Source organism: Pedobacter terrae (genome assembly GCF_036946585.1).
Lineage (GTDB): Bacteria > Bacteroidota > Bacteroidia > Sphingobacteriales > Sphingobacteriaceae > Pedobacter > Pedobacter terrae_C.
Genome location: NZ_JAQIIV010000022.1, coordinates 1 through 57671, shown reverse-complemented (window position 1 = coordinate 57671; position 57671 = coordinate 1). Strand labels below are relative to the sequence as shown.

Sequence of the window (57671 nt, the reverse complement as noted above, 5' to 3'; positions counted from 1 at the left end):
CATCTGCCAAAAAGTCCCAGGCCCTTCGTTTCCTAAAATATTTCAACTTTCTAACGATAAAGGCTTTAAACTTTCTGATATTACAACATTCAAACTTTACAGCATTTCAACTTTACAGCAGCTAAATACCTTCCTACCCTCAACCTTTTTACGTATCTTTGCGGCTTATTTCAATTATAGCATGATTTCAGTTTCTAATTTATCGTTACGATACGGCAAACGCACATTATTTGAAGACGTTAACCTAAAATTCACCCAAGGCAACTGCTATGGCGTAATTGGGGCTAACGGCGCAGGTAAATCTACTTTTCTTAAAATTTTATCAGGAGAAGTGAGTCAAACCTCTGGTAGCGTAGCTTTTACCCCAGGCGAAAGAATGGCGGTTTTAAAACAAAATCACTACGAATTTGATGAGTTTTCGGTATTGGAAACCGTCATGATCGGTCATAAAGAACTTTATGCCATCATGAAAGAGAAAGATGCCATTTATATGAAAGAAGATTTCACGGAGAAGGATGGCGAACGCGCCGGAGAGCTTGAAAATCTTTTCGCAGAAATGGATGGCTGGAACATGGAAAGCAATGCAGCAACGATGCTGAGCAACCTGGGCATCACTGAAGACAATCACTATAAATTGTTAAAGGAGCTGGATAATACACAAAAAGTACGCGTGTTATTGGCACAGGCCCTTTTTGGCAATCCTGATATTTTGTTACTGGATGAGCCTACCAACGATTTGGACATCGAAACCATTGCCTGGTTAGAAAATTTCCTTGCTGATTATCAGAATATTGTATTGGTTGTATCGCACGACAGGCACTTTTTAGATGCGGTTTGTACCCATATTGTGGATATCGACTTTGCTAAAATGAGCATTTACACGGGTAACTATACTTTCTGGTACGAGTCGAGTCAGCTGGCCTTAAAACAGCGTAGCGACCAGAACAAAAAAATGGAAGATAAGGTGAAAGAGCTTCAGGAATTTATCCGTAGATTCAGTGCCAATGCTTCTAAATCTAAGCAAGCTACTTCACGTAAAAAAGCTTTAGATAAAATTGACATTACCGAAATTAAAGCTTCGAGCAGAAAATATCCAGCCATTATATTTAACAATACCGGTCGTGAGGCTGGCGACCAGATTTTACAGGTTGAAAACCTTGGTAAAAGCGGAAATGATGGTGTGCTGTTTGATAAAGTAACCTTTATGGTAAACAAGGGCGATAAAATTGCCATACTATCTCAGAACAGCTTAGCTACCGCGGCATTTTACGATGTTTTAACGGGTAGAGATACCGATCATAAAGGAGAATTTAAATGGGGTGTTACCATCAGCACAGCAGATATCCCGAATGATAATACTGAATATTTTGCAGGTAAGGATGAAAACCTGGTAGATTGGTTGCGGGAGTATTCTGGCACTGATGCCGATGAACAATTTGTGCGCAGCTTTTTAGGCCGTATGTTGTTCTCGGGCGAAGAAGTACTTAAAAATGTAAAAGTGCTTTCAGGTGGTGAAAAAATGCGTTGTATGTTTTCAAGGATGATGTTACAACAGGCTAACGTATTGATGTTTGATGAGCCAACCAATCACCTGGATTTAGAATCGATTGAAGCGTTGAATAATGGTATGAAAGACTTTAAAGGTACCATATTGTTTACTTCACGAGATCATCAGTTAACAGAAACGGTTGCTAACCGTATTATTGAAATCACACCAAAGGGTACTATTGATAAGTTAATGACTTATGATGAATACATCAACAATAGTGATGTAGCCAAATTGAGAGAAGAAATGTACGCATAGCATCAGCTTAATATATACGTTGAAGCCACATGTAAATCATGTGGCTTTTTTTTTGATAAAAAAACGTGGCATGGCTGTAGCGTTTTCAATACCTTATTCGTTTTACAAAAAAAAGCGTTAATGGCCATTAACCTGTTTTGTTCAGAAATTGATTTAAACATTAAAATGAAAACGGATTTGAAAAATTTTAGCACTACGACAAAAATTATACTCTCTCTCCTTGCGATAACTTTAACCATAACGGCCTGTAAAAAAGATTTTAACAACGAGCCTATAGAAGCTGCCGGTATTGGTTTTGTTCACGCGTCACCAGGAACGGGTGCACTTGATTTTATTTTGGATAACCAAAAAATCAATAGCTTTACTTATACAAAAGATATTGGCTATTATGCGGCTTATCCAGGTATCAGATTGGTGGGTGTAGCTAAAAAAGATACCTTAAAATATTTAACTACAGCTCAAACGACGCTTAAATCAGGATCATTTTATTCTGTTTTTGTAGTGGATACCTTAAAATCAACCAAACTATTGATTCTTGAAGATGATTTAAAAGCGCCTGAAACTGATAAAGCCAAGGTTCGTTTTGTAAACTTAAGTCCAGGTTCTGCCCCATTTGATTTGGCGATTGCAGGTACAGATGCACCATTGTTTACTGCGAAGGCATTTAAAGAATTTACTTCTTTTAGCAATATCACACCAAATGACAGTTATACCTTTCAATTAAAACAAGGTGGAGCAGTTAAGGTGAGTTTGCCAGCTGTTAAAATTGAAAAAGGTAAAATTTATACCATCTGGGCCAAAGGCTTATCAAGCAAAACCGATAGTACCGGGGTTGGTTTATCTGTGATGACGAACAAATAAAATATTTCGCTCTACCTGTGGAAACGGAAATTAACACTGCCCAAAATTGGGTGGTGTTATTTTTCTTAAATTTGCCATCAATCAATCATGATAAACCTTTAATAAATAGTCCTTTACCAGGGTGATAAAAAAAATACTCAGTTTTGAGGAAATTTTAAAAGGCTGTGTAAAAAACGACAATAGCTGTAAAGAAATGATGTATAAATCATTTTATGGCTATTTAATGGGCATAATTTTAAGGTATACCAAGAATCCTTCGGATAGTGAAGAGCTTGTGAATGACAGTTTTATCAAAATCTTCAAACATGTTGGCGGTTTCAAAGCACCAAAAAATCCAGAAGAATTACAAAGATCATTTAAAGGTTGGATAGCCCAAATTGCTTCGCGTACAGCGATAGACAAAATCAGGAGTAACAAGGTTCAGTTTTATGTTGATGATTTAGCAGAAAGCGAACATCCGGTTACCCAGGTATCCATTGCTTCAGAATTACATGTTAACGATATTCTGAATTTATTAAATCACTTACCAGATACGCAGAGATTGGTATTTAACTTATATGAAATTGAGGGTTTTAACCATGATGAAATTGCAAAAATGTTAAACATTCCGGAAAGTTCCAGTCGGGTTTATCTAACACGCTCTAAAAATAAATTACGTAGCCTTTACCTCAATACCATGGTTAATTCATATGAAAAAAATGGATAAGGAATTAATTGAGCACATCACCGCACAACTCCAGAACCATGAGGAAGTTTATCCTGATGGTGCTTGGGAGCGCTTTTCAGAACAGGAAAATAAGAAAAGAGGCTTAACTTTCTGGCCTCTATGGACTGCTGCTGCCCTAATTTTAATTTTCGCCGGTTTATTTTTTGCGCAAAACAATATCGGTCAGAAAAACGATGTTGCCATAACTAAAACTAAAATAGACCGTAAACCTGTACATGAAGATACAGCTGGCTTAATTCCTCCAAAAAGTATAGCCCCATCCTTGGATGATGTTAACAACCATGCTGCTGCCATAAGTAACTTAACTGCTAATCAAAATAGTATAACTAAAGAAAATTTAACAACTAAAATTGAACAACAGCATGAATATGCGGTTTTCAATTCATCAGGAAACTTAAGTCCGGTTAACCCTAATCAATTAGATCATCATCTTTCGGTGATCAATCTTTCTGATTTAAAGCAAAAACAGTTGGACATTTTAACAGAAAAGAAAAAACCTCAACCCATTAATACACGAACAGATTTCGAGAAACTTTTGGCTCATGATAGTTATGTAAATCAGCAAAAACCTACCGGTAAAGCGAGTGGTAGCTCTAAATGGCAACCAGATGTATATGTTGCGCCAGCTATGGGTAACGATAATAAAGTAACCATGAATTATGGATTTTCTTTATCTTATGCCATCGCCAATAAATTATCAATAAGTTCTGGTGTATCTTATGCATCAATCAGCACAACCGAATCATTAAACGCTACTGCGCCACAAACCTTATCGGGTAAAAATTTAGCTTCAGTTGATGCCAAGGTGCGTGGAATTAATGTGCCTTTGGAATTAAAATATAACATTAGCGATAAACTTTACACCAATGTTGGGGTTTCTGCACTTGCTGTTTTAAACAACTCGCAACAAAACAGCTATATCGTTAATCAGGTTCAAAGTTTCGATGCTCCTGCAGTAAACGGTTACGCAGATTCTAAAACCATGATTGTACAGGAGAAAAAGGTTGAGCCGCAACCTGAAGCGAGCATAGATCCTGATAAATATATCGGATTCTACAATTTCTCTTTGGGCTATAAGCAAAAAATCTCCAAAAAGAATAACATTGCTATCGAGCCTTTTTTAAGACTGCCTATGAAAACTTTCTCTAAAGAAAACCTTAACCTGACCAATGGTGGTTTGCGATTAAAAATTGATTTCTAAAAAACTAAGATATTTAGTATATTTGGTAAACGCCTTAAATATGAAAAATATCAAACCCTATCCAACTGAAGATGAGCTACCTCCCGTTAAAACCCTTAACGAGATAGATTTTTCTGCTGTTTACAGTTATGCAGATTACATGCGCTTCGAGTTTGAAGAGCGCTTAGAAATTATCAAAGGCTACATTTTCAGGATGAGCCCTGCCCCTTCCAGGGTGCACCAAAAAATTTCGGGAAGAATTTATGTACCAATTTACAATGCCTTAAATGGTCATCAATGCGAAGTTTATTCCGCTCCTTTTGATGTACGTTTAGCCAAGAAAGCGCAAGATGACAGAGAAGTTTTCACCGTAGTGCAGCCCGATATTGTGGTAATTTGTGATCCAGCTAAATTGGATAAGCGTGGCTGCATTGGCGCGCCGGATATCGTGGTCGAGATTTTATCACCCGGAAATAATAAAAAGGAACTGATTAACAAATACGAAGTCTACGAAGAAGCAGGGGTTAAAGAATACTGGATTGTAAGCCCTTCGCATAAAACATTTTTCAGGTACATCCTGGATGAAAATGGCAAATTTCAGCCTACCAAAATGCTTACTGAAGGTGAAGAGGTGACTACGTCCATTATGCCTGGTTTTAAACTCATACTGGATGAGGTTTTTAAAGATTAAGGTATGAAAAATATTAAACCATACCCAACTGAAGATGAACAACCTGCGTACAAGACACTAAACGAGGTCGATTTTTCGGCTTTATACAGTTATGCAGATTATATGCGTTTCGAATTTGAAGAACGCTTAGAAATTATTAAAGGACAGTTATTTAAGATGAGTCCTGCCCCATCGCGAATCCACCAGGGTATTTCAGCCAACATTTTCGTTCCAATTTACAATGCGCTCAAAGGTAAATCTTGCCGTGTTTATACTGCGCCTTTTGATGTACGTTTGGCCAAGAAAACTCAGGATGACAGAGAAGTTTTTACCGTTGTGCAGCCCGATATTGTGGTGGTTTGCGATCCCGCTAACTTGGATAAACGTGGATGCATTGGGGCTCCGGATATCGTGGTCGAGATTTTATCGCCAGGAAATAATAAAAAAGAACTCATTAATAAATACGAAGTTTACGAAGAAGCGGGTGTAAAAGAATATTGGATCGTAAGTCCTGCCTACAAAACATTTTTCAGTTATATCCTTGATGAAAATGGCAAGTTCCAACCTACCAAAATGCTTACCGAGGGCGAAGAGGTAAAAACATCGATTATACCTGGCCTTAAACTTGTTTTGGAAGAAGTTTTTCAGGATTAAAGGCTATAAAAAAAGAAGTCAAATTTAAATGGCAAAGCGGCTATTTAAACTTGACTTCTTTAAAATCGTTTTATAGTTATTTCTTAGTGACCTGAATGTCCATCAGCACCATGTGCATGACCATGAGCCAACTCATCTTGAGTAGCTTCACGTACGTTTAAAATCACACCGCTAAACATTAAATTTTTACCAGCCATTGGGTGGTTTAAATCTACAGAGATCGTTTCGTCGTGCACGGCAGTAACACCTGCTCTAAATTGGTTACCGTTGTTATCCTGCAATGGAATCACATCACCAACGTTTGGCAATTCGCCACCAGCTTCAGTAAACATCGTTTTTGGCAGATCAGCAAAAGCACCTGGGTCAACCTCGCCATAACCATCTGCTGCAGATAATTCAAATGAATATTCATCACCAGTTTTTAAACCAGTTAAATGCTCTTCAAATTTAGGCAACATCATGCCAACGCCATATAAAAATACTAAAGGATTTTGTTCGTCAGCTTTCTCTACAAAAACTTGTTGTCCTTCTTCGTTAGTAGTATGTAATTCGTAAGTTAACGCTACTACAGAGTTTGGTGAAATATTCATTTAAATTTATTTATTGTACATACAATAATGCTTCCTCAACAGTGTTAACCGGCAACTGGCATACTTTATTTCGGCAAATATAAACTTTTGTTTCATTGCTTTGCTTACCTTTTAACAGCGGTAGGTTACTTTTTGTTCCACCTAATGTAATTTTGTTCGGAATATAATGCCCGCTTAATTCCAATTTAACCACATCGCTTTCTAATCCGGTAATGGCAATTTCATTTATGCCATAAATTTCGTTCAGCAATTGGATGGCCCAGTTGGAGTAAGCAGAACCGTAACCTTTAATCTTCGGCTGAACCGCAGCAAGCATTTCTGAAGCTTTTTGGGTGTACGCTTCTATATCAAAAAGCAAACCCAGTTGCTGCAAATTCTGCGCCATGGTAGAGTTTGAAGCCGGGATCACATTATCCATCACCTCATGTTTACGGGCAATTAAATCTTCACTTTGTGCAGAGGTATAAAAAAAACATGGGCGAATCTGTGTCCGAAAAATTAGCCATTACATAATCGGTCAATGCTTTTGCTACTTCCAACCATTTTTCATCAAAATCAGCTTCATAAAGGGCAATTAGTGCTTCAATAAAAAAGGCATAATCATCCAGAAAATCTGTAATAGAAGCCTTTCCGTTTTTATAATTCCGGTATAAGCCACCATTTTCAGTCTTTAAATTACTTAGAATAAAATTGGCTGCAGTTGAAGCTTTTTCATAATAAGGTTGATGATTTAATACGGCGGCAGCATCAGCCAAAGCTTTAATCATCATGCCATTCCAGGCGGTTAAACATTTATCATCCAAACCAGGCCTAATCCTTTTGTTACGAACTGCCAATAATTTTTCTTTTGCTAAGTTTACCTTTTCATAAAGTACCTCCGAAGTAATATCAAATTGAGCAAGCAAATCGTCATCGCTGATGGTTTTGCGCAAGATATTGGTTTTTTCCTCTTCCCAATTGCCTTCTTCGGTAACATTATAATAAGCGCCGATCAATTTGGCATCTTCTCCCAAAACCCGATCGAATTCTACTTTGTCCCAAACATAAAACTTGCCTTCTATCCCCTCGCTATCCGCATCCAATGCCGAGTAAAACAATCCATCTGCGGATGTCATCTCCTCAGAAACCCATTTAATGGTCTCTACTATGGTCTGTTTAAAAGAATCGAACCTGGTACATTGATAAGCTTCGGCGTATAAACTGATCAACTGTGCATTATCATACAGCATCTTTTCAAAATGTGGCACATGCCATTTATCATCAACTGAATAACGGGCAAAGCCACCACCAATCTGATCATAAATTCCTCCCCTGCTCATTTCTTCGAGCGTATGGCAAACCGCTGTGAAAACAGATTCATCATCTTTTAAAAAGCCATAACGCAATAAAAATACCCAGTTATTGGGCAAAGGAAATTTGGGTGCGCGGTTATAACCACCGTAACTGATATCGAAATGTCGCTTCCAGGGATCGATAATTTCAGTTAAATGCGCGTGGGTATATTCCTGTGTAATATCTGCAGCAATGATCTTTTCGCTATCTTTAATGCCCGACGTTAAGCGCTCAGCATATTGAATGGCTTTATCAGGTTCATTTGCCCAAAGTGCAGCCACATTTTCCAGAATATTGATCCAATCGTTTTTCCGGAAATAAGTTCCGCCATAAATCGGGCGCTGATCGGGCAAACAGATGCAGTTTAAAGGCCAGCCGCCGCTACCCGTCATGAGTTGGATGGCGTACATATAAATCTGATCAATATCCGGTCGTTCTTCCCGGTCCACTTTAATGCACACGAAATGCCGGTTCATTACTTCGGCCACTTCATGATTTTCGAAACTTTCGCGCTCCATTACATGGCACCAATGGCAGGCCGAGTAACCAATACTTACCAAAATTAGTTTATTTTCAGCTTTGGCCTTTTCTAATGCCTCCGTCCCCCACTCATACCAATCGACCGGGTTATGGGCATGTTGCAGCAAATAAGGTGACGAAGCGTGGATTAAATTATTGGTTTCAGACATGACGGATTATGTAAAATGTAAGAGGGAAAATGGAATTTTATTTCGAGGCGTAAATCTATTAATAATCTACAAACCTGTTTCTATTTAGTTTTTGTTTTTATACTTTAGTTGGAAATCTATAATATTTATACTGATTTGCAAACCTTGTACCTTAAACCCTATACCTTTCACTTTCAGCCTTCAACCTTTCACCTTTAACTCATGAAAATCACCCATACCGAAATATACCGCTTTAGCATCCCGATGGAGCCTTTTGTAATTGCCACAGGAACCATGCATTTTGCACAGAATGTACTGATCCGCATTTTTACTGATACGGGCATCCATGGTATTGGCGAATGTTCTGCTTTCCCGATGATTGTAGGCGAAACGCAGGAAACCTGTATTGCCATGGCCAAAGATTTTGCAGCCATTTTAAAAGGTAAAGATCCTTTAGATATTCCAGAGCGGATGAACGATTTATTGGGTTATGCCGATCATAACAATACCATTAAAAGCGCTTTCGATATGGCGCTGTTTGATATTGCTGCCAAAAATGCCCACCTGCCCCTTTATAAATTTCTTGGAGGAACTAAACGTACCATAGAAACTGATATGACCATTGGCATTGATACGCCAGAGGGAATGGCTGCAACAGCATTAAAATATAAAAGTCAGGACTGCCGGATCTTAAAAATTAAGCTGGGCAAAAAGGTAAATGATGATATTGAAAGGGTAAAACAGATCCGCGAAGCCGTGGGCGAAGATTTGATTTTACGCCTCGATGCTAACCAGGGCTGGAGTTTTGATGATGCTTTATTTGCTTTGGGCGAACTGGAAAAATACAATATCGAGTTCTGCGAACAACCCATGCGCACCTGGTATGATGATCAATTACCGGAGCTGAATGTAAATTCGCCAATTAAATTAATGGCCGACGAAAGTTGCTATAACCACCACGATGCCCGAAAACTGATCAATAGCCAATCGACAACTTACTTAAACATTAAATTCTCCAAATCTGGCGGCATACTTGAAGCGCAGAAAATACACGAAGAAGCCTTAAAACATGGTGTAAAATGTATGATCGGCAGCATGCTCGAAACCAGGATTGCATTAAGCGCCAACCTGCATTTTGCATTGGCCAGTCCTAACGTTGAGTTTTTTGATTTAGATACTGCACTGTTAGGCCACCTGGTTGATCCGGTTGTTGGTGGATTAACCTACAATGGCTATTTGCTGGATGTTCCTGAAGAAATCGGTATCGGTGCAGAAGCTGATGAATTTTTCTTAGAAAAGTGTGAAAGCTGGACGGTGTAGTTTGGAGTTGAGCGTTTGGAGTTTGGAGTCGATTACCGGTTTAAACAATAATCTCGGAAATTAATACCTATTCATTATTAATTAACTGCGGTATTGAAACGCTTAAACAAATTGACTATCCGAAAGTTCCCAGGTATGCGCATATATGTTCTGGAAGTATTTTTAGGCACCATGCTGGCTTGCTTTAATAATGAGGTTTTACCAATTACGTCCGTCAATCGCAATCCAGATGAAAAATTGGGACTTGCCTGAATTGAAGATGCACTTTGGGCACTTTGGCGCTCCAAAATGCGCAATATTCTTGAGCACAGCGAAAAACTAGCATGCCCCTCGGCATAGAGCGAAAAAAACAAAGCTTTTTATTAATAAATAATGAACTAATGACCATTGAACCAACAACTAGCGAACCAACAACCTATCCAGCGCCAAACTATCCCCATTAAAAGCATTAAAATCAACCACATGTCCCAATGCCATTAATTTTTGCTTTATCAGAGTGTTGCCAGAATTTCCAACGGCTTTTATCCATCCTTAATTTTGGCTGATAATAATGAGCAATCCATAAAGGATAATCATCAAAATGATCGACTAAATAATCTTCATAAAATTTAAGCCCGGTATAGATAATCGGTCTTACTTTGGTTTTCATTTCAACGTAGTTGAGGAAATCAGCCAGTTCAGCCCGCATTTTTAGTACGGAAACACCATCTAATGATTCGATATCCACCACAGGTGGCAAATCCCCTTTTTCGATATTAACCACTTGTAAGAAAAATTTGGCCTGTGTTTTACCATCCTTTTTTGGCCTGAAAAAATGATAGGCCCCACAAATAATCCCTGCCTTTGGCGCCTCGCGCCAGTTACGCTGAAAGTATGGGTCCACCAACATTAATCCTTCCGTGGCTTTGATAAAGGCAAAACGGATGCTCACCTCATCTTCCTTCATCTCCTTTACTTTTTGCCAGTTTATTTTGCCCTGATAGTAAGAAACATCAATGCCGTGAACGGTATATTTTTTAGGTATTTTAATGTTAAGACTTTCGTAAGTTCTGTAATTAGGGTCTTGCCCCCAATCTTTAACCCAGCGCCAGGTAGCCACAAAACTCTTTAATACATAGCCGTAATAAAATGGAGAGAGTAAAATCAACAATAAACCGGCAATAACCAACTTCAGCTGAACCGAAATACCACCTTTCTTTTTTCTGCCTATTGAGGTTTTTCTATTTATAGGTTTCTTTGCAGCAGGTTTTCTGGCAACTGGTTTTTTATTTATTGGTGTTCTTTTCTCTGGCGGCATGGATGATTAATGCCGCTAAGTTGAGAAAAATGTATGGAAATAAAAAAGGTGGGGTACTGCTTTTGCCCCTTAAGCTATCGAATAACGACCGTATTATAGCGAGCTTCCTAACCACCCCCAACCCCCTCCTAAATCAGGAGGGGAGTTTCCCCCATAGTTTCCAAGAATCAATCCATGGATGCTTTTATACATCATGCTATCTGCGCCTTGCTATCCGGCCTGGGATATGATGGAAGGAGAAAATGTTAAAGCTTTTGCACTCCCTTTCAACCTACCACTGCCCGGAGGCAGCACACCCTCCCCGATCCTTCATCGGGGCTTGTGCTGGCGACCTAAAAGCTTTGACGAATTTATCCGACATCAGATCCAAGCCTTGATTTTTGGTTACCTTTTTATCAAGAAAAAGGTAAGAGCCCTTCGGTGGCTAACCGAGGCAAGACTGTGTGGAGGGCAAAAAATAGCGAGCGCATTAAGATTCCCGCCTGCGCGGGAATGACGACCGCATTAGAAACAATGCTTGGAAATAATGCTATCTGAATACCGCTATAAGCACTATGCTATCTGCACCCTGCTATCCGGCCTCGCAGATTTCCGCCGGAAAAAGCACGAAAATCTTTGCAGTTCCCCTCATACCTCCACAGCCCCAGGCAGGATCAAAGCGAGCGCGTTGGGACGAAGCAAGGGCTAAGAGCCTCGATGCTGCCGCCATCAAGATTTTCGTAGCTTTTTACAAGGAATTGCGCAGCAATCTTTTATACCGATAAAAATAATATTATCTCATAAAAAACGATGCAAGCCTTGATTTTTGGTTACCTTTTTATCAAGAAAAAGGTAAGAGCCCTTCGGTGGCTAACCGAGGCAAGACAGAGCGAAGACCAAAGAATAGCCAGCGTATTAGGGTTCCCGCCTGCGCGGGAATGATGAATTTTTCGCGATAATGCCAACTTAAAGATCCTTTGCTGCGCTCAGGATGAAGCAAATAATCAGGCAAGATCAAGCGAAAGAATTGAATTAAGATGATCAAACAACACCAGGCTTTTGGTACTTTTACGCCATCTAAACACACCATGTTCAAACTGATCTTCAATACTTACAAAACATCATTCAGCGGATTAAGCAAAGAAACCTGGCTGTTAAGCATTGTAATGATGTTTAACCGTTGTGGCAGCATGGCTGTACCTTTTATGGGCTTGTACGTTACCCAAAGCTTGCACCGTTCAGAAATGGATGCCGGTTTAATCATTACCTTATTTGGCGCGGGTTCTATTTTAGGTTCTGCAACCGGGGGGAAACTAACAGATATGATCGGGTTCAGGCCGGTACAAATTCTTTCCTCCGTTATTGGCGGATTGCTGTTTATCCTGTTCTCAACCATTAGCCATTTCACCACGTTATGTGTGCTGGCCGTGGTGATCAGTTTCTTTTCTGAAGCTTTCAGGCCAGCCAATTTTACCGCTGTGGCCCATTATGCAAAAGAAAATACCATTACCCGCTCCTATTCGCTCAACCGACTGGCGGTGAATATCGGTTGGTCGGCAGGGATTAGTATGGCGGGGATCATTGCCTCTATTAATTACAAACTTTTGTTTATTGTGGAGGGTTCGGTAAGTATCCTTGTAGGCCTTTCGATTTTGGTTTTATTACCCAAGGTGCATGATTTTATAAAAAAAGCAAAGGAAACCCGTAGCACCATGGTGATTTTAAAACCCTGGCAAGATGTTTTTTACGTAAAATTTATTCTTTTAACTACCCTTTTTATTACCTGTGCATTTTTGATGTTCAGAGTGGTGCCTGTATTTTTTAAAGAGGAATGGCATATTGACGAGTTTGCCATTGGAATTATTATCGGCTTAAACGGTGCCATCATTGCACTGTTCGAAATGATCATGATCAATAAAATTGAAAAGAAAAGATCGCCCATCTTTTTCATCGTTATCGGCTCGGTTTTCTTTGCCGTATCATACCTGTTGTTAAGCGCACCGATTATTTTTCACGTGGTATCGGCCGTGTTAACCATTGTCACCTTTACCGTTGGCGAAATGTTTGTGCTCCCATTTATCAATACTGTTGTAATTAGCAGAAGTAACGAACACAACCGTGGTTTATATGCAGCAGGTTATACTTTAAGCTGGTCTTGCGCACAAGTGGTAGGCCCACTGGCTGGTTTTTATATTGCCAAACACCTGGGTTATAATTGGCTCTGGTTTGGCCTGGCCTGTATTTTATTGCTTTGTGCCTATGGTTTTAGCGTAATGGATAAACGCCAGCAACAATTGGCATTAAAAGCAAATTAGTTTACAGTTGGCAGTTTGCCAACTGTAAACTAAAATCTGTCAACTGAAGTTAAGCCTATTTAAATTTCTGCGCCTTAACGCCTTCTTTGGTGATTTTTACCGGTAAAATCATACCATCGGTATCAAACTTCATTTCATCTATACAGGTTTCGCGATGGTTGCCATCCGTTTCGGTTAATGGCCGGCGGTGGTAAACAATGTAATATTTATTTTTCTTCTCATTGATGATTAAAGAATGGTGTCCTGCCCCTCTTGCGATGGTAGGATCTTGCTGTAAAATTTTACCTACCCTTTTAAACGGACCAAATGGAGAATCGCTAACCGCGTAGGCAACAGAATAATCTGGTCCAGTCCAGCCACCCTCACTCCACATGAAATAGTATTTACCATTTCTGATGAACATATACGGACCTTCCACATAATTATCTGGTGTAATTTCTTTAAAGATTTTACCATCATCAAAAGGCAAAAAGCCGGTAAAATCTTTATTCAGTTTGGCGATATTACAGTGTTTCCATCCTCCATAAATTAAATAATACTGTCCGTCTTTATCTTTAAACACAAACTGATCAATCGGTTGTGCGCCGTTATGAAATTTATCTACCAAAGGTTTCCCTAAATGATCTTTATACGGGCCTTCTGGTTTATCGGCCACTGCTACACCGATTCCGCCAATCTCATTATCACTCTGGATATCGTTAGCGCCGAAAAACAGATAGTATTTTTTATCTTTTTGAACAATGGCAGGTGCCCACATGGCTTTATTGGCCCATTTAACCGCAGCGGTATCTAAAACATAAGGATGTTTTTTCCATTTTACCAGGTCATCGGATGAGAAAGCATCCAAAAAAACCTGTTCCTTATACTTTGCAGAATAGGTTGGGTAAACCCAATATTTATTGTTGAAAACAGCAGCTTCAGGGTCTGCATACCATCCGGGAAATATAGGATTTCCAGATTGCTTAATCGTTTTAGTATCCTGTGCAAAAGAAGTGAGCGCGGATACAAGTAAAAGAGATGAGAATAAATATTTCATGGGTACAATTTAGAAAAAAATATGTGGTTTAAAAATTTAGTGGTGGGTTTAACCGCAAAGGGCGCAAAGAAGAAACGCAAAGTTGGGTGCATATTGTTTAACCACGAAGGAAACTGAGATGGGGCAAAGAAAAGACTGAGATTGGCCATAAAGGGGGATTTAACAATAAAGAGTGCGAAGAGAAGGCGTAAAGAATGTAAAGTTTCTAACTTAAGAATGGTTTTGGAAAGCAAATGCAGTGTTTATCGGTTTAGACCAGCCCTGCTCCCGTTCCTGCTCCGATGAAGAATCGGGAGCATCCACCTAAACCCATGCCTGCTGCAGGCATGGGTTTAGGTGGCTAGGATGGAGATGCTATTAACGTTTTAAAGCGGATGTAGAAACAGGCTTTGCTTAGAAGAACAAAAACCTTATTAAATAAACCTGACAGCAGCGGGTATCCCACAGTGAAGCGCAGCGAAACGAGGACTACAAGCGAATAGCGGGACGAAAGCACCTATGGAACCCAGACCGTTCGTTTTCAAAAAATCTTGCTTATTAAAAAATAGGCGGGCATGGTCTTCGATTCCGATACCATTGACGTTATTGCTTAATTGTTTGATATTTAGAGTCTTGTAAAATATGCATTTCCATCCAACAAGGCCTTAGCACTGTATCTCCGTTCTATTTAAGTCCGGCCTAACAAATTTTTCGGACTCCACTGACCAAGCCCTATTACTTGCTTTAAAAGAAAAATTTTCAGCCGGCATTTTATTAATAGTTTTCTGTTGTTTTCATTTGTATTAATGAGCTCGGCAAAGCCTCGGTTTTGTTACTTTTTGATGCCAAAAAGTAAGAGCCCTTCGGCGGCGGCGAGCCGAGGCAAGACCGAGCTGTATGGAATAAGAAATCAGTTACGTCATTTATATTGATTTTTATACCATAAATTATCCCTCAGGATGACAAAAAACGCTCGTTTTCAAAAAAAATCATATCATATCCATCTGACAATGATCAAATGAAAACGCAGCGGAGTGGAGTATGCTATTTAAGATAGATTTCTCGACTGCGCTGCGCTTTGCCTGAAACGACGGATTTTTTTATTTGCTCAGCTCTGCGAAATATTTGTGGAACAATGGCAAAGTCTCGATTCCTTTATAATAATTGTAAATATCATATTTCTCATTAGGAGAGTGGAGTGCATCGCTATCTAAACCGAAGCCCAAAAGCACCGATTTAATACCCAATACATCCTCAAACAAGGCTACAATTGGAATACTACCTCCCCCACGCGTCGGAATAGCCGTTTTACCGAAACTATCTTCAATGGCTTTTTCAGCAGCCTTATAGGCCACACTATCAGTTGGGGTTACCACAGGCTCGCCACCGTGGTGCGGCGTCACTTTTACCTTAACATTTTTAGGCGCAATGCTTTCGAAATGTTTGGTAAAAATCTCGGCAATTTCTTCTGAGCTTTGGTTAGGCACCAAACGCATCGAAATTTTGGCATTGGCTTTACTTGGCAATACGGTTTTAGCACCTTCGCCAATATAACCGCTCCAGATTCCGTTAACTTCTAAGGTTGGGCGTGTACCAGTACGCTCTAAGGTCGAATATCCTTTTTCGCCCCAAACCTCTTCAATATCTAAGTCTTTTTTGTATTCAGCTTCGTCATACGGTGCAGCGTTTAATGCTTTTTTCTCTTCATCTGATAATTCTACCACTTTATCGTAAAAAGCAGGGATGGTGATGTGGTTGTTTTCATCGTGTAACGAAGCAATCATTTTACACAGAATTGTAGCCGGATTGGCCACTGCACCACCATAAACACCAGAGTGTAAATCGCGGTTCGGACCCACTACCTCAACTTCCATATAAGCCAAGCCACGTAAACCGGTTTCAATTGATGGGTGTTCCATACTGATCATGGAGGTATCAGAGATTAAAACTACGTCTGCTTTCAATCGCTCCTTGTTTTCATTTACAAAAATACCCAGATTGGCAGAGCCTACTTCTTCTTCACCCTCAATCATAAACTTAACATTGCAAGCCAATGTATTGGTTTCCATCATCAGTTCGAAAGCTTTTACATGCATGTAAAACTGGCCCTTGTCATCGCATGCACCACGGGCATAAATTTTACCATCGCGCACTGTTGGCTCAAAGGGCGGCGTATGCCATAATTCTAACGGATCTGCCGGTTGCACATCATAGTGGCCATATATTAAAACGGTTGGTAAAGCAGCATCAATAATTTTTTCGCCATAAACAATAGGGTATCCGGCTGTTGGGCAGATTTCTACGTGATCAGCACCTGCATCCTTTAATTTTTGTGCTACATAGTCGGCTGTTTTTAAAACATCACCTTTGTATTGAGGATCGGCACTAACCGATGGAAAACGCAATAACTCAAACAATTCATCTAAAAAACGTTGTTTGTGCGTTTCTACGTATTTTTTAATCTCTTGCATAACAAAATTAGTTTGGGCAAATATAGGCTTTAACAAATAAAAGGCACAGTAAACGATTAAATTATCGTCCATGGAGCCATAAAACTGATCTGCTTGCTTAGATGTACCGCAGTTAATGATTTAAGCTCAAAATCGCATGTTGATGTTCATTTCAAAAGCCGTTTTTTTGAGTGGTACAAATCGTTTTATGTTTGTAAAAAAGAATAGCACAAATATTATTTATATTTACTTTTTAGTAAATTGCGCAATTAAAATATCCTTAATCCTGTACGAAAGAATTTTCAACAATGAAGTTTAGCGCGAAAGTATTTGTATCTCTGCTGCTGCTTCTTATCCTCTATATTTCTTCCTTCGCACAAGGCCCAACAGCTCCTCCTATCCGGGTAAGTTGCCCGGAAGCAGCGCAATATTATGCGAAAGACAGTATTAACATTGTAACTTTTGGCGCCAGTACCGTAGAGGGTGTAAAGGGTATTGGTTTTCAGACCATGCTGCAAAACAATTTTTTAAATTGTTACACCAACAAAATAGTTGATATTACCAATCATGGTATTGGTGGCCAGACTACGCTGCAGGGATTACTCAGAATCGATAACGCCATTGCCAACAGAACAGGTTTTATTGTAATTAACATGGGCATTAATGATGCCATTGCGATGACGATGGGCAAGGGAAGCGTGGACGAAACCGTTGCCAATATGCGGTCGTTAATTACGATTAGCCTTAAACAAAAATTAGTTCCTATTTTGTGCACGCTACAGTTTGCTGATGACAGAACCAATAAAATTAATGTTGCTGTAAACAACAACATCCGGAACATAAATGCAGCTTACCGAAAATTAGCGGCAGAATATAAAATATACCTGGCTGATGTAAATGCAGCAATGAGACGCGATTTTTCGCTTTACCAGGATCCGTTACATCCAAATGCACGTGGCTACAGATTGATTAGTTATGTTATTTTTGACGCTATTAACAAAGCGATTTTTGAGAAATTCTTAAAGTTTACCGTTACGCAGAATTATCCGAATCCTGCAGCTATGCAAACCTTTATTGATCTCGTTTTACCGGAAACAGATAAAATTAACGTGCAGATTTACGATACGATGGGCCGATTGGTTAAAACAGTGGTAAATGAATATCTTAACATAGGAAAACACACTTTAGAAATCAATACCTCTACTTTTGTTCCAGGTATTTATTTCTTCAAGATTTCTTCTGATTCTGGTCAATACAACACAACCAAAAAGTTTATTGTGGCGAGGTAACAAAAGATTTAAACAGGAGTCTATTGATAGATGAATATGTTTTATACCTATAAATATGCACACGGAGACCACTTTTACCAACGAAGTTATAAATCTCGATCTTCTTCCAAAATATGAAACCATTCAGCTAAACCGGCCACATCCGGATTATTGGAAAATCATTTGTATTAACCTATTACTTTTTTTTGGCCTGCTGGCCATATTGGTGGGTATTCTGCTATTTTTTGTGGATGAGATGAAACCAAATGCAGTATGGATCATTCCTTCCTACCTGGTGCTTTTATGTAGCTTCTTTTTTCTTTTCAGGGTTAGCTTCAAAAAACGGGGTTATGCGATCCGTACGCACGACGTTATTTATAAGAGCGGGATTATTGCAGAATCGACAACCATTGTTCCTTTAAACAGGATTCAACATATCGAATTAAATGAAGGCCTATTTTCAAGAATGTATAACTTGGGATCGTTGCAGTTATTTACAGCAGGTGGCCAAACCGGCCATATCCATATTTCAGGTATTGCAATTGATGAGGCAAAACACATCAGAGACTTACTGTTGAACAAATTAGAGCAGCTTGAAACTTCAATAACCGCACTGAATACCAATGAATAACGATTTTAGTAAACCGCAGCGCGAATCGGCCCTGGGTATTATTGTCATGGGTGTGCATATGATGCTCAAAATTGGCAAGGCAACTTTTTTCCTATTCGTTATTGCTTTCGTAAAGATGTCAGGCACTGCTTTCGTCTACCTCATGCTGGGTATTTCGGGAATAATGGTATTCAGTTTTTTATTTGCTTACTTATGGTACTTAAAATTCACCTTTTTCTTAGACAAAGAAAAGCAGGAATTTGTGGTTAACAAAGGCATATTCAACCGCGACCAGGTGATTATTCAACTTGATAAAATACAACAGGTTAACATCAACCAAAATATTTTGCAGAAAATTATCGGCGTTTATGGATTAAAAATCGATACTGCTGGTGCTCATGGAGAAGAAGTAAGTATAAGAGCCATTGACGAAACTTCTGCTTATAACCTTAAAGAACACCTGTTAAACAGAGAAACCACAACCCCAACGCAGGGAGAATTTGAACAAGAAAGCGAAAAGGCAGCAGAGCCACCGTTTTTAAGAATAAGTTCGCTGACGTTGCTTAAAGTTGGCTTAACCTCTAACTATGGGCAAAGTTTAGCTTTATTGGTTGCTTTTTTTTATACCGTTATATATGAAGGCCGGCAGTTACTTGATGCTTTTAAAATTAATAAAGATGAAATTCAGAGCACAGTAACAGGTATGCTAACCATCGTTACGGTTTTTATCTTAATAGCATGCCTTTTAATTGTACTGCTAATTGTTAATCTGGTTAGAACTTTTTACAAGTATTTTGAGCTTGAAATTAGTGAACATTCCAATACACTCTTAATTTCGTCGGGATTAATTGCCAAGAAAAATACGCTGGTTAGTCCAAATAAGGTACAGATTACAAAATACAGTCAGAATTACTTTCAGAAAAAACTGAACATGTTAAATATGAGTTTAAAGCAGGCTCATTTTGGTCAAAGTAAAAAAGGACATGAAATGCAAGGAAACACTTTAGAAATTCCGGGCTGTAATGCTGGTGAACGCGACGAACTGCTAAAAATGATATTGGGCAAAATGCCGTTAAAGGAAAAAACCTTTATTCCCGACTGGCGTTTTTTAAACCTACCTATTTTCTTTAAACTGATTATACCCGTATCAATCTTTTTGATCACTGCTTTTAATATACCAGAACTTAAACCTTATATGGGTGTTGCAATTGCCTATCTAATTATCGGTATATTCATGATCTACATTAATTACCGCAAGCACCGGATTTCAGTAAGTCAGGATTTTATTATCAAAACCAGCGGAATCTGGGATATCGCAAATGAAATTATAACGCCGAATAAAATTCAGTCTATTACCACCTTTCAGTACCCCTGGCATAGAGGAGTGGATGTTGGACACCTCACTTTACATACTGCTGCAGGTCAGATTCATTTTAAATATGGTAACTATACCGAAATTAAGCAACTCGTGAATTATTGGCTCTACCAGGTAGAAAATAGAAATGAGAATTGGATGTAATATTTAAATAAATAAAATAATCGCGATGAATACCGTAGAAAAGATCATTCTACTTGAAAGTAGACTACTAACGGCCATACAAACTGGTGATGTGGAAGACTTGAACATGCTTCTGCATGATGATTTACTTTTTAACTTTCCTAATGGAGTAACCATAACCAAGGCTGTTGATTTGGAAACTTATACATCGGGAAATTTGGTTGTAAATTCTATTTTCCCATCCGAACAACAAATTAATGTAATTAATGATACAGCGGTTGTCAGTGTGAAAATCGAATTGAATGCGATATATCACGCACAATCCGTGGAAGGTATTTTCAGATATTTACGGGTATGGAAATGGTTTGATCAAGAGTGGAAAGTAATTGCAGGCAGTTGTGTAAGCATATGAAATAGTAGCTGCCGAAGTTTAATTCAGACAGCTACTATAAATTAATCAATTCTGATATGCCGCCGCAAAATCTGCAGCGAAATCTTGAAGTTTGATGTTACCTAAAACAGGTCTGTTTTGATAATAATCTACAAAGAGTTTATTGCTTCTGATCGCATCGCCCATTTCTACATAATTTTTGGCTATTTCTTCAGGCAAACCTGCTCCCATCATCCCATTTAAGGCTTCTTCATCGCTAAATTCAACCCAGGGTAATGCTGGTTTGCCCACAGCAGTACCTAAAGCTTTGGCAACATCAGCTGGCGTACTTTCATCATCACTAGCAACGTATTGGATGGTTTTACCTGCAAAATCGCTTTCTAATACCTCTGCAGCTACTTCTGCAATGTTTCTTGGATGCACCAAAACAAGTTTCGCACCGGCGCCAAAATTAGATCCCAATATATTTGCATGTTTAACCATATTGATGTTGGCCAAAAAGTTGATATAGAAATAACCTGCACGCAAATGTTTGATGTCTATCCCATTTAATTCAGCAAAAATAGTTTCTACGTCATGCAAGCCGGCAATCGGACCGGTTCCACCAGGCAGATCAGCACCTACGCTACTTAAATTTACTACTTTTTTAACCCCCGACTTTTTTATGGCGATGGCATAGTTTTCGCCGATACCTTTGATATATTCCCGAAATTTTGGCGCGGCAAAATTTGGTGGAACCATCGTATAAATCGCGTCGGCACCTGCAAAAGCATCCGTTAAAAATTCGGTATCTTCCACACTGCCAATTAAGGGTATCGCCCCCAGTGCTTCAATTTCTTCTGATCGATCGGCATTGCTGCTAATTACTTTTACCTCATGGCCTTTAGCCACTAATATTTCTGTCAATGGCTTTGTAATATTACCGATTGATCCTGTTAATGTTATTTTCATATTTTTTGTTTTTAATTATCGGATACAAATCTATATTTGCACTTACTTTTATACAAGTACTTACCCCAAAGTATGTAACCATGACAGCCGTTAAAGAAAGTTCGACCCGTAATTTTAATAAAGGCGTAGCATTAACCAGCTGCCCCGTAACTTTTGTAATGGAAAAAATTGGTGGTTATTGGAAACCAATTATTATTTTTCATTTAATGAGCGGACCAAAACGCTATAGTGAGTTAAAGCGGGCCATTCCGCAGATAACGGAAAAAATGCTCATACAACACTTAAAGCAATTGCAAAATGATGACCTTGTTTATCGGGATGCGCAAGCCGTTATTCCACCCGTGGTAACATACAGCCTCACCAAATCAGGTGAGGATTTATTCCAGGTATTAGATTCGATGGTTGATTGGGCGGTTAAAAATGGTTCTGCTTAGCTATATGCGTATACATTTGGGCGATCGGAATGACGATTAAATATATAATTAAGGCTTTTAAACCTTCAATAGCAGCCCAAATTTAATGACAGAGGACGAATCGAAGTGTAAGGCAAAACAGGTGAATTAACCTGATACTTGTACAGTCATTGCATTACGAAAAGAAATGAATTGATAAATAGGCGATATATTTTTTTTATTGCTTGGAAATGAATGGACAGTTTTTCATTGGAGATTGGAGCCCTGCTGTTCACTGTTGCCCTCATGCTTCGGGGCTGACGCTGCCATCAGGTTTACAAATAGTGTAGGTGCTAACTGCAACCTTAAAAATGAAATACGGGTATCGACTCTCTATAAAAAGAAATCATTTCAAATACGCCAAAATGGCCTAAAGTATCATGATTCCTTTGATGTTTCCCACTTGCTTATAAACAGCAATGACCTCATCAGCATTCTGCACCGCCTTTTTAACCGTAATGGAAACATATTTTCCTGTTTTTGAGGGCTGTTCGATAAATTTATCGTTCGGCAAAATGGCACGTAAATCCTGTATTTTATCTAAGCCGCCTGTAATGATGAATTTAAAATGGTAAATGCCTGGAAACTTTTCTACACTTTCCAATTTCTCTTTTAAATTCACATAAATATCTTGGCTGGCGCCTTCTGGGATATCGGTAAATTCAATATCCTTGTTTATTTTTTTCTCTTCCATGATTTCCCTATCTCAAATTCTATACCCAAAAACTATGTATGTAAATCTGACAGCATGCATCACTTGTTTGGTGAAAGAAACCAGTTTTAAATATTGACGATAGGAATAAGTTTTAAATCAATTTAAAGTACTTCTTGGTTCATCTTTCATTGGATGGCTATTTCACCATATAAGACATGTAAGTTCATATAAGCGCAGCAAAGAAAATAAGAAAGCTCCTTACCAGACCAACTCGTCATGATGAATTCATTTTACAAGCAAGGATAGAGTTTTCAATGGCCGGTTAGCTACTGCGTGGTCAGCATTCTTCTTAACAGGAAGCCCCTGAAATAAATCCGATGGTTATACCGGATCAGGGTGACGACCATCCTAAGTTAAAAGCTGCATTAAGCTGTCAAAAAGCACTGATAAGCAAAAGGCCTTAGCGTAACGAATGATCAATATGACCCTGGATTTTAAACTAATTACCAACACCTTTGGCAAAAAGCCCTGAGAATTGTTATTTTTGAACCTCAAAAACAGGAGCCGATTTGGATTATTTAGCAGGATTAAACCCACAACAAAGAGCAGCAGTAGAGAACACAAAAGGACCGGTAATGATTGTTGCAGGTGCAGGTTCGGGCAAAACGAGGGTAATTACCTTTCGGGTAGCTCACCTGATCCAAACCGGCACCGATCCATTTAACATACTGGTTTTAACCTTTACTAATAAAGCGAGTAAAGATATGCGCGAGCGGATTAGTAAAGTAGTTGGCGCAGAGGCAAAGAATATTTGGATGGGTACCTTTCACTCAGTTTTTGCTAAAATCTTGCGTGTAGAAGCTGAAAAAATCGGTTATCCTAACAATTTCACCATTTATGATACCGATGATAGCAAAAGCGTAATCCGTGCAATTTTGAAGGAAATGCAGCTGGACGATAAATTATATGCCCCGAATTTTGTTTACGGTCGGATTTCTTCGGCAAAAAACAACCTGATTTCATGGGGTGAATACCAGGCTAATGATCAGATCCAGGCTGAAGATATCCAAAACAAACGTCCGCTGTTAGGCCAGATTTATGAAACCTATGCCAAACGCTGTTTTAGAGCAGGTGCAATGGATTTTGACGATTTATTGTTCAAAACCAACATTCTGTTAAAAGAACATCCTGATGTTTTAAATAAATATCAGCAGAAATTCAGATACCTGATGGTGGATGAGTATCAGGATACCAACTTTTCACAATATACCATTGTGAAAAAACTGGCTGCCGCTTATCAGAACATTTGTGTGGTGGGTGATGATGCCCAGAGTATTTATGCTTTCCGGGGCGCAAATATCCAGAACATACTAAATTTCGAACGTGATTATCCCGATTTAAAGGTTTACAAACTGGAACAGAATTACCGTTCTACACAGAACATTGTTGATGCAGCAAGCAGTATTATTGCCAACAATAAAAATCAATTGGAAAAAAATGTATTTTCCGAAAATGTTCCAGGTGATAGGATCAAAGTGTCCCGTGCCTTTACTGATAATGAAGAAGGAAAATTGGTTGCCGAGTCCATTATCCAGGAGCGCAGCTTAAAAGGTTATACCTATCATGATTTTGCCATTCTTTACCGTACCAATGCGCAGAGCCGTGCAATGGAGGAAGGTTTACGCAAACTGAATATTCCATATAAAATTTATGGGGGTACTTCTTTCTATCAACGTAAAGAGATCAAAGATTTGATTGCCTATTTCCGTTTAACTTTTAACCCGAAAGATGAAGAAGCGATTAAACGGGTAATCAATTATCCAAAACGTGGTATTGGTGATACTTCAATCGATAAAATCATCGTTGCAGCCGATCAGCACAACATCACGATGTGGGATGTAATTTCGAATGCACATCAGTATGTTGATGGCCGTTTGGCCAATCAGCTCAATGATTTCGCCGTAATGGTGCAAAGCTTTCAGGCAGAAGCTAAAAAACTTGATGCATACGATTCAGCATTGTTTATTGCTCAGCATGCAGGGATCTTAAAGGAACTATATACTGATGACAGTGTTGAAGGACGTGCTAGATATGAAAATATCCAGGAATTATTAAACGGTATTAAGGAATTTGCAGAACGTGAAGATATTGAAGAAAAAGGCCTTGATATTTTTATGCAGGACGTTGCACTTTTAACCAACGATGATAAGGACGGCGATAAAAATAAGGATACCGTCTCTTTAATGACGATCCACTCGGCAAAAGGTTTGGAGTTTAAAAATGTGTTTATTGTGGGATTGGAAGAAAACCTGTTCCCTTCACAAATGTCATTAACCAACCGAACCGATTTAGAAGAAGAGCGCCGTTTGTTTTATGTGGCCATTACACGTGCAGAAGTGAAACTAACCATAACTTATGCCACTTCACGCTATCGTTGGGGAACTTTAACCAACTGCGAGCCCAGCCGTTTCATTAACGAAATCCACCCGAAATATTTAGAATTGGATGTTAAACCGGCAAAATCAACCAGTTTTGAAGGTAGTTTTGACAGTGAACGTAAATCATGGACTTCGCAACCGCGCGATTTCATGAGCAAACCAAAACCTGCGGCCGGCGCAACCACCTCTGCCCCAGCCGCACGTCCGAAAACAACCTCATTGTTAGCGAAAGCTCACGTACCAACGCCAGGTTTTACCCCATCACAACCACACGAATTTCAAGGTGGTATGGAAGTGGAACACGAAAAATTTGGCTTTGGAAAAATTATCAGTTTAGAAGGTACGCTACCAGATGTGAAAGCTACAGTATTTTTCCAGGGTTTAGGCAATAAACAATTGCTGCTAAAGTTCGCTAAATTAATGATTGTGAAATAAACGTAGATTTCTATTTAGCCACGGGAACGCAGAAGCGTTGACAATGACAGGATACGTCATCCTGAACTTCCGCCCGGCCAGTCGGACGGGTGTTTCAGGATCTTTATAGCTAATAAAACATTTAATCAGGTGCTGAATCAAGTTCAACAAGACGATCGCTTTTGAAAATTGCGCCCAACATCATCCTCTTTGCACTTTTCTCACTACTATCTTCGTGGTTAAAATCACTATGGTTTAAAACTTGAAAAACGATAAAATAATCCTTAATATTGGATTCGGTTCTCACGATGACAAACCATGCAGCTTACCAGGTTAGACATTAAAGGCTTTAAGAGCTTTGGCGATAAAGTAACCATCAATTTTAATGAGGGGGTTACCGCTATAGTGGGGCCTAACGGTTGTGGAAAATCCAATGTAATTGATGCCATGCGTTGGGTTTTGGGCGAACAGAGTACCAAAGCATTACGCTCTGAAAAAATGGAGAACATTATTTTCAATGGTACAAAAAATCGTAAACAGGCACAGCTAGCCGAGGTTTCATTAAGCTTTGACAATACCAAAAATATCCTTCCTACTGCATATTCGCAGGTTACCGTAACCCGTAAACTGTACCGCAATGGCGATAGCGAATATCGCTTAAACGATGTACAGTGCAGGTTAAAAGATATTACCGACCTTTTTCTGGATACCGGGATCGGATCTGACAGCTACTCGATTATTGAGCTGAAAATGGTTGATGAAATTATCACCAACAAAGAGCATAGCCGAAGATCGCTGTTTGAGGAGGCATCGGGCATTTCCAAATACAAACTCCGTAAAAGACAGACTTTCAGCAAACTGAAAGATACAGAAGCCGATTTGGAACGTGTAGAGGATTTACTTTTTGAGATCGAAAAAAACCTCAAAACCTTGGAGAACCAGGCACGTAAAGCAGAGCGATATTATAAACTAAAAGAACAGTACCGTGAGTTGAGTGTACAATTGGCCACGCACCGGATCGCCTTTTTCCGTACCGATTTAAACGCACTCGAAACCGAGGAGCAGCAGCAAATGCTTAACCGCACTGAGCTGAGCACCAAAATAGATACCGGTGAGGCTGAACTGCAAAAACTGAAGCTCGGCAGTATCAGTCAGGAGAAAAACCTTTCCGTACAACAGAAAGCCACTAACGAGTTTGTTTCCAAAATCCGTGCTTACGAGAGTGAGAAAAAAGTAAAAAATGAGCAGATGCGTTTTTTGCAGGAAAAAGAAACGCGCTTATCGGGCGAACTTGAAAAAGATAAAAACCAGGTTAACCACATCAAATACAATATCAAACGTTTAAATGAAGAAGTTGTAATAGAAACTGAGGTATTTAACCGGTTAGAAACTGACTTAAAACAGTTAAAATCAACGCTTGATACTTTGCGTGAGCAGCAGCAGATTGAGAAAAACCGGATTGACAACCTGATTAAATCGGTTAACGAACTGCAGAATAAGGTTTATCAATCACAAAAAGAAATTGACATCCTGAATATACAGAAAGATGCCTTAGTACAGGAAAGTAACCGCAATGTTGATGATACCGAAACAAAAACGCTGGAGCTAAAGGCTTTTGACCACGCTTTGGCTGAACTTGATATACAGGTACGTGAAAAACAGGCCAATATTAAAAACCTTACTGAAGCAGAAGAGCTATTGAAAACGCAGTTAGCTAATGCAGAAGCTAATCTAAGTTTGAATAAGGAAAAACTAATGGCCGAAAACCGTAAAAAAGATGCTAAGCAAAATGAGTATAATCTCACTAAATCGCTGGTTGATAGTCTGGAAGGTTTTCCTGAATCGATCCGTTTTTTAAAGAAAAACAATGCTTTTGCCAAAAGTGCCTTACTGCTATCCGATATTTTATTCTGTAACGAAGATTATCGCATAGCCATTGAGAATTATCTCGAGCCGGTAATGAACCATTACGTGGTTGATCAGTATACAGATGCCGTTCAGGCCATTAACCTTTTAACTGATGCCAGCCGCGGAAGGGCAAACTTTTTTATTTTAGAAAATGTTCCGGATAAAAACCCCGTTGCTGGCACTCATGAAGGATTGATGCCGGCTTTATCAGTGGTAGAAGTTGATAAAAAATACCAAAACCTCTGCAATTTGCTTTTGCAAAATGTTTATATCGCCTTAAACGAACAAGAAAACCGCTTTAAAACCAATCCAACTGATAGTTTAACTATATTAGCCAAAAACGGCAAGTATGCACAAACGAAATTTACTTTGGCTGGTGGTTCAGTTGGTTTGTTCGAAGGTAAAAGAATTGGCCGTGCCAAGAATTTAGAAAATCTGGCAAAGGAAATTAAATCTTCAGAGTCGCTGATCAATAAGTACAATGAAGCCATTAAAGCAGAAACTGATCAGATCTTCAATTTAAAAGAAGCTTCAAAAATCAGCCAGATCAATATTTTGCAACAAGAAATGAACCGTTTAAATAACGAGCACATTTCTGTACAAACGCGTCGCGATCAGTATCAGGAGTTTATTACCACCAGTGAAAACCGGAAAACGGATATTGCGCAAAAGATCGTGTCGATCGAAAAAGCCTTATCGGAAAAATTACCCGCCCTGGTTCAGTTGCAAAAAGATCAGCAGGAAGCGCATATTAATTTGCAGGAGCAGCAACTTAACTATCAGGAAATTGCCGACCAGGTAAACGAAAGCGCGGGTAAGTACAACCAGGATAATATTCGGTTCCACCAGCAACAGAATAAGTTATCGGGCCTGGAAAAAGATTTGGACTACCGTTTTGTACAGGAAGAAACCTTAAATAAGCGCATTGCCCAAAATGATAAAGAATTGCAGGAAACGCTGGTACAGATTACAGCAACTTTGCAACATACCGACCTGAGCGATGATACCCTTTTAGAGATGTATCAGCAACGGGAAGAGATGGAAAAAGGGCTTGCAGAAGCCGAAAAAGAGTATTTCGAAATTAAAAGCAGTATTAATCAGGTAGAAACCGATTTAACGAACATCCGCAAAAACCGTGAAGAAACCGATTTCCTTTTAACTGAAATCAAGGATAAAAAGAATGCTTTAAAAATTGATCTGAATGCGTTGAAAGAGCGTTTGGCCGTAGAATTCAATATTGATATCAACGATCTTTTAGAAACAGAGACTGCCGTTGAAGCACTGGAAAGTGAATTTGAAATCCGCCAAAAGGTAGAAAAAATGAAACGCCAATTGGACGAATTTGGCGCCATCAATTCAATGGCCATGGAAGCCTTTAAAGAAATGGAAGAGCGTTATACCTTTATTCAGAATCAGAAAAAAGACCTTAACGCGGCAAAAACCGATCTTTTACAAACAATAAAAGAGATAGATGATACAGCTAAAGATAAATTTATGCAGGCCTTTACCCAGGCCCGTGAACATTTTATCGTGGTTTTCCGTTCTTTATTTAACGAAGAAGATAGCTGCGACCTCATTTTATCAGATATTAATAACCCTTTAGAAGCTGACATTGATATTGTTGCCCGCCCGAAAGGCAAAAGACCTTTATCCATCAATCAATTATCCGGTGGCGAAAAAACATTAACCGCAACTGCGTTGCTGTTCTCACTTTATCTGCTAAAACCTGCTCCTTTCTGTATTTTTGATGAGGTTGATGCCCCTTTGGATGATACTAATATCGATAAATTCAATAATATCATCCGTAAGTTTTCTGATCAATCGCAGTTTATCATCGTATCACATAATAAACGTACCATCGCCAGCACCGATATTATTTATGGCGTTACCATGGTTGAACAAGGCGTTTCCAGGGTGGTAGCGGTAGATTTAAGAGAAGTCGCGGCTTAGGTCGGCATTTCGTCCTTGTGAGAAGGCTTTTCAGCCGACGAAGCAATCCGTTGTTTACATTTTTTCCAATTCGAAAAATGAAGGAAACAGCCTTTGGTAGTCCACAGTTCAACTGTACTATAGTCCCAATTTTATGTTTAAAGCTGCCGTTCCCATCAGTTTAAGAAACACAATACAGCACAAAAAACAGCGTTGGAATAGCGTACTGAAAAATGTATATTTGTTAATAACACCAAAGATATGTTAGCCACGGTTAAAGGATATTACGAAAAAGGAAAAATAACGCTGAAAGAAAAAGCGCCTGTACAGACCAAAACGGAAGTTATAGTTACCTTTTTAACGGAAGATAAGCCACTTTTGGCTAAAAGGGTTCCTGGTGCATTTAAAGGGAAGATATCAATTCCAGATGATTTTAACGATCCTCTAGATGATTTAAAAGAGTACATGTAATGGCATCTAATTACTATCTTTTAGACACGTATTGCTTACTTTGGTTTCAGGAAAACAGTCCAAAAATCCCAAAAAAAGTATTGGATATTATTCAAAACATAGAAAATATCATTTACTTTAGTCAAATTAGTTTATTCGAAATCTCAATAAAACAATCTTTTGGTAAACTCCCCGAGTTCAGTGTAACTGTTGAGGACATTTATAATCAGGCACTTTTAGATGGTTTTACTTTTTTATCAATTGAAAATTCTTCACTTTTCAATTATAATAACGTCTCATTGTTGAATGAGCACAGAGATCCATTCGATCGATTAATAATTTCTTCAACGATACAACAAGATGCTACCTTGTTATCTGCCGATGAAAAATTCAAGTTGTATCCGACTATTTTACAATTATTTTGGCAGTAATTTATCATAATCATGAAAATCCTCTATATCATTCCCTTAGCCATGATGCTCAGCTGCTGTTCATCCGTGAAAAATCAAACCAGTGCTACCAATTCAGGCAAATTAGATACCCAGTTATTAAAAGATGTTGAAGTATTATCATCCGACGCTTATCAGGGAAGGAAGACGGGTACAAAAGGTGCCGAAATGGCCAGGGCCTATATTATAGAAAGGTTTCAGAAATTGGGTTTAAAATCCTACCCTCAGCATGTAAACTACGCACAGGAATTTACCTTCAATGGCAGAAACAGTGTAAAAGTAAACGGAACCAATATTATTGGTTACATTCCTGGCAAAGGTACCAATGTTATCGTAGTTTCAGCTCACTATGACCATTTGGGAGTAATTAAGGATGAAGTTTATAATGGTGCTGATGATAACGCATCAGGGACCGCCGGATTATTAAAAATTGCGGCCTATTTTGCGAAGAACAAACCCAACAATACCATCATTTTCGCTTCTTTTGATGCAGAAGAGATGGGCTTACAAGGTGCCAAGGCTTTTGTAGGCAATCCACCAGTGCCGATAAATACGATCGCCATTGATTTAAACATGGATATGATCAGCCATAGTGATAAAGGTGAATTGTACATATGCGGAACATTTAAATATCCTGATTTAAAAAAATATGTTGATACGACTAAAACCAATATTAAATTGCTCTTTGGGCACGACGATCCCAGACTAGGTCACGATGATTGGACCAACCAAAGCGATCAGGGTGCTTTTAATGCTAAAAATATCCCATTCTTATACTTCGGTGTAGAAGATCACAAAGATTACCATAAAGCCAGCGACGAATATTCTACTATCACCAAACAATTTTTCAGCAATGCGGCGAGTGCTGTATTGGATGTTGTAAAAAATATTGATAAACAAACAGGCTTACAACAGCTGTTAAAAGATAAAATGATTATGATGGACAATCCAAGAAAATCAGAAAGGTTTTAACAAAATGCTAGCTTAAACTTCAAACCTGCCCCTATCCGGCAGGTTTTTTTATGCCTTATAAATTTTGATACAAAAATTATAATACTGTATATCAGACAATTACAAATAAACTATAAAAATAGTTTGCAAACTATTTTTATAGTGTTAACTTTAATTAACCAAACTACAAAAATAGTTACTATGATAAAAGAACTCACAAAAGCAGAAGAGCAGGTGATGCTCATCCTTTGGGAACTGGATGAAGCCCTGGTAAAAGATGTTATCGATAAAATGAGCGAGCCCAAGCCCGCCTACAACACGGTTTCTACCGTAATCAGGGTTTTAGAGGGTAAAGGATTTGTTGATCATAAGGCCATTGGCAATACGCATATCTACTTCCCTATTGTAAAAGAAACTGACTACAAACGTTTTGCTTTTGACAAGGTAATGAACAATTACTTTGAAAACTCATACGAAAGCCTGGTTTCATTCCTGGTAAAGGAAAAGAGTATGAGTACCGAAGAACTTAATGAAATTATCCAATTAGCAGAAAAACTTAAAAAAGACAAGTGATGAGCTGGCTATATTATTTACTCGAAGCAAATCTATACCTGATCCTATTTTATGGATTTTATAGATTATTCCTTCACAGGGAAACCTTTTATGGTTTAAACAGATTTTACCTGGTTTTCAGTTCGATCCTGGCTTTTGTACTCCCGTTTGTTCAGCTGGGCTTTTTAATGAAAGAAATGGTTTTCCACTATACCGGATATATCCAGATTGAAGAGCCTCAATCCGATTTTATACTGGAAAATGTTCTTTTAGGATTATATTTTTCAATTTCAATAATCTTAATACTGAAGGTTTTATGGGGACTGACTTACCTCGTGAAATTAATGAGAAATACCCATAAATGTATAGAAAATGGCATCACATTGATTGAAATCCAAAATTCAAAAGCGGCATTTTCATTCTTCAATCTACTCTTTATTGATCCGGAAATGAGCCAAAAGGCTACCGTGTTAAAACACGAAATGGTCCATATCAAACAAAAACATAGCCTTGATATCCTATTATTCGAACTGATACAGATTTCAAGTTGGTTTAATCCGATTATTTATTTCATTAAGAATGATATCAGGCTCGTGCATGAATACCTTGCTGATGAGGCTACCACTAAAAACGATATTGCAAAATATGATTATGCTTTGTTCCTGATTCAAAATTCCTATGGAAATCAATCCTATACACTTAGTAATCATTTCTTTAATTCGTCACTTTTAAAAAATAGAATAAGTATGTTAAATCAAACCAAATCAACAAAATGGGCAAAGCTCAAGCTGTTGTTCATCATCCCGCTAACCGGATTTATGCTTTGCTTATCCACTAGGGCATTTACAAAAGACTACAGCACCATCCAGCTGGGGCAAAAGAAGAAAAGCTTAACCCTTGTTTTACAGGATACGAGCAAGAAAAAATCTGACAAAAAGAGATTACCTCCTCCACCTCCAAAAGAACCAACTAAAGTAAAGGCTAAAAAAATTACAGAAATAAGGATTAATGAACCCATTATTAAAAAAGAGGATAAACGAACACCACCACCCCCTCCAGTAGAACCACGGTCCTCAAAAGTAAATAAAATTCGATTTGCTCCACCAATTGTAAAAAAAGACAGCAAAAAACTAAAACAGCCATTAGTAATAACTCCAGATAATAAGCCGGTACCTCCACCAACGCCACCTGTGGAACCAAAAGCCGCAAAAGGTGAAGTATTAAGAATCACATTAGATCCGCCGCCGCCAATTGAGCAAAAGTCAACCAACAAAAATTAATAAAATGCCTCTGCGGCAAATAAACCACATATTTATATTTGGTTTGAAAAACTCTTTTTCAAATTAAGCTGAAAGCGGATACAAATCCGCTTTCAGCTTAATTAAATTACCTTTCCCCAAGCCTTTACTTCTATGCTATTACTTCGGTTTTGAGTTATTATACCGGTATAATAAACTATTGTTTTTAAAGGTCTTTTTTCATCAGCTATTCTTTTAAAATACAATAAGCCTTTTTGATAATCAGCATTCATTGTAGCACCAGCCTTAATTCTATCTGTAGCTGTATCAAGTAGCACATCCAACTCATTTTCAATTTATCACGCCAGTAATATAAATTGTCCTGGAAGCTTTGGACAAATCAGGAATCCAATTCCATATCAGGACAAATAGACCTATATTATCTGATATATAGCAAAATAAAAAAAGACTATTGAGGCACGTAAACTACATATTTAGTTTCAAAGAAATCTTCCTCAAAATATGCCGAAAGCGGAAATAATTCTGCTTTCAGTTTAGATTCCTTAATTTCTTCAGCCAAATCGCCACCTTTTAGATACAAAATGCCGTTTGGAATGGCATTTATGGCGTCTTTTTTAAATTTCCCCTGTATCCACGGATAAAATTCGCCTAAACGGGTAACAGCCCTTGACACCACAAAATTAAATTTCTCTTTAACCTGTTCGGCACGTAAATGATCGGCATGTAAATTTTCTAAACCTAAAGCCGAAGCCACTTCTTTAACTACCTTAATTTTTTTTCCTATAGAATCAACTAAATAAAATTGTGTTTCAGGAAACAAAATGGCCAAAGGAATACCCGGAAAACCGCCCCCTGTTCCTACATCCAGCACCGACTCCCCTGCTTTAAATGTACAGATTTTAGCTATACCCAGAGAGTGGAGCACATGTCGCTCATACAGCTCTTCGATATCCTTTCTCGAGATTACATTGATTTGTGCATTCCAGAAACTATAAAGATCAAACAACCGCGAAAACTGCTCAAGCTGCTTTTCAGTTAGATCTGGAAAATATTTTAAAATGATATCTGGCTTTACATCAGGCATATTGCAATAACTAAAGGATTATGAACTATTTCCATTTTACATTTTTCTTCCCAAACAAGGATAAAAATCCGTTTAAGGTTAAAAAGAGAAACAAAAGTATATCTAAAATCGGGAACCACCAACGTAAATCCCCATAGTTTAACCGCTTAAGTAATTTAGGATAGATAAAACACCTGATCAAAATGCTTAATCCGAGGATTGCGAGTGCTACATATTGTGCTTCGCGACTTAAAAACATACAAGCGGCAAAAAAGGCATAAAACAGAAACTGGGAAATAATCTGAAGGCTTAAAATGAACTTGTGTTTCGGTTTATAGAACTTTCCGGCACCAAAATGACGTTTTTTCTGTTTTAAGTAGCCTGACCAAGTCTTATTTGGCTCACTCCAAACATGGCTATCGGGATGTATGCGAATCGCGGTATTATATTTACTGGCGTGTGCGTTTACAAACAAATCATCATCTCCGGAAGGAATATGCATGTGCGCTGCAAAACCCTTATTTTTAAAAAACAATGATTTTCGATAAGCCATATTCCGTCCAACGCCCATGTAAGGCATGCCTTTAAGAGCGAAAGAAAGGTAATTAACGGCAGTAAAAAAGGTTTCGAAACGGATCAGCGCATTTAATAGGCTTCGTTTTTTCATGTAGGGCGAGTAACCCAATACAATTTCCGTTTGCTCATCGGCAGGTTGCTGCATATCCATCAGCCACCTTTCAGATGCGGGCATGCAATCGGCATCGGTAAATAACAGCCAATCATATTTAGCGGCTTTTATACCCATGGTAACGGCAAATTTTTTGCCCGCAATAAACTTATCGTTGTCTAAAATTTTTACTACTTTAAGGTTATGGTGTTTCTTTTCAAACGCTTCTAAAAATTCTTCCGTACCATCCCAGGAGCGATCATTAACCACCACCACCTCAAATTCCGGGTAATTTTGATTTAGTAATAAAGGAAGATATTTCTCCAGATTAACAATTTCGTTCCTTGCACAAACAATTACACTAATAGGGTTTCTGGCTGACAAAGGTACTTCTTCAATAGTTACCCTGGCTAACTTTAGATGAACAAATAATACGTAGTAAAGCTGAACCAACAGGCAAAAAGCCAATATCGAGAGCAGAATAATTTCAAGCGGGGTTAATATCACAATGGTAAAATAAATAGGCGCAAATTTCTCATTTTTAATCTGTAAATCACTTTTATGTGGATAAAAAATTAAACAAAAATATGCCCTCAATTTTTGCTATTTTTGGCAGATTTTTGACGAGGATAATACATGATGAAATTTAGTTTACAGGCTAACGATCCACTATCTAAAGCCAGGGCCGGAACAGTAACCACTGCCCATGGCGAAATACAAACCCCGATTTTTATGCCTGTGGGCACTGCCGGAACGGTAAAAGCCGTACACCAGCGCGAGCTTAAAGATGATATTGATGCAAAAATCATTCTTGGAAATACTTACCATCTTTACTTAAGACCAGGTCTTGATATCCTTGAAAAAGCAGGTGGCTTACATAAATTTATAGGCTGGGATCGTCCCATTTTAACTGACAGTGGTGGTTACCAGGTATATTCATTAAGTAAAGTGCGTAAAATTAAGGAGGAAGGTGTTACTTTCCGTTCGCATATTGACGGTTCAAAACACCTTTTCACCCCCGAATATGCTTTGGATATTCAGCGCACCATCGGTGCCGATATCATCATGGCCTTTGATGAGTGCACGCCATACCCATGTGATTATACATACGCCGCCACATCGATCAAAATGACGCACCGCTGGCTGGAACGTTGCTGTGCTCATTTCGATAATACTCAGCCTAAATATGGTTTTGATCAAACACTTTTCCCCATTGTTCAGGGTTCTGTTTATAAAGATTTAAGAATTAAATCTGCAGAATTTATTGCCAGTATGAACCGTGAGGGCAATGCAATAGGTGGTTTATCAGTGGGCGAACCAGCGGAAGAGATGTATGCCATGACGGAAGTGGTATGTAATATATTACCAGTCGAAAAACCGCGTTATTTAATGGGAGTTGGTACGCCCATCAACATATTAGAGAATATTGCGTTGGGTATTGATATGTTTGATTGTGTGATGCCAACCAGAAATGCAAGAAATGGCATGTTATTTACCAGAAATGGTATTATAAACATCAGAAACAAAAAATGGGAGAATGATTTTTCTCCGTTAGATGCAGAGAGCGACCTGCACGCCGATCAGGTAACCACTAAAGCTTATTTAAGACACCTGGTACACAGCAATGAAATGCTTGGCGCTCAAATAGCTACCTTACATAACCTGCATTTCTACCTTTGGCTGGTAAAACAGGCCAGGGAAAAAATCATTGCAGGTGAATTTTACGAATGGAAAAACAAAATGGTTAAAGTGTTAGGCAATAAGCTATAAAATGAGTCTGTTAAAAGGAAGAGTAAAAATCATCGATCAGTATATTATCGGAAAATACCTGGGTACATTTTTTTATACCCTTGCTATTTTTGTGATCATTATTGTTGTATTTGACCTATCGGAAAAAATGGATGATTTTATGAAAAGTGGTTTAAGTTTTTGGGGAATCCTCTCTAAATATTACGCTGGTTCCATTCCTTTCTACGTGAATATGCTCTCGCCACTGATTAACTTTATAGCTGTAATTTTCTTCACCGCTAAAATGGCTGATCAGACCGAAATTGTCCCGATTTTAAGTGGTGGCGTTAGTTTTAACCGATTTTTATTTCCTTATTTGGTTTCGGCCTCTATAATTTTTTCGGCAAATCTCCTTTCAAACTTATACCTGCTCCCTTATACCAATACCTTAAAAAACAGCTTCGAAAATACCTATGTAAAGCGTAATGATCCCTCAACGAAGTCCAAAATCCACATGAAACTGGATGACAAAACCTATATTTATATCGATAATTTCGATAATAAAACAAACTCGGGATATCGGTTTTCTTTGGATAATTTTAGTGGAGACGTATTAACTAAAAAAATCGTTGCAGAAAATATTAAATGGGATTCGCTTAAGCGTAAATGGCAATTGAGCAATTATTCCATCCGTAAGATTGATGGCCTGAAGGAAACCATGATTTATGGAAATGGAAAACTTAAGGACACCATTCTGGACATGCGCCCAGATGACTTTTCAGCCTATGATAATGTGGTACAAAATTTAACCACGAAAGAACTTTCAGACAAGATCAGGAAAGAAAAAATCCGTGGGACAGGTGTAATGAACGACCTTCAGTTCGAGAAATATAAACGCTACCTGCACCCACTTTCGGCTTATGTATTAACATTGATTGGTGTGGCGCTTTCGTCGCGTAAAGTTCGCGGAGGTGTTGGTGTATCTTTAGGTATCGGAATCTTTATTAGCTTTGCTTATATCGTATTCAATCAGTTTACACAGATGTTTTCTACCAAAGGCGGATTACCCCCTTTTGCGGCCGTTATTATGCCTACAATATTCTTTGGCTTACTAGGTTTTTACCTGTTGAGAAAAGCACCAAAATAATAATGGACATTACCAAAAAGAATTTACTCATCCTCCATCTTACTGTATTTGTTTGGGGCTTCACGGGCGTGCTTGGCAAGTTAATTTCGATAGATGCAGTGCCCATGGTTTGGTACCGTGTATTAATTGCAGCGGCCACACTCTTTGCGTGGTTTGTAATCACTAAAAAGAACATTAAGATTAGTAAAAAACAGTTTATCCAATTCTTTTTAACCGGCGGAGCTGTAGCCATCCATTGGATATTTTTCTTCCATGCTATCAAAGTTTCTACCGTTTCGGTAACGCTGGTATGCCTCTCTTCTTTCACCTTATTTACGGCCATTTTAGAACCACTTATTAAAAGACAACCCATACAACTAGGCGATATCCTAATCGGTTTATTAATCATTGTAGGAATATATATGATTTTTACATTCGAAGGCCAGTATACTTTGGGAATTATTTTCGGTTTGTTAGCGGCAGTAGCATCCAGTCTTTTTTCAACCATCAATTCTACGCTGGTGCAAAAAAGTGAGCCTTCCATCATCAGTTTTTACGAGCTTGTTGGGGCATTCTTCTGGATCACCTTATATCGTTTTTACGATGGCTCATTGCTGCATACTGCATTCAATCTAAGCGCTAAAAACTGGTTTTACCTTACGTTGCTAGGCACGCTTTGCACATCGGTTGCATACGTTGCAGGGGTTGCAGTAATGAGAACTTTATCTGCCTTTAGAGCCGCCTTAATTACGAATTTGGAGCCCGTGTATGGCATCATATTAGCCTTTATTTTCTTTCAAAGCAAAGAACAGATGACAGGTGGATTCTACATTGGTGCAACCATTATCCTGGCTTCTATTTTTCTCTATCCGATCTATAAAAAGAGAAAGAACAAACTATGAATAGATTGGCTTAAAATATTAAATTTTGATAAATGCTAAACATTTTTAATCAATGTAATTTATGCTGAAACATAGATTCTATTTTCAAATTTTAACGAGCCATTATCTTTTTCAGATAGCAATCCGGCTAAAAGAAAAAGCTTGCATTTTCCTTTAGATCATCTCAAAAAACAGGCTCCAAACTTTCTGAAACTGATCATTACATCATTAATTTACCACAATGAAATCACTTAAACAGAACTCGGCAGCTAATATCTTTTAATCAACAAACCTCTTTCCATTACCCCTATTCAAGCGAATAGCAATAATTGAAATCAAAGCATAAATAACTTAATCAAAGTTGTTTTTTTTTCAGATACGTCTATCCTAAAAGATGTGCCCTTTAAGTAAAGCAAACAGCCTACAAACCAGTTTAAAAAATCGCTTCTACACAACTATTACAATGATCTGTAAAACAAAGTCAACGATGAAAACTTATAGTAAAGCAAACTGATTCGCAATCATGTAAAATTGCGCCGACCCACGCAATCTCCATTAAAACAATACGGACTTAGTGTCGTCAGACTTAATTCATTTCGAAGCCGCTTCAATAGAAAAGCTACTGACCTCAATGTAGTTAGTGAGCCTCAAAAAAACACTTCCAAGACAAATCTTCAGCAACAATCACCTAAAAAATATAATACTGAAATCGACGAGAAAAACATCAAAACCAATTGAATCAGATCATCTAATTCCGACACCTTTATTCAATTAAAAGACATTAAAAAACAAACATATTGAAGACAAAAAAACAAGCGAATTAAGACTACTAAAAATTCAAGTTAAAAGCCAAATGTGAAACTCAGATAGATGAAGAATTTAAAGCCGAAAATGAGGGCAAAAATCCAAACATTATATCATAAAAAAACGAACTCAACATCCAATATCACCACAATCAAAATATCAGTTCAACTCATTGTGAAATCGTATGTAATATAATTCAAAAATGGATACAAAAAATACCACTTAACCATTAATTTATCCATTAAAAAAAACTTGAGAAAACATCAGTTAAATCAAGAAGAAAACGCTGTTGAAATCTTAAAAAATCGGACTAAATAAGCCTTGATTTCAGCACATAAAATAAGCTATTTTGATCATCAATTTTAATATAATCAGTGAGGGTATAAATACATAAAACGAAATGTAATTTCCTGCCCATAACAACTTCTCTTTCAAAAACGTTTTCAAACCTTGAAGAAAATGTATCATATCATCACCAAGCAGAAGCTATTTTCAATTAGCAAATGAGCTAAAATTAGAGTAAAATTCATGCGGTTAATATATCTATAGCATACTATATCCACATAAGAAGAACGAAAAAGCATTATTCTCAATTGCGCAGACAAAAAAGAGCTCAGGTACAAAAAACTGTGTTTAGATACAAATAAAGGTACTTTTTGTTTCAAAAATGCAAATTTCCTTAAAACATTTCAAAAACACCTTTGCATACGGATATCGCCAGGAAATTGCATTAAGACATGAAATTATTGTAGATTTTAGGCTCGGAATAGTATAAAAAATATACGTCACCAACTTTTTTAACGCCTATTTAAGCAGAAAAAAACCACTGTATAAGGAGCAATAACATTAGTTATTTTGTAAAAATAAGTCAGCATTTCAGATCCATTATCATCATCTATCTTCCCAGAACCTTATTAAAAATCAACCGTAGAACTATTGAGAATACGATCGAAAAAGAACCAATCAATAAAGACATTTTGTCATATAGAAATTAGATTGCAAAATATCATTAAGAAGTAAGATGGTTAATCAAGGTTATATTTTATTTTAAAAATGTAATTGGTGATGTACGTTTCTCATTCAAAATTTGGCAAGAACAACAGCGGTTTTCAAGCTAAAATCAGTTCAAAAGCCAGGCAATTATTTCTGATAAACAATTTAAAATCGTTTGCAAAAAATGGCCGAATGCACCCTATTTTGAGCTCAAGTGAAAATTTAATGTCATGTTAAAAAGCTATACAATATTTAAGATGATGGTAAAAATTTTCACGGAAAATCGATTAATAAGTGTAAATTAAATTCAGCTATACTAACGAAGTTGACAATGTTGATTAAAGTGCTAATAAGCGGTTATACCTGATATAAAATATTGATTCAAATAACAAATTTAAATATTAATTAAAAATCATTAGTATTTTAAAATCAATTAATTAAATATAAAAACATAAATAATCAATTCATAAATATCGAAGACAACAAAACTTAAAAAACTAAATATTTTAGCAAATAATATAGATGAATCTTTTAATATTAAACAAGAAACTAATTATCAGATACTTAACATTAATAATCTTAAGTATCACATCACTACCTGTTTCTGGGCAGATTTTCAGTAGCGCGCAAAACCCACTTAGTGTAAAATGGAACTATATTTATTCGGGTGGCTTTAAAATCATATACCCGCAAGAACTGGAAAAAGAAGCGCAACGTATGGCCAGTACCCTACCCTCTATTTACCCTAGAGTAGGACTCAGTTTAAGGCAGCAAAAAACGGCAATACCCCTCCTTCTTCAGAACCGAGGAACCATAGCAAATGGCTTTGTACAGCTTGCTCCTAAAAAGTCTGAATTCTATGCTACCCCACCTCAATTTTTCGATAGTCAGGATTGGCTAAATAACCTTGCGATACACGAGCTTAGACACGTTGCTCAGTTTGACAAATTGACAGCAACGCAAACACACCCCTTTCCTGAGCTGGTTTATTTCGCTTACTTCGGTGCAGGTATTCCCATTTGGTTTTTCGAGGGCGATGCAGTAGTCAATGAAACTGCCCTGACCAATTCGGGCAGAGGCAGGCAGCCCAATTGGATCATGCCTTATCGGGCTTTAATTTTAGAAGGCAGAAAAATCTCTTATAGTAAAGCCTATTTTGGCTCGAACAGAGACGTCACTCCTGGCTACTATCAAACCGGATATTTAATGGTATCGGATATGAAAGAAAGATATGGACAGTTCATTTCCGATAGCATACTTAGCGACATTAGAAAAAGACCGCTAAGACTTTACCCCTTTTCGCAGAGCTTAAAAAAATTTACGAAGCAAAACACAAGATCTTACTTTCTTTCTACCCAAAACAAACTTGCTCAGGAATGGAAAATGCAACAAGAAAAATCAGTTACAGAAAGTTATGAAAGCTTAAACAAAAAAACAGATTTAGCAACCGATTATTTCCTTCCTGTAAGATTAAACAAAAACCAGATTTTAGCCCTAAAAGAAAGTAAGACAGATGCCAGATATTTCGTGATTATCAACGAAGACAAAACGGAGCAAAAATTATTCGGAATCGGTTATCAGGAACAGCCCTGGTTCAGTTTAAAAAACAACCTTTTAGTATGGGATGAAATCCGCTACGATCCAAGATATAAACAACGGAGTTATAGCATAATTTGTTCTTATGATTTAAAGACCAAAAAATTCAAAAAATTAAGTAGTAAAAGCAGGCTTTTTTCTCCCAGCTTGTCAAATGACGGAAAGAGAATCATCGCTTCAAAAGTGGAGCTGAATAACCAGTTTAATCTGGTTGAACTGGATGCAAGTTCAGGACAAATTTTAAAGACTTATCCAAATCCGGAAAACGAAATTCTGCAAACGCCGTCGTTCGATCAATCAGGAAATAGAGTTGCCTACATCGGCGTAACGGAAAAAGGAAAAAGTTTATGGCTGATAGATGGAGGAAAGAAAATAGTAATGATCTCAAACAGTCGCCAACAGCTCAGCCGCCCGGTTTTTATTCAGGATAAAATTGTTTTCAATGCGCACTTCAATGGCATCAATAACATTTATCAAATTGACATGATTTCAAAAAAAATCACTGCGGTAAGTGCTGCCAAATACGGCGCCTTCAACCCTACTGAAAGCTCGGACGGAAAAATCATTTTTAATGATTATAAAATCAACGGTTATGAAATCGCCGAGACCACAGTTGCAGAAAAACCAGTTGGCGAAAATAACTTTGTGGATTTCTCGGCAGCTGCAGAAAAACAGGAAAACACAGGTAATGTTTTCGACAACATTCCCGACAGCGCCTACCAGACCAGGCGCTATCATCAGGCATTAAATCTTTTCAGTTTCCACAGCATAATCCCCGTAATCGACAATGAATATATTTTCGGTCTGGAGTTGCAATCAAACAATCTGCTCAACACGATGAACTTTTATACCGGTGCAAAATACCACCGGGATTTAAAGCGCTTTGAATATACTGCAGACATTAGCTATAAAGCACTTTACCCCGTATTGAGCATCTTATATCGGAACAGACCTAAAAGAACGTTCTACCGCGCCAAAAACACGATACAGCAAGGCGATTGGCGAGAGCACTACATTAAACTTAATGCATCTCTTCCTTTGTCATTTAATGCACGCAATAACAACTATAGTTTTACTTTAAATACCGCAACGAGTTTTACGCAAAGGTATATGCCAGAAAACATGCCTGCTGGTTTTATTCAGGAGCTTAAATTTCCGATGGAATATAATTTCACTTTCAACCACAGTGTACGCACTACCGAAAGAGACATTACGCCCAGATGGGCGCAGGTGTTTCGGGCAACCTACAATCACCAGCCCTTTGATCAAAATTTAAAAGGAGAAATTTTAGCGCTCGAAAGCTTCCTGTACTTTCCGGGCTTTGCAAAAAACCATTCCTTCCTGGCAAGCTTTAATTATCAAAAAGCAACCGGCGTAAATCAGTATGCTACAGAGATTGCAACTGTTTATGGATACAACAATATTCCCGCTAAAAACAAACTACAAAATAGTTTGCTTTTCAATTACCGTTTTCCATTTGCTTTTCCGGATTGGGAAGTAGGTCCTTTTGCTTACGTCAGAAACTTTAGGGCTGGATTATTTTGCCATTATGAGAATATTGGGAAGGGGACAACCTTTAACGATCCGAAAACATATGGGGTGGAATTGAACACTAGCGTAAACATTTTACGCTATCAACCTGTTGTAGATTTAGGAGCAAGATTGGTTTTGGTTAATCAGATTTACAATCAAAATCCGATATTAGAGTTTTCATTTAATTATAGCTTTTAAACATGAGTGCAAAGACAATCTCGATAATCATATTAACGGCACTGCTAACCGCCTTCCTATTTTTGAACAGTGATGAGGTGCCATTCAATTTCATTGTGGCGAACGACGTTCAGGTATCAAAATTACTTGTTATCGGCGTTTGTATCATTATCGGCTTCATTATCGGTTTTGTTGTAGGCAGACCGAAAAAAACCGTTAGCAGTTATGATGATGAGATCGAAAGGAATCAACCCGTTTCGAGTAAAAAAGAATTGAGTGACGAGGACAGGGACTATATCAGTTAGTGCCAGGATTAACAGGATTACTTGATTTTAAGATCGAGTTGCCCAGCATTGTTCAATTTCTGAATCATGGTGTCCATACGATGGCCTGTGTCCTCACAGACCATTTAATTATTTTTCTTCTTTAAATAAAGTTAATCCCCGTTACGATATTTGAGAAGCAATATCCGTCACTCTTATGATAATTAGTCTGGCTTTATTGTAAGGCTTATAATTCTTCGTAACGCTAACAAAAGTAGTACCTGTTTCATCTGCTGCAGATGCTTCGTACCTCATCATGACAGTGAAAATGTAAACAAGCGTTAATTTTAAGAGGACATCACTGTAATCCTTGAAGCAGGATCAGTAATTCCTGTTACATAAGTTGACATATAAAAAGCTGAATATTCAATTAACTAACTCAGCGCAGTCATGATTTCACCATAAAGGAGCCCACTCCCTCCACCGTAGTGCTGGATAATTTTAACGTCGGGTTCAATCTCTGTTAATTTCGCCCTTAACACCAGTTCACATCCGGCATCAATCCCATTTCCGAGCAAAACCAGATCTATTTGCTGCGCTTTAAAAGTTGAAATGGCCTCCTCATCCGTACACACGCAGATCCCTTTCCATTCCGGCCTGGCATTTAACAAGCGCTGCATCACTGTGGTAATTTCAGTATCTCTTCCAATATAAAGTATGGTAATTTGCATATTCCTTTCATAAATAAACCTTGCAGGTTTCAGACACCTGCAAGGTTTGGTCAAAAATTATCTTCTAGCTTAATTCCATCGGCACATCCATCAACAACACCTCCGCACCTTCAGTATTCGCTTTAAAACTGATGCTATCAGTATCCCAAACACCCAAACCATCTCTTTTGCTCAACACCTGTCCGTTTATGGTTACTTCGCCATTGATTACAAAAGCATAAACACCATTGCCTGCTTTTTTGATTTTATATTCCGTTTCAAATCCGGCATCGAATTTACCTAACGAGAACCAGGCATCCTGATGGATCCATACACCAGCATCATCAGCATTAGGCGACAAGATCTGCTGAAAATTATTGTGCCTTGCTTCAACATTTAATGTTTGCTGATCGTATCTTGGTGTAACGTTTTTCTTATTTGGAAATAACCAGATCTGTAATAAGTTCAATTGCTCATCAGCATTGGCATTAAACTCGCTATGGCTCACACCTGTTCCGGCACTCATTACCTGGATTTCACCATTTTTAATAACGGCCGAATTACCCATACTATCTTTGTGAGCAATTGCACCAGCTAACGGAATGGTGATAATTTCCATATTATCGTGTGGGTGGGTACCAAAACCCATACCACCGTCAATCAAGTCATCATTTAAAACCCTTAAAACCCCGAAATGCATCCTTTCCGGATTGTAGTAATTAGCAAAACTGAATGAGTGGTGTGCATTTAACCAGCCATGATTAGCATGACCACGGGTGTTTTCTTTGTGCAAAATAAACTGTGACATAAACTTCCTTTCTTATTTATGATACAAATTTACAGCGGTGATGTTGAACCGGCATTGATGTAGGGTAAGAAAGTGTAGTTTGGAGTTTTCAGTTACCAGTTTGGAGTCAGCAACAGTTACAAACCATGCCTGACCAAAACAAAATTACTATTAAGCTTCCTTAAAGCATCCAAAGCAACCCGATTGCCGTTTTTGTTTTGGGCGAGGATATCGTTTGCCGTTTCAATAGCATACCCATGCAAAAAGGGATTGCGTTTATCGATTTGCCCCAGCGCCCAGTTGATGGTCTTTTTAACAAAATTCCGGTGATGATAGACTCCCTTTCAATGATAGGCGAAAAGCCCAAAATCGTTTCATCAGGTTCTTTTTTAAGGTGTACCTCAGCTGCAGCTATCAACACAAACCCGTACGTTTTACAAATTCTGCTTGGGCTTGCGTAAATTCTAAAACTTTGACTTAAAATAAGGCGTTTTAACAAAAGGATTTTCGCAAGCCTGGCACCTATATCCCAGCAATTAAATCTTCCACCCATGCTTCTATTTTTGCTTATCCAACCTCTTTATAATCGCCAATAAAGGTGGCTAAAAGTCGGGCTTCATGAAATCTAGCTTCCCAAAGCAACAAGGACAATTTCTAATGTTATCAATTTGTTTGGCAAGCTTGCGGATGTTTGGCACACGAATACTATAAGCTTTGGAAGTATCGATCCCAAAATAGGCCATCTTTTTTAAATATTCCGGCTCGCTAATGGATCCGAGTTCAAAAAAAATGCAAGTATATCGTTCATGTTGCACTATAAAACTCTCATTCCTAGGTTAGATACAGGCCAAGTTTGAAAAATTCTTATTTAAATTTTTCGTTTAAAATGCTGCCCATTAAAATAATATTTTTTTGGGGATCATTTTTGTATAATTTGAAATCGCCCTGCATTACTTTATACTCCTTGGTTTTAGCATAATTTTTCTGCTGTATACTATCAATTTTTGCTGCCTCAGTTCTATTAAATATAAGCATCTTCATGTTAATTATTTCCCTGGTATCTGTTTTTTGTCCAGAACTTACCTCCATTGAAAATCCTCTAGCATAATCAATTTGAATACGCCTATCGTTTGCTGTCCACTCATAAAAAACATCTTCAGTAGTTTGTGGCCTAAAAGTTGGCGTACCAAACTGCCTCTCTAATTGTTTTACAAACTCGTTGTAAACCGTATCAGATTTAAGTTCTGCATCGGCTAAAATCGCTACCGTTTTATTATCGTGAGTTAAAAAAGCGATCCTATTAAAGTATATGTTCTGGTAATAGGCAATACTATCAATAATCTTACTGTAATATGCTTTACCATAAAATGAATCCTTACCATTCCAAGCTTCTACTTTATAACCTACCGGATAATCAAAAGGCATCGAGTAACCTTTTTTCATGAAATCAGGATCATTATTTACATTTGAATCTATTTTGGATTTTAAAATTTTAAGTGGTTTTTCATTGAAATCAAGTTTTTCCAAATTCAGCCCCTTCCTTTCCACTGCATTTATAGCATCTTTATCGTTTTGCTTGCAAGAAAACAAAATTGTACCTAACAGCACTAAAAACAAATTCTTCATCAGGTTATTTCAAGTTAAAACCGAGTGTAAAGGGTACAAACAAATATTTAAATTTTCAGTAATTAAATTACCACCAATTTAAACCATTAAGCTAATGCCTGCTCGATATCGGCTAAAATATCGTTGATATGCTCCAAACCAATTGATAAACGGATAGATCCTTGCTCAATCCCCACTTCATTGCGTTGCGCTTCAGTAAGTTTGCTGTGCGTACTGGTTGCGGGATGTGTCGCAATAGAACGCGTATCAGCCAGGTTTGCCGAGATCGAAAACAGTTGCAAACCGTCCATAAATTTACGTGCAGCATCTATACCACCATCAACCACAATGGTTACAATGCCTCCACCCTGTTTCATTTGTTTTTTAGCGATATCATATTGAGGGTGCGACGGTAAAAACGGATATTTAACCAATTTAATTTTGGGGTGCTTTTCTAAATACTCGGCCACCTTTAAAGCATTTTCACAATGGCGGTCCATACGAATAGCCAAAGTTTCTAAACTTTTAGATAATATCCATGCATTGAAAGGTGATAACGCCGGTCCACTATGACGTGCAAAACCGATCACATCTGCAATCAGTTCTTTAGTACCTAAAATAACCCCTCCTAATACACGACCTTGCCCATCGATATATTTGGTTGCTGAATGAATAGAAATGTGTGCACCAAATTTAATGGGCTGTTGCAAATATGGCGTGGCAAAGCAATTATCAACTACCAACAAAACATTGTGTTTTTTAGCCAGATTGCCCAAAAATTCGAGATCGATGATGTCGATCCCGGGATTAGATGGGGTTTCAACAAAAATCATTTTAGTATTAGGCTTAATCAGAGCCTCCCAGTCTTGTGGTTTGTCCAGATCGGCATAATCGAAAGTTACCCCCCAATTAGAAAAAACATTGGTTAACAATTGATGCGTAGAACCGAAAACAGAACGGCTTGACACCAGATGGTCTCCATTTTTCAAAAACGCACCAAATGTGGTAAAAATTGCGGCCATACCCGTCGCTGTGGCAAAACCATCTTCAGCACCTTCTAAAAGGCACATTTTTTCGATAAATTCTGAAGTATTTGGATTCGAATAACGGCTATAAACATTGCCCTCTTTCTCATTGGCAAACAGCGCACGCATTTCTTCCGCATCATCAAACTTGTAACTAGAAGTAAGGTAAATCGGCGCTGAATGTTCTTTATGTAAACTGCGTTCGGTTTGTGTGCGTATCGCTATGGTTTCAAAATTTTCGGATTTCATTTTTTGTATCAGGATTTGAGTATCAAGTAGCAGGATTTGAGTATCAAGTAATGCGTATCGAGATTTGGGTATCAAGATTTGAGTGTCAAGTATCAAGATTTGAGTATTAAGTATCAAGATTTGAGTATTAAGTAATCTTCTTGATACTTGATACTTGCTACTTGATACTATTTATTTTGTACGTAAAATTAATTGTTGCTGAACGGCCTAAAATATTCGATACAGAGCAGTATTTATCAAAAGTCATAGATAATGCACGCTCCACTTTTTGGATGCTTAAATCGCCGAACAAATCGAAGTGGATATCAATTACATCAAAAATCGGAGGCATTTCCTCGTCTTTACGCGTGGCATTAATGGCAATTTTGATATCATTTAGAGGTTCTTTTTGTTTAGTAAGCACATTTACCATATCAATACCACTGCAACCACCCAAACCGATTAAAAGCATCTCCATGGGCCTGAAACCTTTTCCCTCACCACCAATGGCGGCTTTAGCATCCAACTCTACCGTAAAACCGCTCTCGTTTTCTGCTTCAAAATTAAATTTCCCGCTCTTGCGGACTAAATTAATGTTCATATCAATAGTATCGAGTATTGAGTATCAGATATCAAGACTTAAGCCTTCTTCCTTTCAACCCTTACTTTAATTTAAATTTATTATTTAATATCGTAAAATTTGCTGTCTGAACGCTTTGCGCCATCCGATCAGCTTAAATACCATAAAATACAAAGTTGTTTTGCTCCAGTTCATGCAATTTAACCGGATGGCCGAAAATTGCAAAAACCGACGAACCGCTGCCACTCATCAAAGCGAATGTGGCGCCTGCATCGTATAAACTGGTTTTTATTTGATGAATTTGGGGATACTTTGCGAATACCGATGGTTCGAAATCGTTGATAACCTTATTTTTCCATGTTGTTGGATGCAAATGTATGATTTCTTTTAACGATTGCAAAGGTTTTTGCGGTTTTACCTGCGCATAAGCATCAGTCGTACTTACATGTACAGGCGGTTTCACCAAAACTTTAAACCAGGCTGACAAATCTATTTCACACTTTTCAAATTCGTCGCCTTTATTAAATGCGTAAGCTGGTTTATTTTCAATAAAAAATGCACAGTCGGCACCTAACTGCCGGGCATAATTCTTCATTTTATCAACAGACATCCCTAAACTGAATTTATCATTTAACAGTTTGATCAGAAAAGCACAATCAGCTGATCCTCCACCCAAACCTGCTCCAACCGGAATATTTTTCAATAAATTAATCTGCTGTGCAGGAATATTATAATCTTTCTTTACCAAATGGTAAGCCCTAAAACACAGGTTGTCATTCGGATCGCCGGGAATATCAATGCCGTGAATTTTGCAAGAGGTTACTTCTGCATCGATAATCTCAACCGCATCCTTAATATTGATCGGATAAAAAACCGTTTCGAGATTGTGATAACCATCAGTCCGCTTCTCGGTGATGTTTAGGCCAAGGTTTATTTTAGCGTTGGGGAAAGATAGCATATTAGTCCAAAATCGTGAGTCGTAAGTCTTGAGTCCTAATTGCAAAAACAGCAACGACCATCAATGCAAACATACAATGTTATGTTTTGATAACAAAGTATGCAAAAGTAATCTCGTAATAAAATTTTAAAAAGCGCATAGTGTCAATAACTAAAATATTCAACTTTTGATAAATTTTCGATATTTGTAAATTATCAAAACAGTATGAAACAATATTTAGATTTAATGCAGCATGTGCTGGATCATGGCGCGCAAAAGCACGACCGTACCGGCACCGGAACTATAAGTGTTTTTGGTTATCAGATGCGTTTTAACCTTCAAGAAGGTTTTCCGATGGTGACGACCAAGAAACTGCACTTAAAATCTATTATCCATGAACTGATCTGGTTTTTAAGTGGCGAAACCAACATCAAATACCTTAAAGAAAATGGTGTTCGAATTTGGGACGAATGGGCTGATGAGGATGGTAATTTAGGCCCTGTTTATGGTTCGCAATGGAGAAGCTGGCCAACACCAGACGGAAAGCACATCGACCAGATTACGAACATCATCAACACCATAAAAAACAATCCAGATTCGCGCAGAATTATTGTTTCCGCCTGGAATGTAGCGGAAATCGAAAATATGGCATTGCCGCCTTGTCACGCTTTTTTTCAATTTTACGTTGCAGATGGAAAATTAAGTTGCCAGTTGTATCAACGAAGTGCCGATATTTTCCTGGGTGTACCTTTTAATATTGCTTCTTATGCCCTACTGACCATGATGGTGGCACAGGTTTGCGGTCTTGAAGCTGGAGATTTTATCCACACCCTTGGTGATGCACATTTGTACAATAACCATATTGAACAGGCTAACCTTCAGTTAAGTCGAGCACCTAAACCACTTCCGACTATGAAAATCAATCCTGAAGTAAAAAGCATTTTTGATTTCAAGTTCGAAGATTTTACGCTCGAGAACTACAATGCCCATCCCCATATTAAAGGCGTTGTGGCCGTATAAGCTTATTAAAAAATATCGATCAATTAAATAGATTGCTACACCCCACTTCACGTCCCTTGCTTCAGTTCGCAATGACGCTGTGATTATCGTCATTGCGAGGAGGAACGACGAAGCAATCTTTTTTAAACATGACATAATCAGTCATAACACTTTAGTCTACAAATTTATGACCAATGAACCAAAAAACCCTTCGCTTTCCATTGCTGTAGCAATAGGCGAAAATTACGCAATAGGTAAAAACAACCAGCTTTTATGGCATATGCCAGCAGACTTGAAGTTTTTTAAACAAACTACATCTGGCCATACCGTGATCATGGGACGTAAAACGTTCGATTCTGTAGGTAAACCATTACCTAATCGCCGTAATATTGTGATTACAAGAGATACACAATTAAAAATTGAGGGTGTTGAAGTCTTAAATAGTCTGGAAGAAGCTTTAGCATTTACCAAAACAGAAGAAAAACAAGTATTTATTGTTGGCGGTGCTGAAATTTATAAACAGGCATTGCCAAAAACGCAAACACTTTATTTAACCACCATTCACCATAGTTTTGAAGCCGACACCTTTTTTCCGGAAATAGATCGAAAAGAATGGAAAGTGATCAGCATCGAACCGCACAAGGCCGACGAAAAAAATAAGTACAATTATACTTTTGAGGTTTTAGAAAGGATTTAATTCAATTTAATCGCAAAGAACGCTGAGAACTTCGCAAAGAATGCAAAGCATTTTCTTACAAGTTATCCGATGCCAATAGACCTCTACCCCTGCCGGTTAAACCCGATGGCAGTGAGCATGGAGCGCAGCGAAATAAAACGGACAGCGGGACTGTCGGAGCCCAAGAAACACAGGTATTGCTTTCCAACAAAAAAATCTTTAACTCGCTTGAAACTTATAAATGAAAAGATGCTTCGTTCCTCAATATAACAACAGTTGAAAAAGTTGGCACATCAGCCGGAGGAATCCAATCCCAAAAGCTGCTACAATTACTTTCTAATCAATTTCATTCTGAATTTACCTCTCTAAAATAAATTCTGCCTGATGAATAGTCGAGGATTAATGCTCGATAAAAATTAATCTTAATAAATTATCAATTAAGGGGTTCTATAATTTAAAAATTTAATTAGATTTGCCGACTTGTTAAAAAACAGCGAAAGACAAATTATTTTAAACAAACAATGCAAGGAAAAGGTTTTATTAAGTTTATAGCGATAGTATTGGCTATCGTTTGTGCGTATGCACTTTCTTTTACTTTGGTGGCATCCAAGGTAGAAAAAGATGCAAAAAACTATGCGAAAGGCGACTTAGCCAAAGAAAAGGCTTACTTAGATTCGATGAGTACCGAAAAAGTTTATCCGGTTGTTGGATTTACTTATCAAGAGGTAAAAGCGAAAGAGATTAATTTGGGTCTGGACTTAAAAGGCGGGATGAACGTAACGATGGAGATATCGTTAGCGGAGTTGGTAAAATCATTGGCGGGTAACCCTACTGATGCAAACTTCAACAAAGCAGTTCAAAATGCACAGATTCAATTAAATGCCGGTGGTAAGGATTACATCAAAATTTTTGTTGATGAATTCGAAAAATTAAGCCCTGGAGTAAAACTTGCAGATTATTTTTCTAATCAGGATAACGCATCTCAGTTAAAACCTAATGCAAGCAATAATGAAGTTGAGTCTTTCTTAGAAAAAGAAGCAACCAGCGCTATCGATCGTTCATTTACCGTTCTTCGTTCACGTATTGATGGTTTCGGTGTAGTTAGTCCGAACATGCAAAAACAAGAAGGCAGTAACCGCATCTTAATTGAAATGCCAGGTGTGCAAGATAAAGAGCGTATTGCTAAACTTTTGCAGGGATCTGCCGAATTACAGTTCTGGCAAGTATACCAGGTGCAAGAAGTTGCACCATTATTAGAAAATATTAATAAAATTTTAGCGGCAACATTAAAAACTGATGCACCAGCTGCTAAAGATACAACGGCTGCTCCGGCTGCAGGTGGTAAATTAGCTGGCTTAGAAAAAGCTGCTGCTAAAGATACTACAGCTAAAGGTGGCAAACTTGCGGGTTTAGGTAAAAAAGATTCGAGCGCAGTTAAAGCCGAATTAATCAAATCTAATCCACTTTATGCTGTTCTTAACCTTCCAATTTACCAAGGCGAAAACGGTCAACAGCAACTAATGCCTGGTGCAGTTGTGGGTATGTCGCTACAAAAAGATACTGCAAAGGTCAACGCTTATTTAAAACTTCCTGAAGTAGCTGCATCTATTCCATCTACGATGAAATTTATGTGGAGCGTTAAACCCAGAGAAGGTTCGAAAGTTTTCGAGTTATATGCTATTAAAGTAGTTAGTGCAGATGGCAAACCAGATTTAGGTGGTGAAGCAATCAGCGATTCGCGTGCTGATTTTGACCAAAAAGGCAAACCAGAAGTAACCATGTACATGACCAGTGAAGGTGCTGCTAAATGGAAAAAAATTACTGCTGAAGCTGCTGCTGATCCAAATAACAAAAAATCTATTGCGATTGTATTAGACAATCAGGTTTATTCTGCTCCTACCGTTCAGAACGAAATTGCTGGTGGTGTTTCCTCAATCACTGGTAACTTTACCCAGGCTGATACCAAAGATTTATCTAACATCTTAAAAGCGGGTAAATTACCTGCGCCTGCACGTATTGCAGGTAGTTATATAGTTGGTCCAACTTTAGGTGCACAGGCTATTCACGATGGCTTAATCTCATTTGTGATTGCCTTTATCGTAATCCTGATCTTCATGGCGTTATATTATCACCGTGCAGGCTGGGTAGCTAATTTTGCGTTGTTAATCAACTTGTTCTTCATTATTGGTATCCTGGTATCACTTGGTGCGGTATTAACCTTACCTGGTATTGCAGGTATCGTATTAACGATTGGTTTATCGGTAGATGCAAACATCCTTATTTTTGAGCGTGTACGTGAAGAGCTTGCGCATGGCAAGAATACTGCTTCAGCCATTAAAGAAGGTTTTAAACATGCAATGCCTTCCATTATCGACTCAAACGTTACCTTATTTATTTTAGGTGCCATCCTTTATGTTTTTGGTAGTGGTCCGGTTCAAGGTTTCGCAACTACATTATGTATCGGTATCCTTTCTTCATTATTTGCAGCTGTTGCCATTTCGAGAGTAGTTTTCGAATCGTTATTAAACCGCAAAATCGATGTAAGTTTCGATAACAGCCTTACGCGTAATGCATTTAAAAACTTAGCCTTCAACTTTGTTGGCCGTCGTAAAATCTATTACATTATCTCTACCATCATTATTATTGCAGGTATCGGTATGTACTTCAAAAATGGCGGTTTAAACTTAGGTGTAGATTTTAAAGGAGGTAGAACTTATTTGGTTCATTTCGATAAAGCAGTTAACACTGAAGATTTAAAAACCAAGTTAAACCCGGTTTTCGGTAACGAAACGCCTGAGGTTAAAACTGCAGGTGAAGATAGCCAGGTAAAAATCACCACTACTTTCCACATCGAAGATCAGGACATTAAAACGGATAAAGTTGTTGAAGACGCATTAAATAAAGGTTTAGCAGGTGCTAAATATGAAATCGTAAGTTCGCAAAAGGTAACACCTATCATTGCAAGTGATATTGTAAACGGTGCTTTCTACGCAGTATTGATCTCCTGTTTATTCATGTTTATTTACATCGTAGTACGATTCAAAAAATGGCAGTATGGCTTAGGTGCGGTAATCGCATTATTCCACGACGTTTTAATGGTTTTATCATTCTATACTATTTTAGACGGCGTGATGCCATTCTCATTAGAAATTGGTCAGGATTTTATCGCAGCAATTTTAACGGTAATGGGTTATACCATGACGGAGACGGTTGTTGTATTCGACCGTATCCGTGAGAAATTAAAAGAATCTGGTAAAGAAGATTTACATGGCGAAGCGCGTAACAACTTAATCAATTTCGCATTGAACAGTACCTTAAGCCGTACTATTTTAACTTCATTAACCGTATTCTTCGTGTTATTGGTGATCTTTATTTTTGGTGGCGATAGCATCCGCGGATTTATTTTCGCCTTGTTAATCGGTCGTATCATCGGTACGTACTCGTCATTATGTATCTCTACGCCTATCGTAATTGATTTGGGTAGTTCTGCAGAGAAAAAATAAGATCCAAAATCTTAAAAATACACAAGCGCTCCGAGAAACTGGAGCGCTTTTTTTATACCCTGCTCTTTTACCACGAAAAGACAAAAAGGGATTTGCTATATTTTTTGGTTTTAGAAAAGCAATGCCTGTGGCTCTTCTGTTCCGATAGCCCTGCTGTTCGTTTTATTCCGCTGCGCTCCATGCTCACTACCATCAGGTTTAGTTAACTTAAAATAATGCTAAGAACCTATAAAATCCCACTTCGTCATACCAGCGTTATATCTTCTTTTTTAAGCTACAATAACTGCCAAAACCTTATTCTTTAAACCTTTTGGCTATCTTTTTGTTATTTAAGCAATAGATAAACGGAGATAAAATGGATTTACAACTTCCTAAAAGCGAGTACCCCAGAGTAGTTATAGTTGGCGGTGGATTTGGCGGTATTGAATTGGCCAAACGTTTAAAGAATAAACCTTTTCAGGTAGTGATGCTCGATAAACACAATTACCATACGTTCCAACCTCTACTCTATCAGGTAGCTACAGGAGGTTTAGAAGCCGACTCTATTGCTTTTCCATTAAGAAAGATTTTTAAAGGTCAAAAAAACCTGATCTTTCGCGTAACCAAAGTTACAGAAGTAAATGCTGCAGAAAATTGTTTACAAACAGATATCGGCAGAATTAGTTACGATTATCTGGTTATTGCAACAGGATCTACCAGTAACTTTTTTGGCAATAAAGAAATCGAGGCCAATTCCATGCCCATGAAATCCATCCCGGAAGCATTAGATTTAAGAAGCTTGATTTTGCAAAATTTCGAAAAATCGCTGATCGAAAAAGATCCGGATAAGAAAAACGCCTTACTCAACTTTGTTGTGGTTGGTGGTGGACCAACGGGCGTAGAAACCTCCGGGGCTATCGCAGAGCTTAAAAGACATGTTATCCCGAATGATTATCCGGAAATGGATTTAAGCAAGGTTAATATTTACCTGATCGAAAATTCGCCTGAATTGTTGGGGGTAATGTCGCCACAGGCACAGAGAAAAGCCAAAGATTTTCTAACTGATATGGGCGTTCAGATCATGAACGAAACCCGGGTATTGGGTTACGACGGACTAAAACTCAGCCTGCAGGATAAAGCGCCTATTTTAAGCTCTACCGTAATCTGGAGTGCAGGTGTAAAAGGAGAAGTATTAGCTGGTTTAGACAAAGCAGAAGTAGTTCGTGGAGGCCGGTTGAAAACAGATACACAAAATTTAGTGGTAGGTTATCAAAATGTATACGCCATTGGCGATGTGGCCGCTATTATCGATGAAGAAACACCCAACGGTCACCCGGGGGTTGCCCCCGCAGCCATCCAACAGGGACATCACCTGGCCAAAAACCTGATCAACATTAAAGAAAATAAACCTTTGGAGAAATTTAAATATTTCGATAAAGGCTCGATGGCTACAGTTGGCAGAAATAAAGCTGTTGTAGATATTGGCAAAATCCGTTTTCAAGGCGTATTTGCCTGGTTTACCTGGATGTTTGTTCACCTAATGACTTTAGTAGGTTTCAGAAACAAGATCATTGTTTTCGTCAATTGGGTTTGGAGCTATTTTAGTTATGATCGCGGAACCCGTTTGATTATCAGAACCTTTGCGAAGGATCGAAGTGTGGATTACAGGGAAGAGGTACCCGCTGTAAAAGAGGTTAATGTCTCTTAGGGTTTAGGGTTTAGGGTTTAGGGTTTAGGGTTTAGGGTTTAGGGTTTAGGGTTTAGGGTTTAGGGTAACTTTAGTGCTAAAAATTTGTTTGTGGTTTCTTCTTTACTTTGCGAAAAACTTTGCGCACTTTGCGGTTAAACCAAAAATATGAGCCAAAACAGTTTCAGATTAATAGAATGTCCCCGCGATGCCATGCAGGGACTGCACGATTTTATTCCAACTGAACTTAAAGTTGAATATTTAAACCTGTTGCTGCAGGTTGGTTTTGACACGCTTGATTTCGGTAGTTTTGTTTCGCCTAAAGCAATCCCGCAAATGGCAGATACCGCTGAAGTGTTAACAAAGCTGGATTTAAGTAATACTAAAACTAAACTTTTAGCCATTGTAGCTAATTTAAAGGGAGTAGAAGATGCTGTAAAGCAAGAGGCAGTTGATTACCTTGGTTTCCCATTTTCGATCTCTGAAACCTTCCAACAACGTAATACCAATTCGAGCATATCACAATCGTTAACTACGGTAGAAGAAATGCTTTCACTTTGTGCAAAAAATAGCAAGAAGGCGGTTGTTTACCTATCGATGGGTTTTGGAAATCTTTATGGTGATGAATGGAATTATGAAATTGTAGAAAAATGGGCTGATGTACTGGTAAGTAAAGGAGTGGAAATTTTATCGCTGGCCGATACAGTAGGCGTTTCCACGCCGGAAAAAATAGAAACCATATTGCCTAAATTAATTTCAAAGTTCAACGGAACAGAAATTGGCATTCATTTACACTCTACTCCCGCTGAACGGATCGAAAAGATATCTGCTGCTTATGATGCTGGCGTTAAACGCATAGATTCAGCATTGAAGGGTTTTGGTGGCTGCCCAATGGCTGCCGATGACCTCACCGGAAACATCGCTACAGAAGATGTAATTAGCTTTTTGAATGCAAAAGGCGAAAATTTAGAGTTGAATATGGATAAATGGGAGGAGGCGATGGCTTTTTCCGGAAAGGTATTTAGTGATTTCTAAGTTTGGTAAGCATACAGAAAATAATTGTATTATTTCTCCAATGCTGTACCCA

At 38.1% G+C, this 57671-nt stretch carries 48 protein-coding genes; 30 read left to right on the top strand and 18 right to left on the bottom strand.

The genetic code is table 11. The features are described from left to right. The first annotated feature begins 181 nt into the window (after window positions 1-181). From PGN18_RS20315 to PGN18_RS20290, 6 genes are all read left to right on the top strand, one after another. Window positions 182-1804 (top strand): ABC-F family ATP-binding cassette domain-containing protein, encoded by a 1623-nt coding sequence (locus tag PGN18_RS20315; protein ID WP_335321406.1) that lies wholly within the window; start codon window positions 182-184, stop codon window positions 1802-1804. 165 nt (window positions 1805-1969) lie between these two features. Next, window positions 1970-2665 carry a DUF4397 domain-containing protein gene (locus PGN18_RS20310; protein ID WP_335321405.1) on the top strand — a complete coding sequence of 232 codons (696 nt, stop codon included), beginning with the start codon at window positions 1970-1972 and terminating at the stop codon, window positions 2663-2665. A 193-nt stretch (window positions 2666-2858) separates the two neighbouring features. Next, window positions 2859-3371: an RNA polymerase sigma factor gene (locus PGN18_RS20305; protein WP_335321404.1), complete on the top strand. Its 513-nt coding sequence runs from the start codon at window positions 2859-2861 to the stop codon at window positions 3369-3371. Further along, on the top strand, window positions 3364-4593 hold the full coding sequence (locus tag PGN18_RS20300; protein ID WP_335321403.1) for a hypothetical protein: 1230 nt from the start codon (window positions 3364-3366) through the stop codon (window positions 4591-4593). The genes PGN18_RS20305 and PGN18_RS20300 overlap by 8 nt, the downstream gene beginning before the upstream one ends. A gap of 40 nt (window positions 4594-4633) precedes the next feature. Beyond that, a complete protein-coding gene (locus PGN18_RS20295) occupies window positions 4634-5263 on the top strand; it encodes a Uma2 family endonuclease (protein WP_335321402.1) in 630 nt (209 codons plus the stop codon). A gap of 3 nt (window positions 5264-5266) precedes the next feature. Next, complete coding sequence (locus PGN18_RS20290) at window positions 5267-5896, top strand: Uma2 family endonuclease (protein WP_335321401.1); 630 nt, start codon at window positions 5267-5269, stop codon at window positions 5894-5896. Between the two features lie 83 nt (window positions 5897-5979). Here PGN18_RS20290 and PGN18_RS20285 read toward each other — a convergent pair whose 3' ends face one another. Genes PGN18_RS20285 through PGN18_RS20275 form a run of 3 tightly spaced genes read right to left on the bottom strand, consistent with a single transcriptional unit; the run spans window position 5980 to window position 8507 of the window. Further along, on the bottom strand, window positions 5980-6486 hold the full coding sequence (locus tag PGN18_RS20285; RefSeq protein ID WP_293789909.1) for an FKBP-type peptidyl-prolyl cis-trans isomerase: 507 nt from the start codon (window positions 6484-6486) through the stop codon (window positions 5980-5982). Between the two features lie 10 nt (window positions 6487-6496). Then, complete coding sequence (locus PGN18_RS20280) at window positions 6497-6904, bottom strand: hypothetical protein (RefSeq protein ID WP_335321400.1); 408 nt, start codon at window positions 6902-6904, stop codon at window positions 6497-6499. Window positions 6905-6932: 28 nt separating this feature from the next. Further along, entirely contained in the window at window positions 6933-8507 is a 1575-nt protein-coding gene (locus tag PGN18_RS20275; RefSeq protein ID WP_335321399.1) for a thioredoxin domain-containing protein, read from the bottom strand. 201 nt (window positions 8508-8708) lie between these two features. Between PGN18_RS20275 and PGN18_RS20270 the strand changes: the two genes are divergently transcribed. Then, window positions 8709-9806, top strand: coding sequence for a mandelate racemase/muconate lactonizing enzyme family protein (locus PGN18_RS20270; RefSeq protein WP_335321398.1), 1098 nt, complete (start codon window positions 8709-8711; stop codon window positions 9804-9806). A gap of 454 nt (window positions 9807-10260) precedes the next feature. Here PGN18_RS20270 and PGN18_RS20265 read toward each other — a convergent pair whose 3' ends face one another. Next, window positions 10261-11103, bottom strand: coding sequence for a glycoside hydrolase family 25 protein (locus PGN18_RS20265; protein WP_335321397.1), 843 nt, complete (start codon window positions 11101-11103; stop codon window positions 10261-10263). Window positions 11104-12119: 1016 nt separating this feature from the next. On the opposite strand from PGN18_RS20265, the gene PGN18_RS20260 reads away from it, so the two are divergent. Then, complete coding sequence (locus PGN18_RS20260) at window positions 12120-13397, top strand: MFS transporter (protein WP_335321396.1); 1278 nt, start codon at window positions 12120-12122, stop codon at window positions 13395-13397. A 55-nt stretch (window positions 13398-13452) separates the two neighbouring features. On the opposite strand, the gene PGN18_RS20255 is transcribed toward PGN18_RS20260, so the two are convergent. Next, a complete protein-coding gene (locus PGN18_RS20255; protein WP_335321395.1) occupies window positions 13453-14433 on the bottom strand; it encodes a glycoside hydrolase family 43 protein in 981 nt (326 codons plus the stop codon). A 1079-nt stretch (window positions 14434-15512) separates the two neighbouring features. After that, window positions 15513-16883, bottom strand: coding sequence for a dipeptidase (locus PGN18_RS20250; RefSeq protein ID WP_335321394.1), 1371 nt, complete (start codon window positions 16881-16883; stop codon window positions 15513-15515). Window positions 16884-17170: 287 nt separating this feature from the next. On the opposite strand from PGN18_RS20250, the gene PGN18_RS20245 reads away from it, so the two are divergent. The 4 genes from PGN18_RS20245 to PGN18_RS20230 are packed head-to-tail and all read left to right on the top strand — an operon-like array spanning window position 17171 to window position 20650. Then, a complete protein-coding gene (locus PGN18_RS20245; RefSeq protein WP_335321393.1) occupies window positions 17171-18151 on the top strand; it encodes an SGNH/GDSL hydrolase family protein in 981 nt (326 codons plus the stop codon). Window positions 18152-18206: 55 nt separating this feature from the next. Beyond that, window positions 18207-18761 carry a PH domain-containing protein gene (locus PGN18_RS20240; RefSeq protein ID WP_335321392.1) on the top strand — a complete coding sequence of 185 codons (555 nt, stop codon included), beginning with the start codon at window positions 18207-18209 and terminating at the stop codon, window positions 18759-18761. Continuing rightward, a complete protein-coding gene (locus PGN18_RS20235; protein WP_335321391.1) occupies window positions 18754-20259 on the top strand; it encodes a PH domain-containing protein in 1506 nt (501 codons plus the stop codon). The genes PGN18_RS20240 and PGN18_RS20235 overlap by 8 nt, the downstream gene beginning before the upstream one ends. A 25-nt stretch (window positions 20260-20284) precedes the next feature. Continuing rightward, window positions 20285-20650, top strand: a complete 366-nt coding sequence (locus PGN18_RS20230) for a nuclear transport factor 2 family protein (RefSeq protein WP_335321390.1) — start codon at window positions 20285-20287, stop codon at window positions 20648-20650. A 45-nt stretch (window positions 20651-20695) separates the two neighbouring features. On the opposite strand, the gene PGN18_RS20225 is transcribed toward PGN18_RS20230, so the two are convergent. Further along, a complete protein-coding gene (locus PGN18_RS20225; protein WP_335321389.1) occupies window positions 20696-21580 on the bottom strand; it encodes an NmrA family NAD(P)-binding protein in 885 nt (294 codons plus the stop codon). On the opposite strand from PGN18_RS20225, the gene PGN18_RS20220 reads away from it, so the two are divergent. After that, a complete protein-coding gene (locus PGN18_RS20220) occupies window positions 21568-22014 on the top strand; it encodes a winged helix-turn-helix transcriptional regulator (RefSeq protein WP_335321388.1) in 447 nt (148 codons plus the stop codon). The genes PGN18_RS20225 and PGN18_RS20220 overlap by 13 nt on opposite strands. Window positions 22015-22402: 388 nt before the next feature. On the opposite strand, the gene PGN18_RS20215 is transcribed toward PGN18_RS20220, so the two are convergent. After that, entirely contained in the window at window positions 22403-22726 is a 324-nt protein-coding gene (locus PGN18_RS20215) for a DUF493 family protein (RefSeq protein ID WP_335321387.1), read from the bottom strand. Window positions 22727-23256: 530 nt separating this feature from the next. Between PGN18_RS20215 and PGN18_RS20210 the strand changes: the two genes are divergently transcribed. From PGN18_RS20210 to PGN18_RS20180, 7 genes are all read left to right on the top strand, one after another. After that, a complete protein-coding gene (locus PGN18_RS20210) occupies window positions 23257-25560 on the top strand; it encodes an ATP-dependent helicase (protein ID WP_335321386.1) in 2304 nt (767 codons plus the stop codon). 297 nt (window positions 25561-25857) lie between these two features. Further along, window positions 25858-29397, top strand: coding sequence for a chromosome segregation protein SMC (gene smc / locus PGN18_RS20205; RefSeq protein WP_335321385.1), 3540 nt, complete (start codon window positions 25858-25860; stop codon window positions 29395-29397). Window positions 29398-29637: 240 nt separating this feature from the next. After that, window positions 29638-29847: a hypothetical protein gene (locus PGN18_RS20200; RefSeq protein WP_335321384.1), complete on the top strand. Its 210-nt coding sequence runs from the start codon at window positions 29638-29640 to the stop codon at window positions 29845-29847. Continuing rightward, window positions 29847-30257 (top strand): type II toxin-antitoxin system VapC family toxin, encoded by a 411-nt coding sequence (locus PGN18_RS20195; RefSeq protein ID WP_335321383.1) that lies wholly within the window; start codon window positions 29847-29849, stop codon window positions 30255-30257. Before PGN18_RS20200 ends, PGN18_RS20195 begins: the two co-directional genes overlap by 1 nt. Before the next feature lie 12 nt (window positions 30258-30269). Beyond that, window positions 30270-31247, top strand: coding sequence for a M28 family peptidase (locus tag PGN18_RS20190; RefSeq protein WP_335321381.1), 978 nt, complete (start codon window positions 30270-30272; stop codon window positions 31245-31247). Between the two features lie 180 nt (window positions 31248-31427). Next, on the top strand, window positions 31428-31799 hold the full coding sequence (locus tag PGN18_RS20185; protein WP_335321380.1) for a BlaI/MecI/CopY family transcriptional regulator: 372 nt from the start codon (window positions 31428-31430) through the stop codon (window positions 31797-31799). Continuing rightward, complete coding sequence (locus PGN18_RS20180) at window positions 31799-33058, top strand: M56 family metallopeptidase (protein WP_335321379.1); 1260 nt, start codon at window positions 31799-31801, stop codon at window positions 33056-33058. Before PGN18_RS20185 ends, PGN18_RS20180 begins: the two co-directional genes overlap by 1 nt. A gap of 101 nt (window positions 33059-33159) precedes the next feature. On the opposite strand, the gene PGN18_RS20175 is transcribed toward PGN18_RS20180, so the two are convergent. The 3 genes from PGN18_RS20175 to PGN18_RS20165 form a co-directional block, all read right to left on the bottom strand. Beyond that, window positions 33160-33360 carry a hypothetical protein gene (locus PGN18_RS20175; protein WP_335321378.1) on the bottom strand — a complete coding sequence of 67 codons (201 nt, stop codon included), beginning with the start codon at window positions 33358-33360 and terminating at the stop codon, window positions 33160-33162. A gap of 125 nt (window positions 33361-33485) precedes the next feature. After that, the gene (gene rsmG, locus PGN18_RS20170; protein ID WP_335321377.1) at window positions 33486-34121 is read right to left on the bottom strand and encodes a 16S rRNA (guanine(527)-N(7))-methyltransferase RsmG; all 636 of its coding nucleotides are present in this window, start codon (window positions 34119-34121) and stop codon (window positions 33486-33488) included. A 25-nt stretch (window positions 34122-34146) separates the two neighbouring features. Then, the gene (locus PGN18_RS20165; protein WP_335321376.1) at window positions 34147-35364 is read right to left on the bottom strand and encodes a glycosyltransferase; all 1218 of its coding nucleotides are present in this window, start codon (window positions 35362-35364) and stop codon (window positions 34147-34149) included. Window positions 35365-35406: 42 nt separating this feature from the next. Between PGN18_RS20165 and tgt the strand changes: the two genes are divergently transcribed. The 5 genes from tgt (at window position 35407) to PGN18_RS20140 (ending at window position 43910) form a co-directional block, all read left to right on the top strand. Beyond that, window positions 35407-36537 (top strand): tRNA guanosine(34) transglycosylase Tgt, encoded by a 1131-nt coding sequence (gene tgt, locus PGN18_RS20160; RefSeq protein ID WP_335321416.1) that lies wholly within the window; start codon window positions 35407-35409, stop codon window positions 36535-36537. 1 nt (window position 36538) lies between these two features. Next, the gene (locus PGN18_RS20155; RefSeq protein ID WP_335321375.1) at window positions 36539-37642 is read left to right on the top strand and encodes an LptF/LptG family permease; all 1104 of its coding nucleotides are present in this window, start codon (window positions 36539-36541) and stop codon (window positions 37640-37642) included. A gap of 2 nt (window positions 37643-37644) precedes the next feature. After that, window positions 37645-38523 (top strand): DMT family transporter, encoded by an 879-nt coding sequence (locus PGN18_RS20150; RefSeq protein ID WP_335321373.1) that lies wholly within the window; start codon window positions 37645-37647, stop codon window positions 38521-38523. A gap of 2298 nt (window positions 38524-40821) precedes the next feature. After that, window positions 40822-43626, top strand: coding sequence for a TolB family protein (locus PGN18_RS20145; protein WP_335321372.1), 2805 nt, complete (start codon window positions 40822-40824; stop codon window positions 43624-43626). 2 nt (window positions 43627-43628) lie between these two features. Then, a complete protein-coding gene (locus tag PGN18_RS20140; RefSeq protein WP_335321371.1) occupies window positions 43629-43910 on the top strand; it encodes a hypothetical protein in 282 nt (93 codons plus the stop codon). A gap of 141 nt (window positions 43911-44051) precedes the next feature. Here the strand turns inward: PGN18_RS20140 and PGN18_RS20135 are convergent, their stop codons facing one another. The 7 genes from PGN18_RS20135 to ispE form a co-directional block, all read right to left on the bottom strand. Beyond that, a complete protein-coding gene (locus tag PGN18_RS20135) occupies window positions 44052-44186 on the bottom strand; it encodes a hypothetical protein (RefSeq protein WP_335321370.1) in 135 nt (44 codons plus the stop codon). A 116-nt stretch (window positions 44187-44302) separates the two neighbouring features. Beyond that, entirely contained in the window at window positions 44303-44599 is a 297-nt protein-coding gene (locus PGN18_RS20130; RefSeq protein WP_335321369.1) for a hypothetical protein, read from the bottom strand. A gap of 64 nt (window positions 44600-44663) precedes the next feature. Next, a complete protein-coding gene (locus PGN18_RS20125) occupies window positions 44664-45386 on the bottom strand; it encodes a pirin family protein (protein ID WP_335321368.1) in 723 nt (240 codons plus the stop codon). A gap of 843 nt (window positions 45387-46229) precedes the next feature. Next, window positions 46230-46991, bottom strand: coding sequence for a hypothetical protein (locus tag PGN18_RS20120; RefSeq protein ID WP_335321367.1), 762 nt, complete (start codon window positions 46989-46991; stop codon window positions 46230-46232). Between the two features lie 86 nt (window positions 46992-47077). Then, a complete protein-coding gene (locus PGN18_RS20115; RefSeq protein WP_335321366.1) occupies window positions 47078-48244 on the bottom strand; it encodes a trans-sulfuration enzyme family protein in 1167 nt (388 codons plus the stop codon). A 157-nt stretch (window positions 48245-48401) separates the two neighbouring features. Further along, window positions 48402-48824 (bottom strand): OsmC family protein, encoded by a 423-nt coding sequence (locus tag PGN18_RS20110; protein WP_335321365.1) that lies wholly within the window; start codon window positions 48822-48824, stop codon window positions 48402-48404. A gap of 133 nt (window positions 48825-48957) precedes the next feature. Next, entirely contained in the window at window positions 48958-49761 is an 804-nt protein-coding gene (gene ispE, locus PGN18_RS20105; RefSeq protein ID WP_335321364.1) for a 4-(cytidine 5'-diphospho)-2-C-methyl-D-erythritol kinase, read from the bottom strand. 204 nt (window positions 49762-49965) lie between these two features. Here ispE and PGN18_RS20100 point away from each other — a divergent pair, with 204 nt between their 5' ends. From PGN18_RS20100 to PGN18_RS20080, 5 genes are all read left to right on the top strand, one after another. Next, window positions 49966-50760 carry a thymidylate synthase gene (locus PGN18_RS20100; RefSeq protein WP_335321363.1) on the top strand — a complete coding sequence of 265 codons (795 nt, stop codon included), beginning with the start codon at window positions 49966-49968 and terminating at the stop codon, window positions 50758-50760. Between the two features lie 166 nt (window positions 50761-50926). Beyond that, a complete protein-coding gene (locus tag PGN18_RS20095) occupies window positions 50927-51436 on the top strand; it encodes a dihydrofolate reductase (RefSeq protein ID WP_335321362.1) in 510 nt (169 codons plus the stop codon). A 500-nt stretch (window positions 51437-51936) separates the two neighbouring features. Then, a complete protein-coding gene (gene secDF, locus PGN18_RS20090) occupies window positions 51937-54918 on the top strand; it encodes a protein translocase subunit SecDF (protein WP_335321361.1) in 2982 nt (993 codons plus the stop codon). Between the two features lie 355 nt (window positions 54919-55273). Next, window positions 55274-56605, top strand: coding sequence for an NAD(P)/FAD-dependent oxidoreductase (locus tag PGN18_RS20085; RefSeq protein ID WP_335321360.1), 1332 nt, complete (start codon window positions 55274-55276; stop codon window positions 56603-56605). 147 nt (window positions 56606-56752) lie between these two features. Then, window positions 56753-57619 (top strand): hydroxymethylglutaryl-CoA lyase, encoded by an 867-nt coding sequence (locus PGN18_RS20080; RefSeq protein WP_335321359.1) that lies wholly within the window; start codon window positions 56753-56755, stop codon window positions 57617-57619. The last annotated feature ends 52 nt before the right edge of the window (window positions 57620-57671 follow it).

Coding starts and splice junctions, on each gene's coding strand:
- PGN18_RS20315 (WP_335321406.1), top strand. CDS start 182: ATGATTTCAGTTTCTAATTTATCGTTACGATACGGCAAACGCACATTA.
- PGN18_RS20310 (WP_335321405.1), top strand. CDS start 1,970: ATGAAAACGGATTTGAAAAATTTTAGCACTACGACAAAAATTATACTC.
- PGN18_RS20305 (WP_335321404.1), top strand. CDS start 2,859: ATGATGTATAAATCATTTTATGGCTATTTAATGGGCATAATTTTAAGG.
- PGN18_RS20300 (WP_335321403.1), top strand. CDS start 3,364: ATGGATAAGGAATTAATTGAGCACATCACCGCACAACTCCAGAACCAT.
- PGN18_RS20295 (WP_335321402.1), top strand. CDS start 4,634: ATGAAAAATATCAAACCCTATCCAACTGAAGATGAGCTACCTCCCGTT.
- PGN18_RS20290 (WP_335321401.1), top strand. CDS start 5,267: ATGAAAAATATTAAACCATACCCAACTGAAGATGAACAACCTGCGTAC.
- PGN18_RS20285 (WP_293789909.1), bottom strand. CDS start 6,486: ATGAATATTTCACCAAACTCTGTAGTAGCGTTAACTTACGAATTACAT.
- PGN18_RS20280 (WP_335321400.1), bottom strand. CDS start 6,904: ATGGATAATGTGATCCCGGCTTCAAACTCTACCATGGCGCAGAATTTG.
- PGN18_RS20275 (WP_335321399.1), bottom strand. CDS start 8,507: ATGTCTGAAACCAATAATTTAATCCACGCTTCGTCACCTTATTTGCTG.
- PGN18_RS20270 (WP_335321398.1), top strand. CDS start 8,709: ATGAAAATCACCCATACCGAAATATACCGCTTTAGCATCCCGATGGAG.
- PGN18_RS20265 (WP_335321397.1), bottom strand. CDS start 11,103: ATGCCGCCAGAGAAAAGAACACCAATAAATAAAAAACCAGTTGCCAGA.
- PGN18_RS20260 (WP_335321396.1), top strand. CDS start 12,120: ATGATCAAACAACACCAGGCTTTTGGTACTTTTACGCCATCTAAACAC.
- PGN18_RS20255 (WP_335321395.1), bottom strand. CDS start 14,433: ATGAAATATTTATTCTCATCTCTTTTACTTGTATCCGCGCTCACTTCT.
- PGN18_RS20250 (WP_335321394.1), bottom strand. CDS start 16,883: ATGCAAGAGATTAAAAAATACGTAGAAACGCACAAACAACGTTTTTTA.
- PGN18_RS20245 (WP_335321393.1), top strand. CDS start 17,171: ATGAAGTTTAGCGCGAAAGTATTTGTATCTCTGCTGCTGCTTCTTATC.
- PGN18_RS20240 (WP_335321392.1), top strand. CDS start 18,207: ATGCACACGGAGACCACTTTTACCAACGAAGTTATAAATCTCGATCTT.
- PGN18_RS20235 (WP_335321391.1), top strand. CDS start 18,754: ATGAATAACGATTTTAGTAAACCGCAGCGCGAATCGGCCCTGGGTATT.
- PGN18_RS20230 (WP_335321390.1), top strand. CDS start 20,285: ATGAATACCGTAGAAAAGATCATTCTACTTGAAAGTAGACTACTAACG.
- PGN18_RS20220 (WP_335321388.1), top strand. CDS start 21,568: ATGTTATTTTCATATTTTTTGTTTTTAATTATCGGATACAAATCTATA.
- PGN18_RS20225 (WP_335321389.1), bottom strand. CDS start 21,580: ATGAAAATAACATTAACAGGATCAATCGGTAATATTACAAAGCCATTG.
- PGN18_RS20215 (WP_335321387.1), bottom strand. CDS start 22,726: ATGGAAGAGAAAAAAATAAACAAGGATATTGAATTTACCGATATCCCA.
- smc (WP_335321385.1), top strand. CDS start 25,858: ATGCAGCTTACCAGGTTAGACATTAAAGGCTTTAAGAGCTTTGGCGAT.
- PGN18_RS20200 (WP_335321384.1), top strand. CDS start 29,638: ATGTTAGCCACGGTTAAAGGATATTACGAAAAAGGAAAAATAACGCTG.
- PGN18_RS20195 (WP_335321383.1), top strand. CDS start 29,847: ATGGCATCTAATTACTATCTTTTAGACACGTATTGCTTACTTTGGTTT.
- PGN18_RS20190 (WP_335321381.1), top strand. CDS start 30,270: ATGAAAATCCTCTATATCATTCCCTTAGCCATGATGCTCAGCTGCTGT.
- PGN18_RS20185 (WP_335321380.1), top strand. CDS start 31,428: ATGATAAAAGAACTCACAAAAGCAGAAGAGCAGGTGATGCTCATCCTT.
- PGN18_RS20180 (WP_335321379.1), top strand. CDS start 31,799: ATGAGCTGGCTATATTATTTACTCGAAGCAAATCTATACCTGATCCTA.
- rsmG (WP_335321377.1), bottom strand. CDS start 34,121: ATGCCTGATGTAAAGCCAGATATCATTTTAAAATATTTTCCAGATCTA.
- tgt (WP_335321416.1), top strand. CDS start 35,407: ATGAAATTTAGTTTACAGGCTAACGATCCACTATCTAAAGCCAGGGCC.
- PGN18_RS20155 (WP_335321375.1), top strand. CDS start 36,539: ATGAGTCTGTTAAAAGGAAGAGTAAAAATCATCGATCAGTATATTATC.
- PGN18_RS20150 (WP_335321373.1), top strand. CDS start 37,645: ATGGACATTACCAAAAAGAATTTACTCATCCTCCATCTTACTGTATTT.
- PGN18_RS20145 (WP_335321372.1), top strand. CDS start 40,822: ATGAATCTTTTAATATTAAACAAGAAACTAATTATCAGATACTTAACA.
- PGN18_RS20140 (WP_335321371.1), top strand. CDS start 43,629: ATGAGTGCAAAGACAATCTCGATAATCATATTAACGGCACTGCTAACC.
- PGN18_RS20135 (WP_335321370.1), bottom strand. CDS start 44,186: ATGATGAGGTACGAAGCATCTGCAGCAGATGAAACAGGTACTACTTTT.
- PGN18_RS20130 (WP_335321369.1), bottom strand. CDS start 44,599: ATGCAAATTACCATACTTTATATTGGAAGAGATACTGAAATTACCACA.
- PGN18_RS20125 (WP_335321368.1), bottom strand. CDS start 45,386: ATGTCACAGTTTATTTTGCACAAAGAAAACACCCGTGGTCATGCTAAT.
- PGN18_RS20120 (WP_335321367.1), bottom strand. CDS start 46,991: ATGAAGAATTTGTTTTTAGTGCTGTTAGGTACAATTTTGTTTTCTTGC.
- PGN18_RS20115 (WP_335321366.1), bottom strand. CDS start 48,244: ATGAAATCCGAAAATTTTGAAACCATAGCGATACGCACACAAACCGAA.
- PGN18_RS20110 (WP_335321365.1), bottom strand. CDS start 48,824: ATGAACATTAATTTAGTCCGCAAGAGCGGGAAATTTAATTTTGAAGCA.
- ispE (WP_335321364.1), bottom strand. CDS start 49,761: ATGCTATCTTTCCCCAACGCTAAAATAAACCTTGGCCTAAACATCACC.
- PGN18_RS20100 (WP_335321363.1), top strand. CDS start 49,966: ATGAAACAATATTTAGATTTAATGCAGCATGTGCTGGATCATGGCGCG.
- PGN18_RS20095 (WP_335321362.1), top strand. CDS start 50,927: ATGACCAATGAACCAAAAAACCCTTCGCTTTCCATTGCTGTAGCAATA.
- secDF (WP_335321361.1), top strand. CDS start 51,937: ATGCAAGGAAAAGGTTTTATTAAGTTTATAGCGATAGTATTGGCTATC.
- PGN18_RS20085 (WP_335321360.1), top strand. CDS start 55,274: ATGGATTTACAACTTCCTAAAAGCGAGTACCCCAGAGTAGTTATAGTT.
- PGN18_RS20080 (WP_335321359.1), top strand. CDS start 56,753: ATGAGCCAAAACAGTTTCAGATTAATAGAATGTCCCCGCGATGCCATG.